At 36.0% G+C, this 41,147-nt stretch carries 30 protein-coding genes; 6 read left to right on the forward strand and 24 right to left on the reverse strand.

Features of this window, described 5'->3' with window-relative positions; all coding sequences use genetic code 11:
- Positions 1-95: 95 nt before the first annotated feature.
- Positions 96-2,054 carry a tetratricopeptide repeat protein gene (locus VMW81_08515; GenBank protein HUU50988.1) on the reverse strand — a complete coding sequence of 653 codons (1,959 nt, stop codon included), beginning with the start codon at positions 2,052-2,054 and terminating at the stop codon, positions 96-98.
- A gap of 158 nt (positions 2,055-2,212) precedes the next feature.
- The gene (gene pyk, locus VMW81_08520) at positions 2,213-3,646 is read right to left on the reverse strand and encodes a pyruvate kinase (protein ID HUU50989.1); all 1,434 of its coding nucleotides are present in this window, start codon (positions 3,644-3,646) and stop codon (positions 2,213-2,215) included.
- Between the two features lie 278 nt (positions 3,647-3,924).
- Here pyk and VMW81_08525 point away from each other — a divergent pair, with 278 nt between their 5' ends.
- Both VMW81_08525 and VMW81_08530 read left to right on the forward strand, forming a co-directional pair.
- Entirely contained in the window at positions 3,925-5,730 is a 1,806-nt protein-coding gene (locus tag VMW81_08525; GenBank protein ID HUU50990.1) for a tetratricopeptide repeat protein, read from the forward strand.
- Positions 5,731-5,910: 180 nt separating this feature from the next.
- Positions 5,911-7,281, forward strand: a complete 1,371-nt coding sequence (locus tag VMW81_08530; protein ID HUU50991.1) for an FAD-dependent oxidoreductase — start codon at positions 5,911-5,913, stop codon at positions 7,279-7,281.
- Between the two features lie 101 nt (positions 7,282-7,382).
- Here the strand turns inward: VMW81_08530 and VMW81_08535 are convergent, their stop codons facing one another.
- The 6 genes from VMW81_08535 to VMW81_08560 form a co-directional block, all read right to left on the reverse strand.
- Positions 7,383-8,501, reverse strand: a complete 1,119-nt coding sequence (locus VMW81_08535; GenBank protein ID HUU50992.1) for a DegT/DnrJ/EryC1/StrS family aminotransferase — start codon at positions 8,499-8,501, stop codon at positions 7,383-7,385.
- Between the two features lie 73 nt (positions 8,502-8,574).
- On the reverse strand, positions 8,575-9,528 hold the full coding sequence (locus VMW81_08540) for an SDR family oxidoreductase (GenBank protein HUU50993.1): 954 nt from the start codon (positions 9,526-9,528) through the stop codon (positions 8,575-8,577).
- Position 9,529: 1 nt separating this feature from the next.
- Entirely contained in the window at positions 9,530-10,507 is a 978-nt protein-coding gene (locus VMW81_08545) for an NAD-dependent epimerase/dehydratase family protein (GenBank protein HUU50994.1), read from the reverse strand.
- A complete protein-coding gene (locus tag VMW81_08550; GenBank protein ID HUU50995.1) occupies positions 10,504-11,508 on the reverse strand; it encodes an NAD-dependent epimerase/dehydratase family protein in 1,005 nt (334 codons plus the stop codon). Before VMW81_08550 ends, VMW81_08545 begins: the two co-directional genes overlap by 4 nt.
- 2 nt (positions 11,509-11,510) lie before the next feature.
- On the reverse strand, positions 11,511-11,978 hold the full coding sequence (locus tag VMW81_08555; GenBank protein HUU50996.1) for a dTDP-4-dehydrorhamnose 3,5-epimerase family protein: 468 nt from the start codon (positions 11,976-11,978) through the stop codon (positions 11,511-11,513).
- An 18-nt stretch (positions 11,979-11,996) separates the two neighbouring features.
- Positions 11,997-13,211 (reverse strand): class I SAM-dependent methyltransferase, encoded by a 1,215-nt coding sequence (locus VMW81_08560; GenBank protein HUU50997.1) that lies wholly within the window; start codon positions 13,209-13,211, stop codon positions 11,997-11,999.
- Between the two features lie 590 nt (positions 13,212-13,801).
- Between VMW81_08560 and VMW81_08565 the strand changes: the two genes are divergently transcribed.
- A complete protein-coding gene (locus tag VMW81_08565) occupies positions 13,802-15,520 on the forward strand; it encodes a tetratricopeptide repeat protein (protein ID HUU50998.1) in 1,719 nt (572 codons plus the stop codon).
- 59 nt (positions 15,521-15,579) lie between these two features.
- Here the strand turns inward: VMW81_08565 and VMW81_08570 are convergent, their stop codons facing one another.
- The 3 genes from VMW81_08570 to VMW81_08580 all read right to left on the reverse strand — a co-directional run bounded on the left by VMW81_08570 (position 15,580) and on the right by VMW81_08580 (position 20,328).
- The gene (locus VMW81_08570) at positions 15,580-16,428 is read right to left on the reverse strand and encodes a hypothetical protein (GenBank protein ID HUU50999.1); all 849 of its coding nucleotides are present in this window, start codon (positions 16,426-16,428) and stop codon (positions 15,580-15,582) included.
- 130 nt (positions 16,429-16,558) lie between these two features.
- Positions 16,559-17,968, reverse strand: coding sequence for an alginate export family protein (locus VMW81_08575; GenBank protein ID HUU51000.1), 1,410 nt, complete (start codon positions 17,966-17,968; stop codon positions 16,559-16,561).
- Between the two features lie 254 nt (positions 17,969-18,222).
- Complete coding sequence (locus tag VMW81_08580) at positions 18,223-20,328, reverse strand: VCBS repeat-containing protein (protein ID HUU51001.1); 2,106 nt, start codon at positions 20,326-20,328, stop codon at positions 18,223-18,225.
- A gap of 322 nt (positions 20,329-20,650) precedes the next feature.
- Between VMW81_08580 and VMW81_08585 the strand changes: the two genes are divergently transcribed.
- Positions 20,651-21,388, forward strand: a complete 738-nt coding sequence (locus VMW81_08585) for a MotA/TolQ/ExbB proton channel family protein (protein HUU51002.1) — start codon at positions 20,651-20,653, stop codon at positions 21,386-21,388.
- 19 nt (positions 21,389-21,407) lie between these two features.
- Complete coding sequence (locus VMW81_08590; protein ID HUU51003.1) at positions 21,408-21,806, forward strand: biopolymer transporter ExbD; 399 nt, start codon at positions 21,408-21,410, stop codon at positions 21,804-21,806.
- A gap of 74 nt (positions 21,807-21,880) precedes the next feature.
- Here VMW81_08590 and VMW81_08595 read toward each other — a convergent pair whose 3' ends face one another.
- The 4 genes from VMW81_08595 to VMW81_08610 form a co-directional block, all read right to left on the reverse strand.
- Positions 21,881-22,657 carry a class I SAM-dependent methyltransferase gene (locus VMW81_08595; GenBank protein ID HUU51004.1) on the reverse strand — a complete coding sequence of 259 codons (777 nt, stop codon included), beginning with the start codon at positions 22,655-22,657 and terminating at the stop codon, positions 21,881-21,883.
- Between the two features lie 153 nt (positions 22,658-22,810).
- Entirely contained in the window at positions 22,811-23,947 is a 1,137-nt protein-coding gene (locus VMW81_08600; protein HUU51005.1) for a hypothetical protein, read from the reverse strand.
- Positions 23,948-24,063: 116 nt separating this feature from the next.
- Positions 24,064-25,842 carry a TonB family protein gene (locus VMW81_08605; GenBank protein ID HUU51006.1) on the reverse strand — a complete coding sequence of 593 codons (1,779 nt, stop codon included), beginning with the start codon at positions 25,840-25,842 and terminating at the stop codon, positions 24,064-24,066.
- 161 nt (positions 25,843-26,003) lie between these two features.
- The gene (locus VMW81_08610; protein ID HUU51007.1) at positions 26,004-26,612 is read right to left on the reverse strand and encodes a glycine zipper domain-containing protein; all 609 of its coding nucleotides are present in this window, start codon (positions 26,610-26,612) and stop codon (positions 26,004-26,006) included.
- A gap of 231 nt (positions 26,613-26,843) precedes the next feature.
- Between VMW81_08610 and VMW81_08615 the strand changes: the two genes are divergently transcribed.
- Entirely contained in the window at positions 26,844-29,891 is a 3,048-nt protein-coding gene (locus VMW81_08615) for an AsmA-like C-terminal domain-containing protein (protein ID HUU51008.1), read from the forward strand.
- A 6-nt stretch (positions 29,892-29,897) separates the two neighbouring features.
- On the opposite strand, the gene VMW81_08620 is transcribed toward VMW81_08615, so the two are convergent.
- The 9 genes from VMW81_08620 to VMW81_08660 form a co-directional block, all read right to left on the reverse strand.
- Entirely contained in the window at positions 29,898-30,692 is a 795-nt protein-coding gene (locus VMW81_08620; protein ID HUU51009.1) for a lipoate--protein ligase family protein, read from the reverse strand.
- Positions 30,693-30,744: 52 nt separating this feature from the next.
- The gene (gene gcvPB, locus VMW81_08625; GenBank protein ID HUU51010.1) at positions 30,745-32,229 is read right to left on the reverse strand and encodes an aminomethyl-transferring glycine dehydrogenase subunit GcvPB; all 1,485 of its coding nucleotides are present in this window, start codon (positions 32,227-32,229) and stop codon (positions 30,745-30,747) included.
- Positions 32,230-32,248: 19 nt separating this feature from the next.
- Positions 32,249-33,589 (reverse strand): aminomethyl-transferring glycine dehydrogenase subunit GcvPA, encoded by a 1,341-nt coding sequence (gene gcvPA, locus VMW81_08630; protein ID HUU51011.1) that lies wholly within the window; start codon positions 33,587-33,589, stop codon positions 32,249-32,251.
- A 10-nt stretch (positions 33,590-33,599) separates the two neighbouring features.
- Complete coding sequence (gcvH, locus tag VMW81_08635; protein ID HUU51012.1) at positions 33,600-33,989, reverse strand: glycine cleavage system protein GcvH; 390 nt, start codon at positions 33,987-33,989, stop codon at positions 33,600-33,602.
- Positions 33,990-34,133: 144 nt separating this feature from the next.
- Complete coding sequence (gcvT, locus tag VMW81_08640; protein ID HUU51013.1) at positions 34,134-35,252, reverse strand: glycine cleavage system aminomethyltransferase GcvT; 1,119 nt, start codon at positions 35,250-35,252, stop codon at positions 34,134-34,136.
- Positions 35,253-35,544: 292 nt separating this feature from the next.
- A complete protein-coding gene (locus tag VMW81_08645; protein HUU51014.1) occupies positions 35,545-37,848 on the reverse strand; it encodes an AAA family ATPase in 2,304 nt (767 codons plus the stop codon).
- Complete coding sequence (locus VMW81_08650; protein ID HUU51015.1) at positions 37,845-38,984, reverse strand: DNA repair exonuclease; 1,140 nt, start codon at positions 38,982-38,984, stop codon at positions 37,845-37,847. The genes VMW81_08645 and VMW81_08650 overlap by 4 nt, the downstream gene beginning before the upstream one ends.
- 69 nt (positions 38,985-39,053) lie before the next feature.
- Complete coding sequence (locus VMW81_08655; protein ID HUU51016.1) at positions 39,054-40,316, reverse strand: endonuclease Q family protein; 1,263 nt, start codon at positions 40,314-40,316, stop codon at positions 39,054-39,056.
- Positions 40,317-40,385: 69 nt separating this feature from the next.
- Positions 40,386-40,970 carry a hypothetical protein gene (locus tag VMW81_08660; protein HUU51017.1) on the reverse strand — a complete coding sequence of 195 codons (585 nt, stop codon included), beginning with the start codon at positions 40,968-40,970 and terminating at the stop codon, positions 40,386-40,388.
- Positions 40,971-41,147: the final 177 nt, after the last annotated feature.

The following is a 41,147-nucleotide window of genomic DNA, read 5'->3' on the forward strand; positions in this document are numbered from 1 at the left end:
ATTAATTAAAAAGAAGGGAGTATAGGGGAATCTCCTTTTTATCCCCTTCTTCAGTTTTATTTGAACCCCAAAAACCATAAATAGCCAATATAAGCTTAATGATTAATCTCTAACTCCTGAATCTTCTTCTTTATTTCTACCACTATCTTCCCATCCTTTTCTCTCTTTAAAATCTCCATAAGATGATTGAGGCCCCTTTTTTTATTATTAAGTTTATAAATATAGATATCTGCTAGGATATAATGAATCTCTATCAGATTATTATTAAGCTCCAATGCTTTTTCATATTGAGATACAGCCTCTTTAAACCTCTGCTTTTGATAAAGGGCGCTCCCAAGATTGGCCCTCGCCTCTACTGAATCTGGCTGTATGTCCAGCGCTTTTTTAAATTCATCTATTCCTTTATCAATAAATCCCTTTTTGATATACAAAATGCCGAGATTCACCTTTGCTTCGTAATATTCAGGGTCGACCTCTAATGCCCTTTGATATGTACTCATGGCATCATCAATCAACCCCCTTTTCCCTAATACTTTGGCTAAATAAAAATAGGCATCGGCGTAGTCCGGCTTTATTCTCAATGCTTCCTCGAATTCAAACTCAGCAACATCCAGCATATTTTTCTTCAAATAGATTATGCCAATGTGTTTATGGGCCTTATAGTGTTTGGGATTTATCATCAATGTTATTCTATATTCTTTTTCAGCCTCGTCTAATAACCCCTTTTTTTCATACTCGAGGCCAAGGTTATAACGGGCCCTGAAACTTATAGGAGAATCATGAGCAGTTTTTGACCAGAGGGTAAAATCGTTCTTCCATACCGAATTTCTCTTTATGGTTATGGTGGAATAGAAAATGAGAAGCAGAACCACAGATGAAATAATAAAGCCTTGGTATATCTTTTTTACTCTCTTTTCGAGATTTCTATCAAAAAGAGCTGTAAAAAATATTCCCATAACCAATGAAAACCCTACAAAAGGAATATAAAGATATCTCTCAGCTAAAGGGTTTGCAATGGGAACGAGACTTAATACGGGTAGTAATGTTATAAAAAACCAGCAAGATGAAAAGAATATACTTTGAGAAAATCTGTAACTCTTCCAGATCAGAAGGAAGAAAAGGATCAATATGCATGTAGTGATAATCACGGGTAATTCAAAGAGAGATTTTGATGGTATAACTATATGATCCGCATTCAGATAAAGAGGAAAGACGACTAGCTTAATATAAGATAATACGATTCTCGGCAATGTGAATAAATCTATCCAGAAACTCCCTCCAGTATAATGAACCAGAGCTTCTGGGTTTTTGAAATAATAAAATCTTAGGAAGAGATAAAAGATTGTGATTAATATATACCCTGAATAATTTTTTATTATCTCTTTAATTTTAAAGTCCTTAAAACCTCTAAATGTAAAATCGTATAGGATGAGTATAAAAGGAAGGGTCAAGGCCATCTCTTTGCTGAGAAGAGAGAAAAGATACAATAATAATCCAAGGGAATAGTAAAATATATATCTTAATCCCCTCTCCTTACCCTCTTCTTCGAAATATCTCCTGGAAACAACTATATAGAGCATTAAGGAGGGGATGAAAAAGAAGAGGGCTAATAGATCCTCTCTGTAATTTATAGAATTGACTGCTTCTGTAAGAATAGGGTGAACCGCAAAGATGAGAGAGGCAATCACAGATGGAAGGATCCTCTTAAATAAAAACCTGTATGAAAAGAGATAAATGAATATTACATTGAGGGTATGAAGAATGATATTAACAAGATGATAACCAAAAGGATTTAATTTCCATATGGAATAATCCAGAAAATAAGTAAGGGTAACAAAAGGTCTATAGCTAAACTCATTAAATTTGAAAAGGTATTCTTTTAAAAAAAGATATTTTATATTTTTGAGGCTTTTTATCCATTTATTATAGACAATCAATCCTTGATCATCGTAAACAAAGGAGTTTTCTAATGAGTTATAATAGACAGCTAAGGAAATAAAAATAATAAAAATGATAACCCAGAACTCGACCCTAATTATCTTTTTGACTAACATATTTTATATCTATTCTGGTATGATGCTATACGTTACAAATTTTAATTAAAGATTATATCTATATTTTAAATACTTAAATAATTTTACTTAATGTAAATTATCATATATTTTATCATTATAAATAGTATTCTCTCTTGGCATTGCCAATATATTAATTTTTATCGTTTTTCTATCGTATGTATCTTCATTAGATTTGTCGTTCCCTTTACATACAAGGGCCAACCGAGCAAGATGACCAAAGAATCACCCCTTTTTGCAATCCTATCGGATATAAGAGATTTTTCTAATTCCATAATCAATTCATCTGTACCTTCTATAGGTCGCATAATCTTTGGCAATATACCCCAATAGAGATTTATCTTCCTTCTTGTCTCTTCATGAGGGGTATAAGCTATTATGGGTATGTTGGGTCTATACTTTGACATTAAGAGGGCTGTATAACCTGACTGCGTAAAGGTAACGATTGCCTTTGCTTTTATCTCATGCGCTGCAACAAATGCGGCATTACATACGGCATCGGGCTGGGTCAAGACTCCCCTATCTTCTGTTCTTCTTCGAAATATAAAACTTTGGCTGGCGTTTTTCTCAGTTACAGTAGCAATTGAGGACATCATCTTCACCGTCTCAACTGGATACTTACCCACAGCTGTTTCTCCTGAGAGCATAACAGCGTCAGTGTCATCAAATATGGCATTCGCGACATCAGATACTTCTGCCCTAGTAGGCCTTGGAGAATTGGTCATCGATTCGAGCATCTGGGTAGCAACGATTACAGGCACCCTAGCCCTATTGGCCTTTTGAATAATACCTTTTTGCGCAATAGGAACCATTTCAAGAGACATCTCTACACCCAAATCCCCCCTTGCAACCATAACACCATCGACCTCTTTTAAGATTTCATCTATATCATCCCGAACCTCGGGTTTTTCCAGCTTAGCAATTATCGGCACATACTTGCCCTTCTTTGACATAACCCTTTTTACTTCCTTTATGTCCTTAGCCCTCCTGACAAAAGAAACACCGATATAATCTACACCCTTTTCAATTCCAAAATTTAGGTCTTCGAAATCTTTTTTTGTCATTGAGGAGGCACTGATATCAACTCCGGGCAGATTTATGCCTTTATGGGGCTTAAGGACACCCCCGTCTATAACCTGACAGACTACGTCCCTTCCTTTTATTTTTTTAACCTTTAACTTCATAATTCCATCATCCAAGAGAATAGTGTCTCCTGGCTTTACATCCTTGTGGAGATTTTTATATCCAGTTGAGACAATCTGGTCATGACCCTTACCAATATTCCTTGTTGTAATAATAAGCCCCTTCCCCCTCTTTAATAAAACATAACCACCCTCTAAGTCTCCTACCCTGATTTTTGGTCCTTGAAGGTCAAGGAGTATGGGCACAGGCACATTTAATTCTTTGGAAACCTTTCTTATTATATCTATATTCCTGTCATGCTCTTCCATTTTTCCGTGGGAAAGATTGATTCTTGCCATATTCATTCCAGCTTTAATAATATCTTTTATTTTCTGTTTGGAACGAGTAGCCGGACCAATCGTGCAAACAATCTTTGTCCTTCTATTGCTCATAATTTTCTCCTTATTTTGAATATAGACATTTTAAAAAATACGAAAAATTATAATATCTTGATTAAAAAAAGTCGAGTTTTTACTCAATAATTATGGGAAAATTAAAGAATTTTTAATAATGTCTTTTACATTTCTATCGAGAGTTTAGTGAAAATTCCTTGGAAGTTTAATATCTATATGATAAGCTCTATTTAATCTAATTAATCTAAACATTACCACAATTTAAAAAACCTATAAATTTTATTTGAATACAACACCCTCAAGATTATTTCAAAATATTGGATAAAAAATTTAAAATATCTCGTAATACTATAGTTTGTTTGTTTCTTATATTTGCTACCCTCTTGGTCTTCTGGCAGATAAAGAACCACGACTTTGTTAACTATGATGACAATAGATATATTACTGAAAACCGTCATGTTCAGGGTGGACTCACTGTTGAAGGGATTATCTGGGCTTTTACGACTACATATGCTACCAACTGGCATCCCTTAACATGGCTCTCTCACATGCTGGATATTTCTCTTTTTGGTTTGAATCCAGGTTATCATCATCTCATGAATCTCCTCTTTCATATAGCCAACACCCTCTTATTATTTTTTATTCTCAGGAGGATGACAGGAGAGGTATGGAAGAGCGGTTTTGTTGCCGCTCTCTTTGCTCTGCATCCCTTGCATGTGGACTCAGTGGCCTGGATAGCAGAGAGAAAGGACGTTCTTTCCACCTTTTTCTTTATGCTTACTCTCTTGGCGTATGTCTTTTATGTAGAAAAGCCGGTTTTCAGAAGATATCTCTTTGTATTCTTCTTTTTTGTTTTTGGGCTTCTGTCCAAGCCTATGCTGGTTACCCTTCCCTTTTTACTTCTTCTTCTGGACTATTGGCCCTTATCTCGCTTTGAGTCTAACAAAGATAAATCAAAAGCTAAGATACCTCTTCATCTGATATGGGAGAAGATTCCCTTATTTGCTCTATCCTTTTTATCGAGCATTGTGACCTTCTTTGCTCGGCAGCATGGTGGGGCTGTAAAATCTCTAGAATTATTTCTATTGAATATAAGGATTGAAAATGCCCTTATTTCCTATCTGAGCTATATTGGAAAGATGATCTGGCCATTTAACCTGGCTGTCTTTTATCCTCATCCTGGCAATAATTTACCTTTGTTGAATGCCTTTTTAGCTCTCCTTTTTTTGCTTTTTATAACTGTTTTCGTGATGCGGAAGATAAAAAAGCTCCCTTATCTTTTTGTGGGATGGTTCTGGTATGTTGGGACGCTTGTTCCTGTTATCGGTTTGATCATGGCTGACCGATACACGTATATATCCCTTATCGGTATTTTTATCATGATTGCCTTTGGTATTCCTGATGTTTTGAAGAAATGGCAATATCAGAGGATTTTTCTTTCCCTATCAGCAGGGGGAATCCTTTCAATCCTTATGGTACTTACATGGATTCAGGTAGGCTACTGGAAGAACAGCATTACTCTTTTTGAACATGCGCTCAATGTAACTTCTAATAACTACCTAGCGCACAATAACTTAGGGGTCGTTCAGGCAAGGCGTGGAAAGCTTAACGAAGCTATTACTCATTATCATGAGGCATTGCGGATAAAGCCTGATGATACAGATACGCATAATAACTTAGGTTTTGCTCTAGCCCAACAGGGAAAACTTGAAGAAGCAATTTTTCATTTTAAAGAAGCGATAAAAATAAATCCTGATAATGAGTATGCACAGATAAACATGGGGACTGCTATGGCGCATCAAGGGAGGTTAGGGGAGGCCATTTTCCATTTTAAAGAAGCGGTAAGAATAAATCCTGATAATGAGACAACACATAAAAATTTAGCAGTTGCTTTAATCAATCAAGGAAAGATAGATGAGGCCATTTTCCATCTTAAAGAAATGGTAAGAATAAACCCTGATAATGGAACGACACATAACAATCTAGGGGTTTTTTTGGCTCGACAGGGGAAGCTTAAAGAAGCTATTTTTCATTTTCGAGAAGCGTTAAAGATTAATCCTGAAGATATGGAAGCACGTAAAAACCTGGAAAGTATTATGTCAACGATAGAGGATTCTCGATGAATAGAAACTCACTTATCGAGAATAATTAAGAAAAATCTTGTAATATATAAGCGAATTTTTCTATTATACTTCCTATGTTTTGCTTGACCTTTTTAATTTAATAATATATTTTTCTTCCAATTTTCTAATAATTTGTTGAAAAAGTAAATTTTTTGATTTTTGAATAAGAGTGGTTTTGTTATGAAACCCCATGTTGTAATTTTAGGAGCTGGTATTTCAGGACTAAGCTTAGCTTGGAAACTGATGACTCATGGCATTCAAGTTGATGTTCTTGAATCAAACCCATTTGTAGGAGGTCTTGCAGGTACAGTTCGTGAAGATGGATACTGTCTCGATTTCGGACCCCATTCCTTTTTTTCTGAAAATGAAGAAATCTTGGATACAGTTTTCAATCTATTTGATAGGAAATTAGAACCCAAGCCCAGAGAGGTAAAATTCTACTATAATGGTAAATATCTTGATTACCCACTAACATCTGTTAATGTTCTCTTTCAAATGGGTATTACTTCCGGTTTACGGTCAGGTTTGAGTTTTCTGAAAAACAAGATTATTCCACGAAAACACAATCCTTCTGAAAAAGAAGAGGAAACAGTAGAAGATTGGGCAATTGCAAACTTCGGAGAACATCTTTATCAAACTTTCTTTAAACCATATACTGAACAGTTCTGGAAAGTATCCTGTAGGGAACTATCTTCTCATTCTATTCCAACGCATACGCGAATGAGTTTTGCTAATACTTGCCGCCTCCTATTGCACCGACGCTTTACCAAGGATGGATCTTCACTGATCGAGCGCGAGATGTTGCCCACTTACTACCCTAAAACAGGATTTGGGGAAATTGCTGAAAGAATCGCAAAAGAAATTACCAAAAATGGCGGTAATATCCATTTAGATTGCCAAGTAACTGAAATTTCTGAGCTTTCTAACAAAGCGTGTGTTTACTATAAGCAAAATGGTCAGCAGAAAGAAACAGAGGGTTCTTATGTCGTTTCGACGATTCCTCTCCACCTCCTAATTAAGATGCTAAATCCCTCCCCTGGATCTGAAGTTCTCCTATCAGCTGAGAAGCTCGATTATAGAGCATTGATTGTATTAGGAATGATTACAGAAAAACAGGATATTTTGGATTGTAACTATATATATGTACTGAATCGTCCTTATAATCGAATTACAGAGATGAACAAATTTAGTCCACATACCAGTCCACCCACTGATAATATTATTGCCGTTGAAATTCCAACCCTAAAAGAAGGGGCAGCATGGACTGCAAGCAAAGAGGAGCTATTTGATATGTGCATTGGAAGCTTATCAGAGGACGGCTTTCTTGGACCTGGAGATGTCAAGAAACTCTTTCTGGTAAAGACTCCTTATGCTTATCCGGTATATCGTAAAGATTATAAAGTGCATTTAGACCGATTGCTTTCCTGCATACAGCAACATGAACGTCTGGCAACACTTGGACGAACTGGTGAATTTATCTACATGGATGCAGACATTTGTATGAAAAGGGCTTTCAAGTTTGCTGATGATCTGCAGAAAAATTTAATTTAGCAGTTTTCACTTTCTGATCCTATCTGAGATTACAGTACTAAGAAGCTAAAGTATCTTTTCAGGTAATTATAATAAAATTCATTCTGAAGGAATACTTTAGATCATAATTCATTCTGAATAAAATCTTTTGTCACTTCACATACGTATTCTACCTGTCCCTTTGTTAGGTGAGGCCCTATGGGAAGGCTTATAACTTCATCTGATAATTTGTTTGTTAAGGGAAATTTTTTACTTAGATGTTTAGATTCTTTATAAGCATCTTGTTTATAAGGCGGAATAGGGTAATGGATAAGATGACCGATATTATGCTTGTTAAGATATGAAATCAATTTTTCCCTCTTGCCTGTTCTTACAACAAAAAGATGCCATATGTGTTTATTCTCTTTCAGACATTCGGGCACAATAAAATTTTTACTTTTATCAGGATTTAAATGCTCCGTGTAGTAATGAGCGATCTCATTCCTTTTGGCATTCCACTGATCTAAGTATCTTAATTTTATTCGTAAAATCGAGGCCTGAATTTCATCTAACCGACTATTTACGCCTTTTATTGTATTATAGTATTTCTTCTCTGAACCATAATTCCTGGCAACACGGATATATTCAGCAACAGATCTATCATTCGTAGTCACAGCTCCTCCATCACCGTGAGCACCGAGGTTCTTGCTCGGATAAAAGCTAAAACCTGCTGCGTGACCAAGAGCCCCGGCTTTTTTACCAAAATGTTCAGCCCCATGTGCTTGAGCAGCATCCTCAATTAGCTTTAGGTTATATCTCTCACAAATTGGTTTGATTCTTTTTATATCTGCTGTCTGGCCGTAAAGATGGACTGCGATGACAGCCTTTGTTTTTTCTGTTATTACAGCTTCTATGCTAGCTGGGTCTATGTTATAGGTTTTCTCATCCGGCTCTACAAATACGGGAGTTGCTCCTACGTTACTGACAGCAAGAACAGTCGCTATATATGTATTGGCAGGAACAATAACCTCATCTTCTGTTCCAATTTGATAAGCTTTTAATGTCAGCTCTAACGCGGAGAGGCCGCTCCCTACAGATACACAGTATTTACTCCCACAATACGATGCAAATTCTTTTTCAAATAACTCAACGTTTTCCCCAAGAATATACCAACCACTTTCTAAAACTTTTTTAACGGCGTCCTCTATCTCCTCTTTTATTTCTAAATAAGACGAGCTGAGATCAAGAAAATCAACTTTCATCTTTTAAAAACGCCTCTTAAAAAAATTAAATATTATTTAGCAACAAACATTCTTTCTTTCTGACTCCTTCATACTACATATTATTTTTAATAATAGAAAAATTTATATTCTGTAATTTCTCTATTGTTTCTTTTATGCCTTCATTAAAACTATTGCAATACGTAAACCCTCGTTCTAAAGATTTTTTATTAGAAACATGATAAGAGAGCTGATTCATAATTGGGGAATCAACAAATTTTATCTTAATATCTGGGATATAGAGTTTTATTGCATCGAGAATGTCTTTAACGGTTAAATTCGTAGTCACAATATTGTATATTTGGCAGTCAAAAATTTTGTTATTGATGATATAATTAATAGCTTTGATGCAGTCATTTAAACCACAATAGGGCCTCATTTGATTCAATGCAGTTTTCCAGACAGTAATATCCTTTCCGGAAGAGGCCTGCCATATAAATTTATTTACAGCAGTATGAAATCTCATTCCAATAGAATATCCAAAAATCGTCCCGAGTCTAAGTATAATAAAAGGAAATCCTTTTTCTTTAACTAATGACTGTAAAAATTTCTCGCCGTAAAGCTTTGACTCTGCATAAGGGCTTTGAGGATTTAAGTCCGATTCTTTACAATTTTCATCAATTCTATCATCTTGAGAACCATACACACTTGTTGTAGAAAAGAACATTAAGGAACGTTTATATTTTGCACAGAGTTGAGCAATATGATCAACCCCTTTTTTGTTGACTTTATCAATTAAGTCGGCATATTGAAAGCTTGATTCAGCACCCGTTATAGCAGCGAGGTGAATTACAAAACTGGAATCTTTGATTATTGGTTCTATCTCATCTGATAGAATGTCCATTTCATAAAAACAATAATTTATTCCTGATGGGAGATTAAATAACGAGGAATATCTCTGGGTAAAAAAGTTATCGATGAGATAAACCTTGTCGACAGACGAAATAGATAAATTACGAATCAGCTTTGAACCGATATGGCCAAGGGCTCCTGTAATACAGATATTCATGTTATTTATCCTTTTTTTTGCTTCTCAATTCTTTTGCCTCGATAACTTTTTTTGTTTCAATTAATCCTTCTCTCAAGGTATATTTTGGTTCCCATTGTATTTCATAAAAGAGTTTTGCTCCGCCAATGATCACGCTATCAATCTCAACACGCTTTTTTATGTCTGGCCAATCTATTCTCACAACTTTTCCTCGGCCAAAAACTGATATAATTTCTTCTGCGATCTCTCGAACAGAGTAGTGCTCTCTATGGACCGCAAAATAAACATCCCCAAAAATCTCTTTATGAAAAATGCACTGATAGAGCAAATCTACAGCGTCTTCAACATACATAACATTTCGCGTTTGCTTGCCGTCCCCATAGATAGTAATTTTTTTACCATCCTGCGCGAGAGAAATAAAATAGTTTATAAAGCCAAACTCGGGATAACCTTTACCATAAGGCCCATAAAGATTTGCAAATCTAAGAACCAGAGTTTTCAGGTCATAAACACGATTGTATATATAATGATACTTTTCTGCGACGCCTTTATTTGCAGAATAGATATCCAAAGGAAACTCGCCATGGGCTTCACTCACTACCTCTCCAACGGCTTTCCCAATTACTGTGCTACTAGAAGCATAGATGACTAAAGCATTCTTGTTATATTTCCTGATAGCTTCCAATAATGTCAAGTTGCCTAAACAGTTAATTTCAGTATCAAAAAAAGGATCTGTAAGAGATAGAGAATGAGATGTTTGAGCAGCGCAGTTAAAAATCACACCTTTATCTCTCACCACCTCTTTCATCAAGTCACTATCTCGCATATCGCCTTTAATAAATGTTATGGACATCATGAACTCATCTAAATTATCGAGGGTGCTTTTTAATCGAGGGTCGAGGGAATCAACAACAGTAATATTATATTGATCTTCCTGTAGTAACCGTCTGATCAAATTAATTCCTAAGAATCCAGCTCCTCCCAATATTAAAATATTCATACTTTAGACTCCTTAAGAAAATAGTTTATAGTCCTATCAATCCCCTCTCCCAAAGAGATTTTTGCCTTCCAGCCAGTAAGCGAGCTGAAACGGTTAGTATCAGCTACAAAATTTCGGTATTCAATCTGTGAAATATCTTCTGGTGGAGAAATGAACGCAACCTCAACATTTCTTTTTGTTTTTTTCATAACCTTATCTTTAATAATATTTACTGCATCTTTAATTGTTGAACCTATACCACTGCCGATTACATAATAATTCCCTCTTAAAGCATCAATTTTTACTCCAGCTAATAAAAATGCCTCTGCGACATCATCAATAAAAATATAATCTCTTATAAAATTTCCATCGCCATAGATTGTCAAAGGCTCACCTTGAAGTGCCTTTCGAATCATTATGTTTAAAATACCGCGATCAGCGCTACTGCTTCTGGGACCTGGACCGTACACATTAGAGAGTCGTAATGTCACAGCATGATTTCCCAATTGATTACTATAAAATTGAAGATATTTTTCTGCGGCAAGCTTATTAATATCATAAATCGTAATAGGAACGTCTTTGAAACTTTCATTAACAGGGTAGATACTTGTAAAACCCACTTGGGTTACTGTTCCAGAAAAAATAATGTGAGGAGAGAGATCATTTTTTATACATGTCTCTATAATATTCACAACAGGCAGTAAATTAACTTCTACATCCAGAGATGGATTATCGTTAGCCACGCTTGAACTTGTTTGAGCTGCAAAATGAAAAAGAACATCAACACCACTTAAAAGGTTCTTCCAAATATCTTTCTTTCTGATATCAGCTTTAACTACAGAAATTTGAGCAGCCCCCTTAGAAAAATTAACTGCTTTACGATTTTCTTTAGTCACAATAATAATATTACATGATATCTTGTTTAAAACACTGACAACCGAAGAGCCAATATATCCAAATCCACCGGTAATCAGTATCGTTTTATCTTTATAATATTTTAAATGGCTGAATTTTTCTGACATCGTTATTTTATGGGGGGATTTGATTTCCAATCATAATCAATTTCTGGATCGTCATGAGGTATTCTCAACTCGTCCTCAGGATCGTATTCTCTGTTTGTTACATATAAAATATACATAGGACCGTTAATAACTTTATATCCGTGAGCCACTCCAGGTGGAACCTTAACAACCTTAAGACCTTGTGTTTCTCCCATTAAAATCTCTATCTTTGCCTTATACGTTGGTGAATCTTCTCTTGTATCATACAAAACCAGTTTCAAATCACCAACCACTACACACATCCAGTCTGTCTGTTTCTTGTGAAGATGCCAGGCTTTGGTAACACTAGTATATACCATGGAATAGCTCAACTGAGCAAAGCTCTCCTGAAAAAAACCTTCAGAATGGCGAATAATCTCGGAAAAAAAACCCCTCTCATCTTTGTGAAGTATTAACTCCTTAATTTCTACCCCTTCAATTTTTACAGACAATTTTTCCTCCTTAAGGTATTATTTTATTGATAGCTCAGGAAAGTAGGTAATAAATTTCCCTTCCCTTTTTCGATAATTTCCCTCTTTATTAAGAATTTCTTTTTCATGATTCCATGCTAAAAGGAGGGTATAAGGCGGATTATCATTTATAAAAAATTCATGGGACTTCACAGGAATATGCATTCCTGGAGTATATTTGTTGATCTTTGTAGGTGTAATATCAGAAATATAATCAATTATATCTGGACCAATTCCAGCGTAGTTGAGCAATGTAGTGCTTTTAGAAGTCGCTCCGTATCCTGCAATGCGATTACCAGCCCTCTTTAGCTTTAAAAGAGTATTTTTTAAATCTTTGCAGATATGATTTACATTGTCTCTAAAGTTTAAATAACCATCCGGTTCATAGAGTTTAAATCTTTTCTCATCGGACAGATACTCTTTGATTCTATCCGACACAATCTTTTGGTTACCTTTTTTAAGATAATATCTCATAGAACCGCCGTGAACATCCTGATGAACCATATCAACTAACTGCATACGATGTCTCTTTGCTAATTCTGAAACTGACAAGCCAAAAAAATAATAAATATGCTCATCATATATCTGATCAAAGGAGGTTTTCTTAATAACATCAAGAAGATAAGGATCTTCAAAGAAGAATATTCCCTTATTTTTTAATAAAATATTAATTCCATCAAAAACAGAATTGATGTCTTCAATATGACACATAACATTCGAGCCGCATATCACATCCGCCTGACCATATTCTTTGACAATCTCTCTGGCAATATCGCTATTAAAAAATTTCTCCAAAACCTCAATGCCTTTTTCTCTGGCCAGTAGAGCAACATTTTTAGAAGGCTCCACTCCAAGGTGCCGAATTTTCTTGGCTAAAATATGCCTTAGCATTATACCGTCGTTGCATCCAAGCTCCACGACAAAAGGCGATTCGTTTGATGAAATCATGGTTGCAATTTCGTTTGCTATTTCTTCAAAATGTATTTCCATCGCGATAGAAGTAGATGAAATGAAATGGTAGTTTTCGTTAAACATCATATCTGGCCTCACAGTTTCTCCTAACTGAACCATAAAGCAGGTTGTGCAAATATCTATTTTTAATTCATAAGTAAATTCTTCATCAGAGACGCTGGTTATAAAACCATTCGCGATGGGCATTTTCCCAAAAGATATGATTGATTCAGTCTTATAACCGCATACCTTGCACCTGCTCATTCAACTCTCCTTGGTTTCAACCTAAAGAGCTTATAGCATAGGGAAGGTTTTAAGTCAAAAGTTAAAATTTAAGCTTTAAATGCCGTTTTTTCATTAGAAATCTAAGTATAGTTTTAGGGCACGTTTTTCTAAATATTATTTAAAAATATTTTATAAAGAAATACTGTTATAGAAAATTTAGTGTATTTTGAACCTATGAAAGTCTAAGATAGCACTAAAGAAAATTTCTTTGAAGTTTAATGTTCATATGTTAAACTTTATTTAATAAGATTATCAAAGACATAGAACTATTAGCTTACATTTGAAGAACTAAAAAATATCTTAATAATTTACTTTAAATATAATATTTTAAGTCTCTGGTTAATATGAGTATTTTTTATTTATTTTAAAATAAATATTATGAGAGATAGCTGTTAGTTTTAGATTGTCAGTTTCAAAAAATCTTGATTATCGTAACTCCTTTTTTGGAGAACGATCCTATACTTCATATAATGAATAAAAAATTCAACATATATCGTGATACTGTAGTTTGTTTGTTTCTTGTTTTAGCTATTCTTGTCGTTTTCTCTCAAGTAAAGAGTTATGACTTTGTGAGCTATGATGATGATGTATACATCACAAAAAACCGTCATGTTCAGGGTGGACTCACTGTTGAAGGGATTATCTGGGCTTTTACGATTGCACATTCTGGCAACTGGCATCCCTTGACATGGCTCTCTCACATGCTGGATATTTCTCTTTTTGGTTTGAATCCAGGTTATCATCATCTCATGAGTCTCCTCTTTCACATAGCCAACACCCTCTTATTGTTTTTTATTCTCAGGAGGATGACAGGTGAAATTTGGAAGAGCGGTTTTGTTGCCGCTCTTTTTGCTCTGCATCCCTTGCATGTGGAGTCAGTGGCCTGGATAGCAGAGAGAAAGGACGTTCTTTCCACCTTTTTCTTTATGCTAACGATATTGGCGTATGTCTTTTATGTAGAAAAGCCGGTTTTAAGAAGATATCTCTTTGTATTCTTCTTTTTTGTTTTTGGTCTTCTGTCCAAGCCTATGCTGGTTACCCTTCCCTTTTTACTTCTTCTTCTGGACTATTGGCCCTTATCTCGTTTTGAGTTTAAATCAAAAGCTAAAAATTTCAAAGTCCCTCTTCATCTGATATGGGAGAAGGTTCCTCTATTTGCCCTTACAGCTTTATCAAGCATTGTGACCTTTTTTGCTGAGAAGCACGGAAAATCTGTAAGTTCATTAGAAATCTTCCCTATTAAGACCAGAATTGCTAATACTTTTGTTTCTTATGTAAGTTATATAGGAAAGATGATCTGGTCTCTAAATCTAGCGGTCTTCTATCCATACCCAGAGATATTCCCTATATGGCAAGTCATGGGATCCCTCTTGTTACTGGTCTGCATATCTTTTCTTGTAATCCGTCATGCTAGGAGTCTTCCCTATCTTCCCGTAGGGTGGCTTTGGTATCTGGGAACCCTTGTTCCTGTGATTGGTCTAGTTCAGATAGGTTCCCAGTCCATGGCTGATCGGTACACATACGTGTCTCTCATTGGTCTTTTTATTATGATTGCATGGGGGGTCCCTGATATCTTAAAAAGATGGCGCTATCAAAGAATTGTTCTTTCCGTATCTTTAGGAATAATTCTTTTGTTATTGATGATTTTTACATGGTATCAGACAATCAACTGGAAAAATAGCATTACCCTTTTTGAGCATGCTCTTAAGGTCACTACTCGCAATAACATAGCCCACAACAACCTAGGAACGGCGCTCGCTAGGGAGGGGAAACTCGAAGAGGCCATTTACCAATTTAGAGAAGCACTGAAGGGAAAACCCGATTTTTCAGATGCCCACTACAATCTTGGAACTGCTCTGGGTATACTGGGAAACCACGAAGAGGCCGTTTACCATCTCCGAGAAGCACTGAAAGGGGAAACCGGCCTCTCAGAGGTACACAACAAAATTGGAAGGCTATTAAGTCAACAGAAAAAGTTTAATGAAGCGATTTACCACTTTCAAAAAGCACTAGAGATTAATCCAGACTTTGCGAATGCTCATAACAACATAGGAATTGTTCTCGGGCAACAAGGAAGGCTTGAAGAAGCGATTTACCATTTTCGAGAAGCGCTGAGAACAAAGCCCTACTATGCAAAAGCCCATAACAACCTTGGTGTTACTCTGGGACAACAAGGAAAGCTTGAAGAAGCAATCTACCATTTCCAGAAAGCACTGGAAATCAACCCAGGCTTCAAAGATGCAGAGAATAACTTAAGAAAAACCCTGAGCCTAAAGAAAAAATTTTAAAGCTCCCCTCCTCTTTTCACCTTATCGCTATGCAGCAGTAAAAAACATTAAGGGGCTCATCAATCCTCCTCGCCGTCCCCCCCTTCATCAATCTCATCTACTGACTTCCAGCCAAAGAAAATGGTGGGGGTATTTTTATTGGAAAAACTCCCTTTATCAAATGAAATCCTTATTAATACTGTATCGTTATAGTTGTTATAATCGCTTGAGGTAGCTTGAATCGTAAACCTGTCATCTTCACCCGGTGCCTCTTCAACAATCTTTCTGATAATCAGTATCTGAAAACCATGCTTCCATTCAAGCTCTTTATCCAAAAGCTTTTTTATATCCCCAATATCCTTCCGATAGTAGAAATAGTCATCTGACAGGACCAGAACAGGGCCTCTTCCCCTGTCCAATGCCCCCTTCCTTTTTACAGGAATATCCTCGATAACCCCATCAGGCCTCTTGATACCGATATTACCGACCTGCTGATGAACGGGCTCTCCAATCCCCCCCTTAATCTCAAGCAAAACCTCCCTTGAACCATTCAAATCAAAAAGATGGATATCCGTCCATCCCCTGCTTTCATAAGGATAGTCAACCTTCCTTATCCTCGTTTTCTCCCCCAAATATCCCAATCCATAAGCTATTTCTCCAGGCTCCGAAATAACCTTATCTGACAGTGAAAAACTATCAATCTGCCTTTTATTACCCCATCCTATACCGAATATGGTATTCTCTACAACCCCGCTTTCTAAAGCTATCTCCAATGTTTTTGAGTAGGTACGCTGCGAGGTTTGGTGCTTTTGCATGGCAAAATTGTCCAGATTAGCTATCCTTACAATCTCATCGGCACAAAGAACCCTCAATGGAATCACTTCCAAAAAAAAGATAAAAAGAATGATAAGTCCCGTCTTCCCTTTCATATGATCTCTCACATACCCTTTCAATTGCATAATATATTCGATATAAATATAGGATTATAATTAAAAAAAACAAGAAAAAAAAGGCCCATAAGAAAAATCTTATGGGCCTTCCAATCTTCAAACAGTGAGACTAGAACTTGTAGGTAAAGTTATAGCCTAAGAACCATACATCATCAGGGCTTAAAGCACCAGTATTACTAGCGGTATCTGCTGTCTCCTTGAAGTAGTCGCCGGAAAACATGTAGGCGGCTACACCCCTTAAGCTCAGCTCCTTATAGACCTTGTAGTCAACAATCAGGTCAAGCTCGTTACCGATATCCTTGTTGCCGCGTTTGTATACATCTCTGTCGAATTTACTGGTTGAATAATAGACAGAGCCGTATTTGTCGGAATCTTCGGCTGCCATAACATTGGCAAACATGCCTGTCAGCTTAAGCTTGGAGGTCGGCTTGTAAACAGCCTTGGCACCTATCATGCTGACACCGTTATAACCGGCAGCCAGGAAATCACCGTTAGAATCCGAGAGACTGCCGCTATCAAAGCCTTTGTATCCGCTGACAATCATCATTCTTCTGAAGTCTTCTTTTCCTGTCTCGATATTTCTCCAGAGCTTTTCTTTCTCGTCATTAGGATTATTGTCTCCTGATGCATACTGGTAGAAAGCCTCGAGATATATAGGGCCAATATCACCGCCAACGGTTACATCAACTGCATAACCTTCCCAGTCGGTTACCAGAGTATTTGTACCTGATGTTGTTGCTCCGACGTCATAATCTCTCTCACCGTCCATAATGATCAGGTCAGCCGTGAACTTGAGAGGCACTTGGGTTGGGATCTTGCCATTTGCGGTGAGTCCATACCAGTATATATGATCCAGTGACCCAGGATTATCGGTCAGGGTATCATGTAGATTAGCCCTGTCGTTCGTATAGGTGACATGGCCGCCTATCCTGATATCCTTGGTAATGTTATAGAAAAGAATACCACCCATCACGTCTCTGTCTGCTGCTTGAGTTACATTTTCTTTATCCTTGTAGAAGTAAGCGATGAGCTTCCCATTTTTGAATTCATACTTTCCCTTGATACCAGCAGCGTCCATTCCCATGACTATGCCTTTCGGAAGGTCATAGGCAGGTACAGCACCCATCTGGAAGTTGAAGGCCTTGTTCCACGGGAGCTTGAAGTCAATGTACATCTGCTTTACTTCTACCATTGTGGCATCGTTATCATTACGAAACCCCTGCGAACTGCCGTAAGCGACTGTTGCAGTCTCCATCTCACCCATATATGAATCACCGATTTCAAAATAGAACACACCCTGCAGATCATCGCTCGCCTTTGCTGTCATCTTGAACCTTCCCCTCATGTCCATGACCTGCTGGGAGTCATTGCCCATGTCGTCCCTGTCAAGGTTATCAATTGACCAGCCTCTAAAGCGGATATCACCCTTAAAGCTGACTTTCGCCTTGGCCATGGAATCAACTGCAGTGAAGGCAAGAATCAAGGTCAGTGCTGCAAATACAACAAGAAACTTCCTCATACTTTAACCTCCTCCTTCAGAATTTTTGAAATAACTATCCAAAACCAGTAAGTAAAAATACTGCTAAATAAACCCCTCACCTCCTTTCTGATTAAGACATAATTATATTTCCAGTGACCCTATCGAAAAACCGTAGTCTGTAATTTTTATTAATTATATGATTTAAGAAGGTTTATTTAAATTGGGTGAACATTAACAAAAAAAATCTAAGCTGTCAAGGGTTTTTTTCGCCTGACATAAAATTTTTTAATTTCTCAATTCATGTCGTATACAATAATCATGCTCTCCTTCTCCTTAAGGTCTAATGTCCCCCTTTGAAAGGCGAGAACAGATACCAGTTCATCCTTGCCGTCATTATCAATATCTCCAATGGCAAAATCATTGATGGCTCCATTGGCGTTCTTAGCTCTCCAAACCTCGATAAGCCCGGCAGTATCCCATATCATATTGACCATCTGGGAATCATTATATCCGCTCAAACCTGCCAAAGCCTTGTATGTTGTCGGTATATTTCTCTGGATGATGACCTCTCCCAGGCCATCTCTATCTGTATCATAGATAAGGATACGACCCTTGATAGAAACCATGTTTTCTAAGCCAATAGGGTCAGTAGGTTTAGATATATCCCAACTCCTGCTCCCTTTATCCTCAAAAGAGAGTGAATATCCGCCGTAATACTCCCTGCTCAACCATTTCAAATCCCCCTTCCGGGAATAGAGACGAAGGTGATCATCATTATCAATCATCAAAATATCCTCTTGTCCATCCCTGTTAATATCATCAAGAACAAAGCCGTAAACGGTCCTTGTGACAGTTAATGGAATTCCTAATTCATTACCCCTTTTGAGCTTGTTTCCGTTCCAGGTGTAGTGATACATATATTTTGAGAAAAGGGATCCTTGACCCATGGGTTGGCCTATTAGAAAGGGCTCTTTGCGGTATGGCTTAAGAACCCTCAAAAAGAAAGGAAGGTCTTTGGCAATCTTTTTATAACTATTCCCCTTATTTTCTATCACAAAAGATTTGATAAACTCCCCGTTGATGTTTGAGATATAAATCTCTTCAACCCCATTCTTGTTGATATCGGCCACATCCAGGGAAATAAAACCATCGGTTCTTTTCTCAGTATAGGAGTAGATTCTCTGCAGCTTTGAACCCTGTGCCTGGTATACCTCAAGCCTGTTTCTAAAAATTATTACCACCTCTTTAAGACCATCTCCGTTGACATCTCCAATAGCAATATTCCTTATCTCCGTTTGAAAGAGACGGCTCTTCCACAGACCCTCCTGCTGGAAAATATACTTCCCAGCTTGACTTTGAAAGACGAACTGGGGATTGACTGGCGAACTCATCTGGCCAGTGGTTTGACCCGTAGAAAAACGAGGTTGATAGGTTGCAGGGGGCATCCCCATAGACGCCATTCTTGTGGGAAGCTCTTTCACAATAGCATTTGTAGCAAAGATGCTCGAATGATCCTTCAGGGAAAAAATCTCTGAATCGACCACCTGCTTCCCTTTCAAATCTCTTGTGATATTGACGAGGAGAAAATCTGAGTTTACAATCTGCTTTATCCTGACAAGATCCCTCGATGGGAGAAAATTTTTGATATCAATATTATTTTCTAATAGGGCGACTTGGAATTTATCCTTGTCATAAATCTCAAATCTTTTTGTCTCTTTTAATGCGTTTACCATCTCTTCTGTTATAGTATCTGTGTCCAGATCTTGCTTTGATTTATTGATGAAGGGAAGAACGGCTATCTCTATCCTCGTAGCGGTTATTCTCACCTTATCACCCCTCTGGATTTTTTTACCCTTTAGCTCTGAAACCACCCTTGCATTAGAATACTTTTCTGCAATCCTTGTTATCTCTATTTTTCCGATCTCCTCCTCAAATCTTCCCAAAACCTCTCCTGACAATGGATGTCTGAATTCTTCCCCTTCCCTAAAGACCGCCATGATGTTCCCATCAGCTATGTTATCGCCATACTTCAGATCCAAGAAAAGCTCTCTTCCTTTTACAGAAACGATATAGCCCTCAACCTGAGGAAAGGTAGAAGCAAACTTTTTTGCTAGTTTCCTTAAAGCCTCAGAATAGTCGAGAACCGTGTTAGAACGAGGGTCTTTCTTGACAAGAAGGCTAGATGAGCCTGCGTAGACAGGGCTTGGATTGAGTTGTGCTTTCGGTTCAGAAGTGATGGGCACAGAAACCGGCTTTTTCATATCCTCAGGAATAGGATCACTTCCCGAAATCTTATTTAACTTCTTTTTGGTAGCAGAACATCCTGTGATAAAGACCACCGCAAGTAAAGCGATCAGAAAAAATGAAAATTTATGATATCTTGAAACTGGCCTGGACATCAAAAAACCTCTGTATTTTAAGGATACTTTAAATTACTATAATATTTTAATTAAAATATATAGTCAAGTTTTTTTGACCTCTCTTTTTCATGCCTGTTTTTACGCCTGTTTTTATGCCTGAAGTGATTTTATTGATTGGTTTTTATTCATCTTTTTTTCAAAATTAAAATTTTAAAATCATATATAGAAATTTGATATATATCTATATTTCCCTTGACATAAAATCATTTCTCTCTTTATAATTGAAAACCTAATCTCATACAGATTGGGAATTTTTTTATCTGGATTATCTTTTTCCCATCGAAGCTTAAGGAGCAAAAAAATGAAAAATGCGATAAGAGTATTTTTTTGGACAATTATCCTTTTTGGCCTAACCCTAACTCTCTCCTATGCCCAAGAAATTGAAAGCGCATCAAAAGATTCTCAATGGGTTATCATATCCCTCTTTAAGAGGGGGGGTATCACCATGTATCCTATCTTTTTCTGTTCTGTACTCTCTCTGGCTATATGTCTGGAGCGCCTTTTTTATCTGAGAAAAAAGAGGATCGTCCATCCCGAATTTTTAGAAAATATCCAGAAGTACTGGTACAGGCATGAAACAAATAAAGCCATTTCAACGTGTCAAAAATATGATATATCGATTTCAAAGATCCTCAGGGCTGGTCTCTTAAGGTTTGGTCATGGCTTTAGAGAAATTGAGAGGGCAATTGAAGCGGCTGGACAGCATGAAACCTCTCTTCTCGTATCAAACCTGAGGATATTGGGTGCTATCGCCAATCTGGCACCGATGCTGGGTCTTCTCGGAACCGTTTTAGGAATGATCAAGGCCTTTAACGTTATCTCTCAAAGTGGAACAGGAAACCCAGGGCTTGTTGCCAGCGGTATATCTGAGGCATTGATAACAACAGCAGCTGGCCTCATGATAGGGATACCTACACTCGCAGCCTACCACTATTTCAGAGGAAGGGTTGATAAATTCGTATTTGAAATGGAAGATATATCATTAAAGCTTTTGGAAGAACTGGTCTACCAACCTGAAAAGGAACAAAAGGAACAATAAAAAGCGGTAAGGGAAAATTATGATTTTCAAAAAAGAAGCAGAAGAGGATTACGGATTACAGTTAACTCCTCTCATCGATGTTATCTTTCTCCTTTTAATATTCTTTATGGTTTCAACGGCCTTTATCGATTTCACAAGGAGACTTGATATAAAGCTTCCCGAATCCAAGGCCGCAGATGTTATTGAAAAGGTCAAGAGCTTTGTTATCGAAATGGCTGTCGATAAAAAAATATATCTCAATAGCAAAGAGGTAACCCTAAATGCCCTCGAATCAGAATTAAAAGAATCCTCTAAAAAAGCAACCCATGTCTCTGTAATCATAAAGGCAGACAAAAGACTCCCCTATGGGAATGTTATTAAAGTAATGGGGATAGTAAAGGATGCAAAGATAAGAGATATCGGGGTTGCGGTGAAATAAAAGAGAGCTCAGTTAGATTAGGAGAATGAGCACTTTTAAGTTCAAAGACCCGCTAAAAATTCTTTATAATCGTTTTAGAAATCTTGCCATCCCTTATACGTAAAATAAAATGTTTCAGGCTGCTTTGGTTTAAAAAACCAATATGAACGTTTTATCTTCTTAGAGAGAGTTGAATACTGTCCAATTCTTGGTGGTGGTTCTACATCAATTGGTTTTTTCCATGTTAAAGCTAATGACTTTGGAGATGAAAAATAGCTAGTTAAGTCTTGATTCTTCATAATTTCTTTTACTGCTTTGAACTCACCATAAGTAGGGTGGTAGGGACTGTTATTATACCATCTGATATCATGAACAGAAACTAAGCCATTTTTTTTCACATATTTTAAGACATTATTTTTCCACCAATAACCAAAATCTTCTGAATGATCACTATCAATCAATAGATAATCTATCGTGCCAATTTGTTCAATAATTTTTGGGAAGGTAACCTTTACATCTCCCAAATAAAAAGAGAATAGATCTTCAAATCCTAAATCAATTGCATTTTGTTTGGCAACCTCCAAATGTCGGGGATTAATTTCAAAGCTGTGAAGATGACCAACCCTATTATCATAAAGAGCTTTCAATATAGATTGAGTACTATGACCTTTGCCACAGGATATTTCTACAACAACCCTTGGTTTTGTCTCTCTGATTAACATGTAACATATCTCACAATCAGCAATATCTTGTTGCCGACCATATTTTTTTTTATGTTTTCTATAATATTTCCAGTGTCCATATAGATTCCACTTATATTTTTTATATAAAGATAAAATAAATTCTTCATTAAGATATAATTTTTTTATCATTTCATGCCTTTACGATTAATTCATTTTCTACAGATTATAATTCAACATTTTTAATCACTTTTGAGTTATTGTATAAGATAATAAAAAGCTAATATTTTAGTGAATTGTTTCAACTTATATTTCATGAAAATTTATATCTTTTGATAAATTCAATTAACCTCTTTCCTCTCTTATGAGCCTTCCGTTTTTATAAAAAAACCGGATGTCTATCTTACCGTCATAGTTCGTATCCTCTTCCTGTCTTTCAATCTTTCCATCTTTATAGTAAGACCAGATATCTATCTTTCCGTCATAATTCGTGTCCCCCTCCTGCTTTGTCAGTTTTTCTTCTTGATAATATGAGAGGATATCTGCCTTTCCGTCTTTATTGGTGTCTTCTTCTATTTTTGCTATTTTCCCTTTATTATAAGTATACCAAACATCTATCTTTCCATCATTATCGGAATCGAAATGCCTTGTTACAAGCATTTCTTTTTCATAGAGTAAAATATTATCGATATTTCCGTCCCTGTTCCTATCCTCTTCCTGTCTAACCAACTCCCCGCCTTGATAATGATAGACAATTTTGGGTCTGCCACTTAAATCTATTCCCTCTTCTACTCTCTTTAATTTACTATCTTCATAGAACGATTTTATATCTTTATGACCGTCTCCCTTTGTATCGGCCTCTCTCCTTACAAGCTTTCCATCTCTATAGTAAGACCAAAGGTCGATCTTGTCATCGTTGTTTGTATCCTCATGAGAGCTAACCAACTTTTCATTTTCATAAAAATAGGTCTTATCGATCCTTCCATCACCATTTATGTCTTGTTCTTCTTTAACCAATTTCTCGTTTTCAAAATAGGACCAGAGATCTATCTTACCCCTCTTCTTTGTATCTTCCTCTCGCTTTACTAATCTTTCGTTTTTATAATGGAGGATAAGGTCTTTCTTTCCGTCAAAATCTATATCTCCCTCCTGCTTTACTATTCTTCCATCCTCATAATACGTCCAAATATCGACCTTTCTATCCTTATTAGAGTCCTTCCACTTCCTTGACAGACTCCCTTTGTTATCCAGAAAAAACCAGAGCTCTGGGTATCCATCAAAATTGGTATCAACCTCCTGCTTATCTATCTTCTCGTTTAAATAATACGTCCAGATATCAGGCTTGCCGTCACCATCTTTATCCTCCTCCTGTCTCTCAAGTTTTCCATCCACGTAATAAAACCATGCATCAGTTTTTCCGTCTCTATTATTATCTAGCTCTTGTCTGGCTATCCTTCCCTCTTCATCATAAAAAGTCTTCACTTTGGGCTTCTCTTCTTGGCTAAAACCGATAGAAAAATTAAGCAGCATAAAAATGATAAAAAGGAATGACCAAATATTCCTAATCATGTGTACTCCAAATCTTAAGATAAAAAAATTTAATTATATTTAAAATGACCGTCAATAGCAAGCCTTCGTTTGTTTCCAACTAATAGTGAACTGGGAACAGGAGGGAATGGAGAAGCTTTATGAATCGCATTTACAGCCCCTTTATCGAGAGGGATATATCCAGAAGAAGACAATAGATATACACTGGAGACACTCCCGTCAATCTCGATACGAAATTCGAGCGATACCCTACCTTTCAAACCCGGTCTTGCTTCAACGGGATAATGCCAGACTGACATTATTCTTCTTTTTATTTTTTCCAAATAATCTTTGAATTGAGGATCATCACTATCCAGCGAAACATATACGGCCTCTGCATCTTTTCTAAGCAGGGGATGTTCTACTTTTTTCCTGAGATCAACAGGAGCCCTTGCCATTGCTTCAGGATCCTCAGGAACCCTAAATATTTCTCTTCCTTCTAATCTGTTCTCTACCTCTTTAGACCTTCCCTTTGTTTCGACCTGACTCTTTATAGGGCTTTTATCGAATGCTAATTTTCTCATGTCTGAAGTAACTCTTTTTGGCGCATTCGTATCTTTATGTTCTATAGGTTGAGAACTCACTAATCGTGTAGGAAAGGTCTTTGTCGAAGAAGCTATCAGCTCGGTTGGCTCAATGAAAGCTTCTTTCCCTTTAAATTCCTTTGGGGTTGTTTTCAATATCCTCTCATGAGACATTTCCTCTTTCAATTCAAAATCAAATTTATGGGTTAAAAAAAAAGGCTTTGGGGGTGCTTTAAACTTCTTCTCAAATTCATCCCCCTGAGATATAAGTATCTTGGGTTTTAAATCTGGTGTTTTATTTTTTAAATCAGGATAATTATTAGTAGTTTTTGGTCTTTTCAAAGTCTCTTGACCCTTAAATAAATCAGGGATTTTCTCTGTTGTTTCTCTTTTCCTCTCTATATCATCCTTCGTTTTAAGAAACTTAAAAGGCTCTTTATATTTCTTTTGGTCCTCTTTGAACCCAGCAACACTGGAAGCTAAGAGTTTTGGCTTGTTAAAGGTCTTTTGTGTTTCCTCTTTTTTTGGTTGTAAAATTTTTTTAGGCTCCTGTTTTTGTTCTGGTTTAGATAAAGTTTTCTTAGCTAATACTGTCTTCTTTGGCTTAACTTTTTTCTCAACCTTTTTTACTGCTTTGGATTTCGGTTCAGCCTCTTTTACTTTTTTTATTTCAGAAACCTCTGGAACCTCAACAATCTTTATTGAAACGGGCTTCTTTAAAATCTCTTTTGTTTCAAGTGCTTTATTAAAAAAGGGGAGGAAAATTATTAAATGAAGAAGGAATGAAACGACCAGGAATATATCTAATCTTGACTTATAAGAAGAAACTTCTAAATTTTCCCACAACAGATTACCATAAATAACTCTCTTTTTTGATTCTCTCCCCCTATCCCTTAGATATTCTTTCGCTCTTTTATAATGGCTATCAATAAAATCTTTGAAACAATGAATCAATCTGAGGAAAATATCTCTACTCTTGAAAAAAAGAAGCGTATAAGATCTTTTTTGGTTCTTTGGTTCCTCTAGATTATTGCCAGATGTTATCGAACTTTTTACCTTGGTTTTGCTCTCAATTTTATCAAGGAGTTTATCACCCTTTTTAGAGAATTCCCTTTTGCTAGCCTTTTTTTGGATATTACTGTCTAACTTACCTCTCTTTTTTTCAATATTTTTTTTCGTAACGATATATTTTCGAACAGTGGTCCTTCTTTTTCCCGAACCTTCGACCCCTCCTCTTATTTTTTCCTTCTTAATCTTTTTTCTCATAACTATAAACTAAAAAGGACAGAAAAATTTCTGCCCTAATCTGTTTCGAGTTCCTTTGTAAATAATTGAAAAGAATGAATATTGAAAATTATTATATATAACAGCACTTTTTCAAAAAACAGAAGAAAAATTGTTCATTAAGAACAAATTTATGAAAATTTTTATCTTCTCTCTCCTGCTATTTCAAGGTCTAACTCAAGCTTCTGTTTTTTCAGTTTTTCCAACTTTTCTTTGATCTCTGCCTCAAGGTCTTTATTTCCTGTACGTTTCGCTAATTCCAGCTGCTCATTCAACTTTTTTATTTCCTTTGCCAACTCATTTGACAACTCCTGCTGTAGCGTTCTCCTGCCCTCAATCTCTTTTTGTAAGTCCGGGTCTTTCAATCTGGCTAATTCTATCTCCAGCTGTTTCGTCTGTTGGCGCTGTCTTTCCAGTTCTAACCTTAATTCTTCCTGTTTTTTTCTCTCTTGCTCTAGCTGCTGCTGCGTCGTTTCTGGATATGCTCCAGTCCCTGTTTTTGACTGTTGTTTCGCTCCCTCTCTTTCTATCGCTTGACCAGCTAAACGCCCTGTCAATGCCCCAATTCCTGCACCTATAGCACTACCAGTTCCTGCATGACCGCTAGCACCCCCTATGATAGCTCCTGTTCCTGCACCTATAAGGGTACCTGCAATCGTTGCTTGTTCTGTAGTGGTGAGTCCCCCTCCTCCACACGAATAAAGGGCCACTAAAAAAATCCCAGAAATAACAAGAGCTAGGTAACGCCTCATCTATCTATTGCCTCCTTTCTTCATTAAATATTGAAAGGGTTTGGATCTAAAATTAAAGGTATGACAATTTTAAAGGATTGTCAAGCAGGAAATCCCTTTGATTTTATTGACTTAATCTCCAGCAATATCAATTTTATAAAAAAGGAAATAATTTATTGACAATAAAATCTTTTTGATATACTAATAAATGGATATGTTGGAAAATAATATCTTTTTTAGATTCTAAATATTATGAAAAACCAGAGGAGAGGTATAAAGATACCTCTTATTTTTTTTACTCTTATTGTCTTTCTGCTTGTCTGTTCAATGCTTCTTGCATCCCTCATTAAGTTAGACAACTACAAAACCCTTCTATCTAAACAGATTGGACAAGCTATCAAGAGAGATATATCAATTGAAAAAATCCGTCTAAGCATTTTGAATGGTTTGGCTTTTGAAGCAAAAGGAGTCTCTATCAAAAATAAAAAAGAAGCGTCTTCTCCACTCTACATTGAGAAGTTAACACTAAATGCTGAACTATTACCTTTGTTAAAGAAGAAGGTTGTATTAAAAAAAATAGTTCTTCATGAGCCCCAAGTAACAATAAAAAGGAATGAAAAAGGTCTTATCAATATTCTTAGCCTGCCTGAAAAACGATTTCTTATAATAGAAAATAGTTCGGCATCGTATAAAGTAAAGAATATTTTAATCAAAAACGGATACGTGAAATTTATTGATGAAAAGATCTCTAATCCCGCAACTACTACAGAATTTCAGAACGTTTCTATAAATCTCATAAATACATCAAAAGCCAGCCCTATAGCTTTCAAACTATCAGCAAACATAAGCAGTAATAACTCTCAAAAGACAAAAATCTCCGCTAAAGGATCCCTTAATAAAATACCTATAGATCTAGACCTTTCTGATTTTCAATTTGATGCAGATATTAAAACGGATTCAATTCAATATGAAGACCATAGCATCTACCTCAAACAAATCTCTTTTTTAAAAGATCTTAAAGGAGAAATAAAGGCTGACATCAATCTGAAAAAAGATACCGATGGAATACTCAAACTATCAGGAAATATTACCACAGGCTCTTTATCCTTAAAAATTCCTTATTTGCATGATGGCATACCCTGCGATGCTTATAAAAATATAATTAGCTGTGACATTGAATTTAATAAAAACTCTATAACGGTTAACAAGATTGGACTAAAAGTCAAAGATTCTCATAAGCATGAAATAATAAAGGTGGACAATACTTTTGGTAAAGATGGCAAACTTGTAACACAGGTTAACGCAAAAGATCTCTCTTTGAAAGCAATAAAAAAGTATATCCCAAAGAAATATATTTCTGATGATTTTAATAAGGTATTTGATAAAACAAAATTTTCTGGATCGATAAAAATTACTTCCGTTTCTTATTCAAAAACCATATCAAGGCCTGCTTCTTGGACACTAGAGCTCAAAGATGTAAATATTGATACAGGAGAAAATCTGCCGTCTATCAAAGGACTGACGGGACTCATAAATCTGAAAGATGATGAAATCAAATTGAACCGGTTGAATGGAAGGATTCGAAACTCCAACTTTTTCAATAGCCAAGGAAAAATTTTTCAAATAAACTCAGATCCTCAAATAGAATTTTCTCTTAAGGGAAATATGGACGCAGCTGATATTGAGTATATAAAATCCTTAAGTATATTTCCTCGTAAACTTTCTTCTCGCTTAAAAGGGTTAGAAAAAATGTCGGGAAATGCCTCGCTAACATTAAATGCCAAAGGGAATATTAAAGATAGAGAATCCTTTGAAATGCAGGGAAGTTTGGATTTGAAAAAAATAAATCTTTCTCATAAAAAAATCAAACCTGAGATGAGAAATGTCAACGGAAAGATCGATTTTACAGATGAGTTGATTAAGTTTGACTCGCTGAACATGCTATTAGATGGTTATGAATTGAACCTAAAGGATGGATTGATAGAATATGGCGCTGACGACCCTTATATTGAATTAACCATTGAGTCAAAGAAAACCCCTTTAGAGAATCTCCTAAACATTCTCCCATTTAAAAAAGATTACAAAACAAATATAAAGGGATTTGTAAAGAGCAAGATTATTATCTCTGGGAATTTGAACAATCGAAATAACCTTAATATAAAAGGAGATATTAGTCTGGATCACACAATGATTCTATCAAACAGAATTTCCAATCCCATCTATCTACACAGAGGTAACATCATTTTCAATACAAAAAAGGCGTATATTAAGATTGAAAAGGCCAAGATTGGGAACTCTGTTATTAATTTAAAAGGAGAGGTTAAAGACTTTCTTGAACCAAAAATCAACATCGACCTTATTTCTCCATATATTGAATTAGATGAAATACCTGCCCTATTCTCAAAACAAAATAGCGATTATGGACATCTCCTCAATTACGCAATGATAAAGGCAAGGATTCAGATAGAAAAGGCAAAATATAAGGATATGAATTTTAAAGAGATAGATACAAATATTATTTGCAATAAAGGTCAATTGAAAATAGATGACCTGAGGATAAAATCCAATGGTGGAAGTATTATGCTTAGCTCCTTGATAGATCTATCCTCGCTAAAAAATCCAACTATTCGTATCGAACCAAAGATTCTTAATGTCGATTCAGAGAGCCTGCTTAATGAACTAAACATAAACCAGAATATTCTGACAGGGTCTATGGATATTTCAGGCAACCTCTTTTTTCAAAGTCTCAATCCTGATGAACTTAAAAAAAATATGGACGGGCATGTCTTTATCCAATTTAAAAATGGGTTTATAAAAAAATCGGAGAGTATGGCTCTCCTTTCCTCCAAACTTCACTTCGATAAGGAATTCAAGAAAATTTCTGGTAAAAACGGTATGAAAAAACTTCCTTATCATACTATCAGTGGTGATTTTATCATTCATGATGGAATCATTACTACCAACAACCTATCCATCGTGGGCAAAAAGGTGAATATTGCAGCTACTGGTAGAATTGATCTGACTCACGAATTTATGGATCTCAAGGTAAGCGTATTAACCTCCAATACAATGGAAAGAATTGTCAACAAATTACCCTTTGTGGGAAATGCTGCTGTTGGAAATGATAAAAATCTGATAGCAAATTTTTATGAAGTCAAAGGGAAAATAAGCGATCCGGAAGTCACAAAGATCCCTTCTCATTCCATAGAACTAAATATTTTAAAGGCCTTTCGAAAAATAATTGTCCTTACCGGCGAGGTCCTCCATATACCTCAAAAGGTTCTAGCAATCGGGAGATAAAAGAGGTTATCTCTGAAAATTCCATTCTTGAGTTGTGTACTTTTCTTTCCTTAGCCTTTCTGACAATCTCTTCTCGTAGAGAGTTAATTTATCCTGAAACAATGGTCCGAAAGACTTATTAAGCGCCTCTATGAGGGCCTTGGAAACTTCTCTAAATGAGATCTTTCTGTTTAAAACCTCCTGAAGACTGATCATTCTATTATCATCCTCTGTTTTAAAAATAGAAGTCCATTTCTCTCTGTTTAAATTTAAAAGGATTGAACCCTGTTGGAGCAGAAAGTTTCTGCTCCTCTTTTGTGCACTTCCAATAATCTTTTTCCCCTGAGTAACAATCTCATAGAGAGAAGAGGAGGAAAAGCATGATGGTGAATCTATACCCTTTGTCTGTCCCCTTTTTCTTTTTGATGATAACTCAGCTAAAACACCGATGCTTTTTAATCCGGAAACCAAGGCATGACTTATAATCCTATAAGGTTCAAGGACACCATTACGAGAAAAGGCGTCTAAGCTTGATATAATGCTATAGGTGACCTCCTCTTCATGAAAGACAGCCCTTCCTCCTGTTGGCCTCCTTACCATATCCAAGGATAACTCATTCATTCTTTTAGATTCAAACAGATATGATGTCTTTTGGAAATACCCTATTGATATGGCCGGGGGATTCCAGCCATAAAATCGTATCGTTTTTGGCGAAAATCCTTTTTCACATGCAATGAATATCGCTTCATCGATGGCCATATTCATATAACCATCATAAAAAACATCTTTGATTAATCTCCATCCTTCCCTCTTATTATTCATGATTATTCTCTAGCTTTTTGGTTTATCATGAAAAGTATGGATGGATTTTTCTTTAGTCTTTCCATCTTAGTTGAGGTTCTCTTGCGGCGGAGGTTTCATCTAAACGTAATACTTTGGTTTTATGGGGGGCATTCTTCAATTTATCTGGTTCATCTTTTGCCTCCCTTGCAATCTCTTGCATCGCCCAGATAAACTCTTCCAGGCTTTCTTTACTTTCTGTCTCGGTTGGCTCTATCATGATTGCGCCCTTCACAATCAATGGGAAATATATGGTTGGAGGATGAAAACCATAATCCATAAGTCTTTTAGCAATATCTAAAGTTGTTACACCATTTTTATTCTGAATTTTATCAGAAAAGACACATTCGTGCTTACAAACTCTATTATAGGAAAGGTCATAGTAATCTTTTAATTTATTCATAATATAATTGGCATTGATTACTGCGACTTCACTAGCTTCCTTAAGTCCTTCTCCACCCATAGATCTTATATAGGCATAAGCCCTAACCATGATAGCAAAATTTCCATAAAAGCTATGAACTTTTCCGATTGAAAAAGGCCTATCATATTCTAAGTAAAATCTTTCACCATCTTTCTCAACAGTGGGACTCGGCATAAAAGGAACAAGATGTTCCTTTATCCCAACTGGACCTGCTCCTGGACCCCCTCCTCCATGAGGAGTGGAAAATGTCTTATGGAGGTTAATATGAACAACATCTATACCCATATCTCCGTATCTCACCTTCCCCATCAGTGCATTAAGATTAGCTCCGTCACAATATACCAGTCCTCCTTTTTGATGGATCATATCAGAAATTTCTAAGATATCTTCTTCAAAAAGACCAAGGGTATTCGGATTTGTCAGCATAATAGCTGCCGCATCCTCATCAACAATTCTCGAAAGTTCATCTAGATCGATACACCCCCGACTGTTTGATCTTACCACTATACTTTTATATCCACATAGTGTAGCACTGGCTGGATTGGTCCCATGAGCAGAATCTGGAATAATAACCTTTTTTCTCGGATTACCCCTGGACTTTAAATATTCCCTTATCATCATCAAACCTACCACCTCTCCCTGAGCACCAGCAGAAGGTTGTAATGTAACTCTGTCCATCCCGCAGATATCTTTTAAGTACTGTTCGAGTTCATACATGAGTTGTAAAGAACCCTGACAAAGCTCTTCAGGAGTATACGGATGGAGTTCAGAAAAACCCGAAAACCTTGATATATCCTCATTCACTTTGGGATTATACTTCATCGTGCAAGACCCCAGAGGATAAAAACCTAAATCTACACCGTAATTCCATTGGGACATCCTCACAAAATGCCTTACAATATCTACCTCGCTAACCTCAGGAAAACCTTCAATCTCATCTCTATATAAGCCCTCAGGAATTAAAGCTTTAATATTTTCTTCTGGTACATCACATGATGGAAGTGAAAATGCCTCTCTTTTTTTGGAGCTCTTTTCAAAAATTAAAGGCTCGTTAAAAACCAAACCCTTTGCTCCTATCATTCTTTGCTCTTTCATCAATTCTCCTAAATTTGGACTATAGAGCACTCAAAACTCTACAGAGAATATCAATATCCTCTTTTGTATTCTTTTCAGTAACACAGAAGAGAAGTGAATCTTTCATCTCCGGATAAAACCTTAATAAGGCTAATCCCCCTATGATATTCTTTTGTAATAACCATTCATTGACTTTCTCTAAAGGCAGTTTCGATCTGACTACAAATTCATTAAACGTGGGAATACTCATATCAACGGAAAAGTTTCTCATCTTTGAAATCTCTTTTTTTACATAGTTCGCTTTGTAAAGATTCAATTCTGCAAGTTTTTTCATGCCCCTCCTTCCTAAGGTAGAAAGATAGATAGACGCAGCTAAAGCACAAAGAGATTGATTCGTACAGATATTTGAGGTGGCTTTTTCTCTTCTTATATGCTGTTCTCTGGTAGCCATTGTAAGAACATAACCTCTCTGCAAACTTTTATCTGTAGTTGCTCCTACAATCCTTCCTGGAATATTCCTTACATACTTCTCTTTTGTAGCAAAAATGCCAAGGCTTGGGCCACCAAAATTTATGGGGTTCCCAAAAACCTGCCCTTCCCCAACTACTATGTCACAATCAAAAGCCCCAGGAGGTTTTAAAATTCCCAATGCAATGGGCTCAACAACAACAACGATCAGGAGAGCTTCTTTTTCCCTTGCAACCTCAGAAATCTTTTTTATATCCTCAATGGAGCCGAAAAAGTTTGGATATTGGATGATCACTGAAGAGCTGTTAGAAGAAACAAGCATTTTTACTTCATTCGAATCTGTAAACAGATTCTTTGTAAATGGTATTTCTTTAATCTCTAAATCAAGGGACTGGGTATAGGTATTTAAAACCTTTCTATATTCAGGGTGGACAGCTTGAGAAATAAGTATCTCTTTTCTATTATTAATACGATTTGCCATTAAAACAGCTTCTGCGAGAGCAGAAGCACCATCATACATAGATGCATTTGTAATCTCCATGTCTGTAAGCTGACAGATAAGGGTCTGATATTCATAGATTCCCTGGAGTGTACCTTGACTTATTTCTGGTTGATAAGGGGTATAAGCTGTATAGAACTCGGATCGCGATACGAGGTGTTCGACCACACTTGGGATATAGTGACCATAACTCCCAGCACCTAAAAAAGATATATATTCAGTACCAGCGTTTTTCTCGCTTAATAAATTTAAATGGCTCTTGAGCTCTGGCTCTGATAAAGCTGAAGGTAACTTAAGATTCTCTTTAAGCCTAATCTTTTCTGGTATATCTGTAAAAAGTTCTGTAACATCCCTAACCCCTATTGCTCTTAGCATCTCTCTACAGTCATCATCTGTGTTAGGAATATATCTCATCTAGATTCCTTTATTTCTTTTCTTCTTTGATAAAGGCTTCATATTCTTCAGCTGAAAGAAGCGCATCAATTTCATCCTCATCACTTATTTTTACAACAATGAGCCATCCGTCTCCATAGGGATCAGAATTTATTAATTCAGGTTCTTCTTTCAGTGCTTCATTGATTTCTAATACCTCTCCGGTTACAGGAGAATATAAGTCAGAGACTGCCTTGACAGATTCAACTACTCCAAAAGTCCCCATCTGCTCAACCTCACTTCCTACCTCTGGGAGCTCCACGAAAACAACATCTCCTAATTCTTCCTGGGCATGGTCGGTAATGCCGATAATAGCTTTACCACCCTCAATCCTCGTCCACTCGTGTTCCTTTGAATACTTTAAATCTTTTGGAAATTCCATTTTTCTCTCTCCTCCTTTTCTGTTTATCTTCTTTATAAAAATTTACCAAAAGCTAAAATTTTATTAATCCCAAATAATTTTCTTTTCACAAATGATAATCGAGGCCAAATCACTCAATGAATCAACAATACATTAAAAAGGCGGTTAATGAATCCTTTCAACCCGAGAGGAATAAAAAGGAGTCTTAACAATTTTTGCCTTTACCCTTTTATCCCTTATTGCTATATCCAAAGCAGTACCAATATCTGAATAAACAATACTAACATATCCTATTCCAATAGGCTTTTTTAAGGAAGGAGACATGGTTCCACTCGTCACATTTCCAACCTTTATATTTTTATGATATAATGAATTTGATGAGCGTGGAATCCCTCTCTCTATAGCTTCAAAACCTATTAATTTTCTATCTACTCCTTTTTCCTTTTGTTTTAAAAGCACCTCCTTTCCAATAAAATCTTCCTTGTTGAGTTTTACAACCCAATCAAGACTTGCATCAAAAGGTGTGGTTTGGGAATCAATATCATTTCCATATAAAGGATACTTCATTTCTATTCGGAGGGTATCTCTAGCCCCTAAGCCTGCTGGCTTTATTCCAAACTCTTCCCCCGCATTAAATATCGCATCCCATATCTTTTGTGCCTTTTTATGATTAAAATATATCTCAAAACCATCCTCCCCAGTATAGCCAGTCCTTGATATAATTGATTCAACCCCGTCTATCCTACCTCTTTTAAACCAGAAATATCTGATTGAAGAAAGTTTAATATCCGAAAGCCGCTGTAAAACCTCCTCAGACTTTTTCCCCTGTATGGCCAGTTGACAAAGTTCTTCAGCTACATTAATCACTTCGGCATTTTCTTTATTATTGCTTTTTATCCAATCTAAATCTTTATCTGCATTAATTGCATTCACGCACAACATTAATCTTTCATCTTCTATTTTATACACAGTAATATCATCAACGATACCTCCATAAGGGTAACACATCAGTGAATATTGAATCTGATCATTCTTGAGTCTTGAAACGTCATTTGATGTTAGCCTCTGTATTAATTGGAGAGCTTTTTTGCCCCTGATTTCAATTTTACCCATATGGCTTACATCAAAAACACCCACCTGACTTCTGACACAGTTATGCTCATCAATAATGCCTGAATATTGCACCGGCATCTCCCATCCAGCAAAATCTATAAGCCTGGCTCCTAATTTTTTATGAATACTATGAAAAGGAGTCTTTTTTATTGAAAAACCTCCTTCTGTCACTCAATGAGGCTATATTTCTTCACAACAAATCTGCCACTATAATTAGAATGAAAGATTTTTTTTATTTAAACTGGCAGAAAATAGTTACAAGATACATATTCTTTTTTTATTGTCAAATAAAAATTCTCATTAACCAAATAATTTTTTAAAAGTTTTTGCTCAATAAATTTTTGGTTGGTCTTTAGATGAAAAGAAAAAAGAGGAAAAGCTTTTTTACAAATAAAAGTTTTTTGTTATAAGATTTAAAAAAGGACTTGATATTGTGCCAAAATTCAAAGTAAGATTATTAAAATTAAGAAAAAGCTATAGGTTCTAAATTTTTGGCTTTCACTCCTCTCATTTCCATTATGTTCTTTAAAGTCCTGTCCACAGTAAAAAATATCATCTGCCAACCATCTTCTGTAATATCAAATAAAATATCTAAAATTCGAGATATCCTTTCAGAATCAAAAGTTAAAAATGGATCATCCAGAAGCAAAAATCCTTTTTGTTTCTTTAGACTCCTTTCCGCTAATGCTATTCTTATAGCCATATAGAACTGGTTTAATGTTCCGCTGCTTAGCCACTCAATTGGTTTTTCTTCGCCAGAGGGGAGTTCGACCATAACATCAACAAGATCCCATCTCTTAACGATAATTCTATCGTATCTAAAATTTGTTATTTGAGAAAATAGTTCAGAAGACCTCTCTTCTAAAATATTTTTCACCTGAAGAGTAGCCTCTTTTTCAATATCCCGCATAATAAAATAAGCTGCCTCTGCTGCCTCACGCTCCAGTAGAAAATTATCTAGTTCCTTTTTCTTCTCGTCGAGCTTAAGAAGGATATCTATCTTCTCTATACCCATTAAACCTCCCTTTAATTCTCCAATAGAAACCCGGAGTTCATGCACCTCGTTTTTTCTTTTTTCCACTTCATTCCTGAGTTCTAGAATCTCATTATTTAATCTATTATATTTCTCTTCATCCCAAGGGATATTTTCTATCTTATCTTTATCTCTCACTCTTTCTTCTAAAGCTTCAATCCGATCTACAACGATATTCATATCTGGGCTGCCTATAAGTCCTTCCATCTCTTTTGTCAATCCCCTAAAATTCTCTTTTATAGATAGATATTCATCCCATTTTTCCTTAAACTGTTCAAGAGAAACGAACCCTGTTATCTCTTTAATCTTCATTATTTTTTTATCAATAAAATCGATATTTTCACGAATCTCATCAATCTCTTTTTCAATATTTTTTCTTTCATTTTGTAGTATCTCAGCCTGTCTCTTCTTTTCCCTTGATTCACCTTCATCTCTATTTATCTCTCTTCTTTTTCCTTCTATCCTATCTTTAAGGTCATCGATATCTGTATTCTCCCAGTCCTCTCCAAGATTCACTAGAAAGCTATTTGTCTTTATCGATAGCTTATCCAATTCCTCTTCCAATTCCCTTGCTTTTTTATAACTTTTTTTCAAATAAAAAATCAGAATAACAGGAATTAATATAATGAGAATCATTCCTAACAATACTTCCTTTTTCCAAATAAACCCTATAGCAAAAAGAAGCAAGGCTGACAAAAAACATGAGGATTGTATAATACGAATAGCTTTTTTTACCTTCTTAGAATCTTTAAACGCTGATAATTTTTTCTTCATATCATTATACTGTTTAACATCCTTTTCTAAATTTACAATTGTTTCAGTAATACTCTGCCAACCCATAATACGAGACATTAAATTCTTTATATCCTCTTCCAATTCCTTTTTTTTCACATCAACTTCTCTACTTCTTTTTTTATAAATATTGCTTTCATTTACAAGCTTTTCCTTATTCTTTGAAAATTCCGACCACTCCTTTAATTCTTCTTCTTTAAAATGGCTATATGAATTAAGCTCCTTTTTCTTTTCTTTAATCTTTTTATAAATCTCCTTTATCTTGATAAGTTCATCCCTTTCTCTAGCCTTTTCTAATGCCTTTTTATTTTCTTCAGCCTCTTTAAGTCTTGTCTCTAAATTATTTAATTCTCCAAACCTGATATCCATCTCCTTTTCTTTATTGATTAATGTTTCAACCTTCGTTCTTTTATCCTCATACGTACTTATCTCATCCCTTAGCGCATCCTCATCTTTCCATACCTTTGTCCTGGACTCCTTCTCTCCATGTGGGTTTATGCCAGCGTTCTTTCGCAGTTCCTCAATCACACCCTTTAAATCACCATGCATGCCAAGAATCCTATTTATCAGCATAGCTGTCCATGCCTTCTTCCTAAAATCATTTTTATCAAATATAACCTCGCCTGCTCTTATACAGAATACGTTTTTAAAAAATAACGGGCTTAAAGAGGAAATCTTATAAAAATTACCTTTTTGAGGTAGTGATATCTCCTGTCCATTATGAATCAGAATTAATTCTCCTTTAAAACCTTCCTGATACCTCTTTTCCCATACAGGAAATATCCTCTTATTGTATCCATAGAGTGCACAAAAGATTGCATCAATCAGAGTTGTTTTTCCTGATTCATTTTTTCCATAAAAAAGGCTTACATGATCATCGAAGTCAAATACCACATCATTGAACATGCCAAATTTTTCAATGGTTAACCTTTTTAATCTCAACCAAGCCCTCCTTTTTCTCTTAATTCTTTCAGTCCGCAACTGAGTGCTCTCTTGTAAATATTTCTCTCTTTATCTGTTTCGGCTTGTTCAATCCTTTCTTCTACCTTTTTTATAAAACTGAGACACACCGGAAAGTCTTTGAACTGCGCTATACTTAAAATCTCATTTTTTATACTAAACTCTGGGAAGCGACAGGCATATTTATCAGTAATATAATCAAGATATCTCTTGAGAGCCCTTTCATCTTCAACGACGCCTTCAATCCTGATGAGAGGCCATATCTTCCTGTTAGCTCCCTCTTTTATTCTTTTTCCCATTTCCTGATCAATCTGTGAAAACACATTCTTTACTTCTCCTATCCTTATCATAAACGGTCCAATGCTCTCAATTCTCAGAGCAGTCTCAATGGTAATGTCTTGAATTTCTATTTTTCCTTTATTTTTAATGTCTGCAAGAACGACTTTTCTTTCGCTTGCCTCATTTATCTTCATCGGTTCAGGGGTTCCGGGATAGACAGCTATTGTCTCACCAATGACCCTTTTTGAAAAATGATTATGGATATGTCCTAAGGCTAAATAATCAAATCCCCATGACTCGACATCCCCTGTTTCAACAGGAAAATATTCATCTTTTTCAATATCCATTTCTTGAACAAAAGATCGTATTTCCCTCTCATCCACCAACGTCCCATGAAGAATTCCAATATTAATCTTTTTTATGTCTTTTTGGACCTCTGATATTGGTAACAAATCTCTTGCCTTCTTTCCCTTTTGGAAAGGAATGCAATAAAACACAATATCTTGTCCAAGGCTATCAAAAATTTGATAAGGTCCCTCGCTTCCTATGAATACATTTTCACCGTAAAACATTTCAGGGGCAAAGGATTCTACCTCACCTTTAATATCATGATTTCCTGGTACAATTATTATTTTTATAGGGCTTATCCTTTCAAAGGCTTTTTTCATCTTTTCTCTTGCCTCTTGACTGGCTTGTATAGGAGAATCAAAAATGTCACCTGAAATTATTAAATAATCAACCTTCTCAACCCTAGCCTTTTCACAAATCCAAAAGAAGGTATTCCATCTCCTTTCAGAATCTTCTTGTAGATGTAAATCTGCCGTGTGAAGTATCTTCACCTTACCTCTTACCTCTATATAATATTTTTCTACTACACACTATTTTCAGAAAACTATTTTAATTCTCTATTAAAACAGGTTCATCTGTTCCTTTTGCTCATCTTCATCAAAACCCTGTTCTTTACTCTCCTCAAATATCTTAATTTTGCCAAAAACCCCGTCATATCCTGGAACAATATTAAATTTTCCCTCTCTGACTCTCATTACTCCCTCTGAAACCTTTGGATGAGCATACCTAGAAAGCTCTTCTTTTTCTATATCAAGAAGAATCTTAAATTCTGATCCACCCCATTCTATGAGACGATCATACTCATTATCTACGGCCTTTGTTCCAACAGAAACACCAAAGGCATCAGCTATAATCTCCCCTAGTGGCACAACATATCTAGCAGGAATACTATTTTCAGGCTTAAATCCTTCTTCCCTATCAGCAAGGTCATCTACCCTATGCATCACACCAATGGTAAGAGCCTTCTTACAAACAGGGCAGATATTATTAACCTCTTGACTTTCCTTGGGAGAAAAAAGTATCTGGCAATTTCTGTGTCCATCATAATGATATTTGCCTTCCTCTGGATAAAACTCAATCGTAAAAAGAAATCTCTGTCTATCTTTGTTTTTGATAACTTCCATAATCGTTCTATAATCCCTCTCGCAGTCAAAAACATTGGCCTCTCTCCCTATTTTTTGGGGAGAATGAGCATCTGAATTAGATATCAGGCATATCCTATCTAGCTGGGATAGCCTCCAGTTCATAGAGGGATCAGATGACAGGCCTGTTTCAATAGCATAAATATTATTTACTTCTTCTTCAAAACATTCTTCGAGAGAATCAAACCCTGAATTAGCCCCAAACAAAGAAAACCAAGGAGTCCATGCATGGGCTGGAACTAAAAGACATTCTTCTGAAATATCTAAAACCAGTTTAACGAGGTTTTTTGCTGAAAATCCGAAAATAGGTCTGCCATCCGCAGAAAGTTTACCTTTCCCTGCTAATTTTGTATTTATTTTTTCAACCACTTTTATACTTGGAGCAAAGACAACAGTATGGATTTTCCTCAGTCGCCCTCCCTGATGATATATATTGCTTACCTCTCCTGTAAGGATAAAATCTGTCTTTTCATCTCCTCTTTTTAACTGAAAGAGACCATTACCTTTAGGTTCTAGTTTTGTCTTTAGCTCGGATAGATAGAACGGATGGGTAAAATCTCCTGTTCCCATGAGATCAATTCCTTTTTTCTTAGCCCATCTTCCCAGGGCTTCTACCTCCATCTCTTTGCTGGTTGCTCTGCTATACTTTGAATGAATATGAAAATCAGCAATAAATTTCATATATCTCACCTCGAATAGTAAAAAACTCGAACAAGATTATCATCACGTTTATATCCATTAAACCATTAACTAACTAAGATTTAACAAAATTGATTCATAGATAAACTGCCTACCACCGGCGTTCAACAACTCCTCCTGTCTTATGAGGAGCCTTTTTTTATAAAGATTTATCAGTCGAGTACTACTTGTATTAAGCTCTATTCCTAATCTGTCTGCTACTTCTCTGGAAGTCATCTTACCATTTCGCATAACGAAAAATAACGTCTCTTTAAGATAATTATTTAAAGGACCGATTATTTCCAATGGACCTTTTTCCGTTAAATTTAAGACCGATAGCCTCTTTCTTTCCAAAGCGACCTCAATATTCTCCCTCTGATGAGGATTCAATCCTTTGATCAAAATATACTTTTCACCGTATTCTCCAGAGATTAATCTCGACACTAATTTAGCAACAATTTCATCACCGCAGGAATAATCGATGATACCGATATTGGAAAAGTTAAGAAGGATAATGACTGACTCCTTAAGTAACTTCAATTCTCTTTCTATCCTCTCTCTGATTCTATTTCCTGTCTCTCTTGTAACAAGGTCATTAGAGCCGTTATTAAGCTCCTGATCTATTATACTTTTCATATCATAATCAACAATTTTCATAGAAACCTCATAAAAAAGGGAAATTCAAAGCATTAAAACACGACCCTTCTCTTTTATCAAAGAAGCCTAGTTGTTGTTCCCTCTTATATTTATCAAATTCCTCGAAAAAGGTCTTCTTAGAAAGGGTGCATACCTCTGTTTCAATGTCAGGATTTTTACAAGCGCATATATGACCTT

It is taken from the genome of Nitrospinota bacterium, assembly GCA_035528715.1.
Taxonomy (GTDB): domain Bacteria; phylum JADFOP01; class JADFOP01; order DATKYB01; family DATKYB01; genus DATKYB01.

Coding starts and splice junctions, on each gene's coding strand:
- VMW81_08515 (HUU50988.1), bottom strand. CDS start 2,054: ATGTTAGTCAAAAAGATAATTAGGGTCGAGTTCTGGGTTATCATTTTT.
- pyk (HUU50989.1), bottom strand. CDS start 3,646: ATGAGCAATAGAAGGACAAAGATTGTTTGCACGATTGGTCCGGCTACT.
- VMW81_08530 (HUU50991.1), top strand. CDS start 5,911: ATGAAACCCCATGTTGTAATTTTAGGAGCTGGTATTTCAGGACTAAGC.
- VMW81_08535 (HUU50992.1), bottom strand. CDS start 8,501: ATGAAAGTTGATTTTCTTGATCTCAGCTCGTCTTATTTAGAAATAAAA.
- VMW81_08540 (HUU50993.1), bottom strand. CDS start 9,528: ATGAATATCTGTATTACAGGAGCCCTTGGCCATATCGGTTCAAAGCTG.
- VMW81_08545 (HUU50994.1), bottom strand. CDS start 10,507: ATGAATATTTTAATATTGGGAGGAGCTGGATTCTTAGGAATTAATTTG.
- VMW81_08550 (HUU50995.1), bottom strand. CDS start 11,508: ATGTCAGAAAAATTCAGCCATTTAAAATATTATAAAGATAAAACGATA.
- VMW81_08560 (HUU50997.1), bottom strand. CDS start 13,211: ATGAGCAGGTGCAAGGTATGCGGTTATAAGACTGAATCAATCATATCT.
- VMW81_08570 (HUU50999.1), bottom strand. CDS start 16,428: ATGAAAGGGAAGACGGGACTTATCATTCTTTTTATCTTTTTTTTGGAA.
- VMW81_08575 (HUU51000.1), bottom strand. CDS start 17,968: ATGAGGAAGTTTCTTGTTGTATTTGCAGCACTGACCTTGATTCTTGCC.
- VMW81_08580 (HUU51001.1), bottom strand. CDS start 20,328: ATGTCCAGGCCAGTTTCAAGATATCATAAATTTTCATTTTTTCTGATC.
- VMW81_08585 (HUU51002.1), top strand. CDS start 20,651: ATGAAAAATGCGATAAGAGTATTTTTTTGGACAATTATCCTTTTTGGC.
- VMW81_08590 (HUU51003.1), top strand. CDS start 21,408: ATGATTTTCAAAAAAGAAGCAGAAGAGGATTACGGATTACAGTTAACT.
- VMW81_08595 (HUU51004.1), bottom strand. CDS start 22,657: ATGATAAAAAAATTATATCTTAATGAAGAATTTATTTTATCTTTATAT.
- VMW81_08605 (HUU51006.1), bottom strand. CDS start 25,842: ATGAGAAAAAAGATTAAGAAGGAAAAAATAAGAGGAGGGGTCGAAGGT.
- VMW81_08610 (HUU51007.1), bottom strand. CDS start 26,612: ATGAGGCGTTACCTAGCTCTTGTTATTTCTGGGATTTTTTTAGTGGCC.
- VMW81_08615 (HUU51008.1), top strand. CDS start 26,844: ATGAAAAACCAGAGGAGAGGTATAAAGATACCTCTTATTTTTTTTACT.
- VMW81_08620 (HUU51009.1), bottom strand. CDS start 30,692: ATGAATAATAAGAGGGAAGGATGGAGATTAATCAAAGATGTTTTTTAT.
- gcvPB (HUU51010.1), bottom strand. CDS start 32,229: ATGAAAGAGCAAAGAATGATAGGAGCAAAGGGTTTGGTTTTTAACGAG.
- gcvPA (HUU51011.1), bottom strand. CDS start 33,589: ATGAGATATATTCCTAACACAGATGATGACTGTAGAGAGATGCTAAGA.
- gcvH (HUU51012.1), bottom strand. CDS start 33,989: ATGGAATTTCCAAAAGATTTAAAGTATTCAAAGGAACACGAGTGGACG.
- VMW81_08655 (HUU51016.1), bottom strand. CDS start 40,316: ATGAAATTTATTGCTGATTTTCATATTCATTCAAAGTATAGCAGAGCA.
- VMW81_08660 (HUU51017.1), bottom strand. CDS start 40,970: ATGAAAATTGTTGATTATGATATGAAAAGTATAATAGATCAGGAGCTT.